Here is a 56,152-nt window from a genome sequence, read left to right on the forward strand (position 1 = left end):
ACTCTGAACGCCAATCAGCTGCCAGCCGTTATCGGTTTTTAACATCAGGGGCGATCCGCTATCACCCGGTAGCGTATCGCACTGATGCGACAGTACGCTGTTTTGCGCCCAGCCCGTCACCACGCAGTCCGTATGGGTGTACAGCGAATCGAGGTGATCAACAGGGTAGCCTGACTGCGTCACTTTTCGATCGGCGGCTTTCAGGGCGGCGGTGAGCGCGGCTTTATCGCCATCAAAGAGCGGCAGCGGGGTGATCCCGGACGGCGGATAACGTAAAACGATCAGCCCGAAATCCCAGGAGGCCGCCCCGGGCGGCACAATCCAGCCATCGCCATCCGGTTTCAGGCGTTTGCCAAGCGACGGATCCACCCGCCCCTCAATACCGTGAATTTCGTAGCGCCATATTCCTTTTTGCGACACAAAGCGCAGGGCGATCGCTTTATCCGGTTTGCCTTCAGGCGGCATTAACAGGCAATGACCCGCCGTCAGCGCAAGGCGTGGCGTAATGAGGGTCGCGGTACATAAATTGCCGCTGGCGGTTTCCAGTTGCCCGATGGCATCCCAGGGCGATTCGGTAGGATCGGTGACACGCGTACGATCGTCATGACCAAAAAACAGCGTCTTTACCTCTTTGGCGCTAATGGCGTCATCGTCGCCATCATCCGCATGTGAAAAGCCAGCAAAAAGGCTAAACGTTCCCAGTAACAACACAACAGATTTACGCATATCACACTCTGGTGGGGGTAATTATGATTATTAAAAGTGAACCCTATGAAAATACTATAGACGCGACGGCGAGAAAGTGGGAGTAAAATCAGCGTGCTACATTCAGGAAAGATAAAAGTGGCTGGCGATGAGCGCGCATAAAATTAGCAGGATAAGAATGAACTCAAACCGATAGCGCCGCAGCATACGCCCTCCGGATAAAAAAACGGCGCTGACCGCAAACCCGTTCAGCGCCGGTTTACCAACGTGCCCCGAAGGGCACGGTTAAGCTTGTACTCTTACGCTGCTGGCTGTGCAGCAGGTTTAGCCGCTTCGTGTTTTGCCGCTTTTTTGTGATGTTTTTTAGCCGCCTGGGCTTTCTGCTCTACCGCAGGTTTTGCCGCTTTTTTATGGTGCTTTTTCGCGGCTTGCGCTTTCTGTTCTGCCGCTGGTTTAGCCGCTTTGTGATGTTTTTTATGGTGAACCGTTTTGGCCGGAGCAGCGGTGGATGCCGCAGGCGCTGCGGTGGCGGTAGTTTCAGCCGCGAATGCAGCGGAAGACAGACCCATAGCAGCGGCAACAACCAGAGCTAATACTTTTTTCATTTTCATACCCTCGAATTTGGTTTCTCATTTAACCCCACTGCGGGGCCGTTGAAATAACTATATCCCTGTAAATTCGGGGTTTCCGTGAGTGATTGGTATCGGCGTGTAACCATATGTACAACGCCGGGGTGGGCCCCCCGGCGCGTTCGGTTACAGATAGCGGGACGTCAGGTGTTCGCGGAAGTAGCGGATATTCAGATCTTCACCTGTAGCCTGGGTGATGAGCTGCGACGTGTTGAAACGGCTGCCGTGCTGCCAGATATTCTGACGCAGCCAGTCAAACAGCGCCGAGAAATCGCCCCCGGCAATGGATGCCTGCAACCCGGGCAGCGCAGTTTTGGCGGCATGGAACAGCTGTGCCGCATACATTGCCCCCAGCGTGTAAGACGGGAAGTAGCCAAAACCGCCGTCGGTCCAGTGGATATCCTGCATACAGCCGTTGCGGTAGTTATCTTTGGTGGATAACCCAAGCCAGGCTTGCATTTTCTCATCCCATAACGCGGGAATATCATCGACTTCAATTTCGCCATTGATTAGCGCGCGCTCGATCTCATAGCGCAGCACCACATGCGCCGGATAGCTCACTTCATCCGCATCAACGCGGATGTAGCCCGGCTTCACGCGCTGGTTCCAGGCAATAAAATTCTCTTCGCTGAATGCCGCCTGGCTACCGAAACGGGCATGAACCGCCGGAAGCAGATGCTTCAGGAAAGCGTCGCTGCGGCCCAGCTGCATTTCAAAGAACAAGCTCTGGGATTCATGGATCGCCGTAGAGCGCGCCAGCGCAACGGGCTGGCCGGCCCACGCTCGCGGAAGGTTTTGCTCGTAGCGGGCATGTCCGGTTTCGTGGATCACGCCGAAAAGCGCGCTGAGCAGTTCATCTTCATCGTAACGCGTGGTGATACGCACATCTTCCGGCACGCCGCCGCAGAACGGGTGGGCGCTAACGTCCAGACGACCGCCGTTAAAATCGAAGCCAAGCATTTTCATCGCTTCCAGGCCCAGCTCGCGCTGCGTGGCGGTCGGGAAGGGACCCTGTGGCGGAACGAACGATCGTTGAGCCTGTTTTTCCACAACCTTTGCCAGCAGCTCCGGCAGCCAGGACTTCAGATCGCCGAACAGCACATCCAGGCGAGCGCTGGTCATGTCGGGTTCAAAGATATCCAGCAGCGCGTCGTAAGGCGTGCAGCCTTTAGCCTCAGCGCGCAGGCGGGCCTCTTCACGACTGAGTTTCACCACCTCTTTCAGGTTGGCTGAAAAGCCCTGCCAGTCGTTGGCCAGACGCTGAGTGCGCCACGCGTGTTCACACCTGCTGCCCGCCAGCGATTTGGCCTCCACCAGCGATTCCGGCAGTAAAGTGGCCTGCTGGTAGTGGCGTGTCATTTCACGCAGGTTGGCTTGCTCAACGTCATTCAGATCTTCGTCTGCCGCCGCCGCCAGCCATTCACCCACTTTTTTATCGGTCAGGATCTGATGTTGCAGGACGCTCATCTCCGCCAGCGCTTCACCGCGCGCGGCGCTGCCGCCTGGCGGCATCATGGTGAACATGTCCCAGCTGGCGATGGAGGAGAGGTGCGAGAAGCGGGAGAGGCGCTGGAAGGTGCGGGTGAGTTGTTGATAGTTATTGTTTTTCATGAAGTCCTCGTGTCTGAATCAGCCGATGACAAAAATTAGCATCGGCTCGATTTAAACACGAAGAGGGCTGAATGTTAATGCAGTCGTTTATGCAGGCTCGCGCCCACCAGCAGTGCCGCGCACAACATCAGCGCGATAAATCCGCCCACGCCGTTCCAGCCGTAGTTATGCCAGAACACCCCGCCGAGCGTACCGGCTATGCTGGAACCGAGATAGTAACTGAACAGATACAGTGACGAAGCCTGACCTTTGGCGCGGCGCGCGCGTGGGCCAATCCAGCTGCTGGCAACGGAATGCGCGGCAAAGAAGCCCGCAGAGAAGAGCAGCATTCCGGCAAAAATCAGCCACAGGGAAGAGAAAAGCGTCATCAGCAGTCCGAACAGCATCACGGCGGTGGAAACCAGCATCACCGGACCACGACCGAAGCGCGCGGTCATGGCGCCCGCTTTTGGCGAACTCCATGTCCCGGTGAGATATGCCACAGAGAGCAAACCCACCAATGCCTGGCTAAGATGCCACGGTGAAAGCATCAGACGATAGCCAATGTAGTTGAACAGCGTCACGAACGAGCCCATCAGCAGGAAACCGGTCAGGAACAAACGGGGCAGCCCTTGATCGCGCCAGTGCAGACGAAAGTTGATAAATAACGTTTTCGGACGCAGGGAGGTCGGGCGGAAATGGCGCGATTCCGGCAGGATTTTCCAGAACATCAGCGCCGAAGCGAGGGCGAAGCAGCCGATAACCGCCAGCGCAATGCGCCAGTTAAAGAAATCAGTAAATACACCGCTGAGCAGGCGTCCGCTCATCCCGCCGATAGAGTTCCCGCTAATGTACAGCCCCATGGAGAAGGCCACGAAGCTCGGGTGGATCTCCTCGCTGAGATAGGTCATCCCGACCGCCGCCACGCCGCTGAGGGATAACCCAATCAGCGCGCGCATGACCAGAATGCCGTGCCAGCTGGTCATCATGGTGGACAGCAAGGTACACACGGAGGCCAGCATTAACGCCGTTACCATGACCTGCTTACGTCCGATGGCATCCGAAAGTGGCCCGGTGAACAGCAGACCGATCGCCAGCATCCCGGTTGAAATGGAGAGCGAAATACTGCTGCTGGCTGGCGACACGCCAAATTCATGCGACAGGACCGGCAGGATCGGCTGAACGCAGTAGAGCAGGGCAAAAGTGGCGAGACCCGCTGAGAAGAGCGCCAGCGTGACGCGCATAAACTGGGGGGTACCACGTTTAATAAACTGAACCGGCTGCGGTGCTGCGGGTAAATCATCAATGTCGCTGGCCGGCGCGATATCAACGGTCGTTGTACGGCTCACACATAATCCTTGCTTAAACATCCCCGTGGTTTCTGGTGACGGGTATGACCACAAGATTAGGGTAGGAAAATGTAAATATTCTGTCTAATATATTAATAATCTCAAATGATACTTTAAAAATATGAATATCGAGCTGCGCCATCTGCGCTATTTTGTCGCCGTCGCCGAAGAGCTGCATTTTGGTCGTGCGGCGGCAAGGCTGAATATCTCTCAGCCACCGCTAAGCCAGCAGATCCAGATCCTGGAGCAGCAGGTCGGGGCGCGTCTGCTGGCGCGAACCAACCGCAGCGTGAGCCTGACGGCGGCGGGAAAACAGTTTCTCGCCGATAGCCGGCAGATCCTGAGTATGGTGGAGGACGCCGCCGCCAGAGCGGAACGGCTTTATCTTGGGGAGACGGGGGAGCTGCGCATCGGGTTTACCTCATCGGCCCCCTTTATCAGCGCTGTTTCACAAACGCTATCCTCGTTTCGCCGTAACTTTCCGGATGTGCATATTCAGACGCGCGAAATAAATACCCGGGAGCAGATATCGCCGCTTAACGAAGGATCGCTCGACCTGGGGCTGATGCGTAACACGCAGTTGCCTGATACCCTGGCGTGGCAGGTGATCCTCCGCGAACCGCTGATGGCGATGATCCCCCGGGATCATCCGCTCGCCGCGCAGCACAGCGTCTCGCTGGCTGAACTGGCGAAAGAGCCGTTTGTCTTTTTTGACCCACAGGTGGGTACCGGGTTGTATGACGATATTCTTGGTCTGATGCGGCGATATGGCCTTGTCCCGACTATCGCGCAGGAGGTGGGGGAAGCCATGACGATCATTGGTCTCGTTGCCGCAGGGCTTGGCGTGTCGATTCTCCCGGCCTCATTTAAACGGGTACAACTGGCGGAAATGCGCTGGGTGAAGATAGCCGAGCAGGATGCAGTATCAGAGATGTGGCTGGTGTGGTCTAAACATCATGAACAGAGCCATGCGGCACAGCGTTTCAAAGAACAATTAATTACCGCTTCTCGCGGGCATTATTTATAGGGAAAAGTGGGCGAAAATGTGCAGTAAATCACATGGCTAAGTAAAAATTTGACGTCAGCCATTGAAGTGCTTCACCATAGCCCTCAGTTTATTTCGAAGCTCGAAAATAAGGGAGTACGAGGTGGTTGCTGATAGTCAGCCAGGGCATATCGATCAGATCAAGCAGACCAACGCGGGTGCCGTTTATCGCCTGATTGATCAGCTTGGTCCGGTTTCGCGTATCGATCTTTCGCGCCTGGCACAACTGGCACCCGCCAGTATTACCAAGATTGTCCGCGAAATGCTGGAAGCCCATCTGGTTCAGGAGACAGAAATTCAGGAGCCGGGCAGCCGTGGCCGTCCGGCGGTAGGGCTGGTGGTGGAAACGGAAGCCTGGCACTACCTGTCGCTGCGGATTAGCCGCGGGGAAATCTTCCTCGCGCTGCGCGACCTCAGCAGCAAGCTGGTGGTGGAAGACCGGCTGGAACTCCCGCTTAATGCAGAGCAACCACTTCTCGATGCCATTCTGACCCACATCGACCAGTTCTTTATTCGTCACCAGCAGCGTCTTGAACGTTTAACGGCGATTGCGATCACCCTGCCGGGAATTATTGATACCGAAAATGGCATTGTGCACCGCATGCCGTTTTATGAAAACGTCAAAGAGATGCCGCTGGGCGACGTGCTGGAAAACCACACCGGTGTGCCGGTCTACATTCAGCATGATATCAGCGCCTGGACGATGGCGGAGGCATTGTTTGGTGCCTCCCGGGGCGCGCGCGACGTAATTCAGGTGGTGATTGATCATAACGTTGGCGCAGGTGTGATCACCGACGGGCGTCTGTTGCATGCTGGCAGCAGTAGCCTGGTGGAGATCGGCCATACGCAGGTCGATCCGTACGGAAAACGCTGCTACTGCGGTAACCATGGCTGTCTGGAGACGATTGCCAGCGTCGAAAGCGTGCTGGAGCTGGCGCAGGTGCGGCTCAGCCAGTCGATGAGCTCCACGCTGCACGGTCAACCCTTAAGCGTCGAGGCACTGTGCGCTGCGGCAAGGCAGGGCGATCTGCTGGCGAAGGACATTATTACCGGCGTGGGCAATAATGTCGGGCGCATTCTGGCCATTATGGTGAACCTGTTTAACCCGCAAAAAATACTGATCGGCTCCCCGCTCAGCCAGGCGGCGGATATCCTCTTTCCGGCGATTTCCGCCTGCATCAATCAGCAGGCGCTTCCCGCGTACAGTAAAAACATCGTGGTCGAAAGTACGCAATTTTCCAACCAGGGTACGATGGCCGGCGCCGCGCTGGTAAAAGATGCGATGTACAACGGCTCGTTACTGATTCGTTTGCTACAGGGCTAACTCTTTTCCAGAGATGTACGAAAAATTGCGCTATCTCAAGCCCGGTAGCGCACGCATCCCGTAGACTTTCCCCACTGAATTATTTACCTGGTTTATATTTTGAAGCATACCCAAGAGGTGGAATGAGTCATGCTTAAGCGTTTCTTTATTACTGGTACGGATACGTCTGTCGGGAAGACAGTCGTATCCCGCGCGTTACTTCAGGCCCTGGCGGCAAGCGGTAAACGCGTTGCAGGATACAAGCCGGTTGCAAAAGGCAGTAAAGAGACGCCAGAAGGGCTGCGCAATAAGGATGCCCTGGTTCTGCAAAGCGTCTCGTCTCTGGAACTGCCTTATGATGCCGTTAATCCTATCGCCTTAAGCGAAGAGGAAAGCAGCGTCGCTCACAGTGGGCTTATCAACTACAGCCTGCTTTCTGATGGCCTGGCAAATCTGAGTGAAAAGGTTGACCACGTTGTCGTTGAAGGGACCGGCGGCTGGCGCAGCCTGATGAACGATTTACGTCCCCTTTCCGAATGGGTGGTGCAGGAGCAGTTGCCGGTGATTATGGTCGTGGGCATTCAGGAAGGGTGCATCAACCATGCCTTGCTGACGGCGCAGGCTATCGCTAATGACGGCCTGCCGCTGATTGGTTGGGTGGCGAACCGTATTAACCCGGGCCTTGCGCACTACGCTGAAATCATCGATGTGCTGAGCAAAAAGCTGCCTGGCCCGCTGGTGGGCGAACTGCCTTATCTACCCCGCGCCGAGCAGCGCGAATTAGCGCACTACATCGATCTCTCGGCTTTCGGCGGTATGCTGGCCGTAGATCGAGTCGTGGCGTAGCGTTCTCGACAATACCGACGCCACAACACAGGCAACCAGCAAACCGGGAAGTAAAAAATACTGCCCGGTCATCTCACATACCATCAAGGCCGACATGATTGGCGCATGCGTTGTGGCGGCGAGCAGCGTCGCCATACCCGCCAGCCCGAGCAGGATCGCCGTCTCAGAGCCAGGAAACCACAGCGCAAAGATCTGCGCAAACAGCATTCCCGTTGCCATACCGACAAACAAGGTTGGCGTGAACACGCCTCCCGGCGCGCCGGACCCGCTGCTTGCCAGCACCGCCAGCAGTTTGCAAATAAAGACGCCAGCAATCACCGACAGCAGCGGCGGCGACTGCAAAAACGCCTGAACCACGCTATAGCCATTCCCCCATACCTTCGGCGTCAGCAGCGACAGCAGCCCTACGATCAGACCACCCAGCGCCAGCTGCCACGGCGGTGAAAGTTTGAGACGCAGAAACAGCCTGTGGCTGGCCGCCATCAGCCACATCAGCAGCGGGCCGCAAACGCCAGCCAGCAGACCCACGCCAACGATCAGGAAATAATCCACCGCCGTAAGCATCTCGCTGAGATGGACATCATATAGCGTATTCGCGCCGGGACTTAACAGGCGCGTGGTCAGCAGGGCCACTACAGCAGCAATCACCACTGGGCCGAGGGAGGCCAGCATCAGCGTGCCAAACAGGATCTCTGCGATAAACAGGCTGCCCGCCAGCGGCGCATGATAGGCGCTGGCCATCCCGGCGGCGGCACCGCAGGCGATCCACAGTTTCCATTCGGATTTCGGCGTACAACGTTGTGCAAAAAAGGAGGCGGCGAGGGCAGCAAGCAGGATCATGGCGCCTTCACGGCCGATGGCGCTGCCGCTGGCGACCACCAGCAACGACGCGAGGGATTTCACCAGGCTGGCGCCGTAATCAAACTGGCCGTCACCCGTCTCAAGCGCTTCCATATAATCGGTGGGGGCGTGGGGACGTTGTGCCGTCATGCGCTGCCATCCCCACAGTAGCATTCCCGCGGCCAGACCACCCAGCGCAGGCGTCAGCGCCCGCCGCCAGGGTGATAACGCGGCTGCGGCGTTCACCAGACTTCCGCTTTCGTTGCTGAGAAATAGCCACTCCAGCAGATACATGCTGTGGCGGAACACCGCAACGGCCAGCGCCGCCAGCACGCCGGTGACGGTAGCAATCAGGAGACGACGAAACATCGCGCGGATGTCGGGGTAAGCGTGAAGACGTTGCATGAAGTCGTGATTTAACGGGGACGATACAATATTGTGGCGGTAAATCGGGAGGTTAGCAAAAGGTATGCGTGCGGAAAAAGGCCGGGCAGTACCCGGCCTGAATGCTTAACTCTCGCTATGAATATTCAACGCCCGGCGCGTACGCCCTGAGCTCAAATACTCCGCAATATAATCCTGGGATATTTCGCCGTTATAGCGTCCGTCCTCGTCCACAATCGGCATCCAGCTGGTGTTGCTCTCATACAGGCGAGAAAGCACCACGCGCAGGTTATCCTCGGCCTTACCGGTCATGCGGAACGGATGCAGAATATCCCCGCAGCTGCCGCTGGCGTTACGCGCTTCGCGGCGCTTCACAAAGCCGAGCGGTTTGCCGTGCTCATCAACCACGGTAATGGCGCGAATATCGTTGTCATCCATGGTGGCGAAGGCCTCCGGCAGCGGCGTCGATTCGCGTACCGTAATGGTAGGCTGCTGGTCGGTGACGTCGCCCGCCGATACCAGCAGCAGGCGTTTCAACGTCCGGTCCTGACCAACAAACGAGCCAACAAACTCATTCGCGGGTTTCGCCAGCAGCTCGTCCGGGCTGGCGCACTGCACGATACGTCCCTGACGGAAGACGGCAATACGGTCGCCCAGCTTCAGCGCTTCGTCAATATCGTGGCTCACCAGCATCACGGTCTTTTTCAGCTTGCGCTGCATCTCCAGGAACTGGTTCTGGATCACCTCACGGTTAATCGGGTCGACCGCGCCGAACGGTTCATCCATCAGCAGGACCGGAGGATCCGCTGCCAGCGCGCGGATGACGCCGATACGCTGCTGCTGACCGCCGGACATTTCGCGCGGATAGCGGTGAAGGAATTTATGCGGATCCATTGCCACCATATCCATCAGCTCCTCGGCACGGGATTTACAGCGCGCTTTATCCCAGCCCAGCATGCGCGGCACGACGGTAATGTTCTCTTCGATGGTCATGTTGGGGAACAGGCCAATTTGCTGGATCACGTAGCCAATGTTGCGACGCAGGGTCACGGTGTCCATTCCGCTGGTGTCTTCGCCGTTAATCAGGATCGTCCCGCTGCTTGGCGTAATGAGACGGTTGATCATCTTCAGGGTAGTGGTTTTCCCGCAGCCGGACGGGCCGAGCAGCACGCACATTTCCCCTTCAGGCACGTTCAGGTTGACGTTGTCGACGGCCTTAAACGTCTGGCCGTGTTTCTGTGAAAATTGTTTGGTGAGGTTTTCCAGTTTTATCATTATCGAATCCCCTTCGGAGTCAGTACCACCTGCAAACGGTGCAGCAACCAGTCGAGCACAATCGCTAAAAGACAAATCATCAGCGCGCCCGCAATCAACATACGAATATCACTCCCGCCAATACCGTTAAGCAGCAGCAGGCCCAGCCCGCCCGCACCGATCACGGCGGCAATCGCCATGACGCCGATGTTCATCACCACGGCGGTGCGGATGCCGCCAAAAATCACCGGCAACGCCATCGGGATTTCCACCCAGCGCAGACGCTGCCAGAAGGTCATGCCGATGCCGCGTCCCGCTTCACGCAGGCCCGGCGGCAGGCTGTCGAGTGCCGTGTGGGTGTTACGCACAATCGGCAGCAGCGAATAGAGGAACACCGCCGTAATCGCGGGCAGGGCGCCAATGCCCTGACCGATCAGCGAAAAGAGCGGGATCATCAGGCCGAAAAGCGCAATTGACGGGATGGTGAGCACAATGGTGGCAATCCCCAGCACCGGCGTTGCCAGCCATTTATGGCGGACAATTAAAATGCCCAGCGGCACGCCAATAATAATCGCCAGGCCCACGGCGAGCGCCACCAGCCACAGGTGTTGCAGCGTCAGGGTTAAGAGATAGTCCCAGTTGTCGAGAATATAGTGAATCGTCTCCATAGCGCCTCCTACAGCAACTGTTTGCTACGCAGGAAATCACGGGCGACCTGCTGCGGTGACTGATGGTCGATATCCACCTTCTTATTCAGTTCGGTGATAACGTCGTTATTGAGCTGGGCTGAGAGGGTGTTCAGCGCCTCCTCAAGCCCCGGATTAGCCTCCAGCGTGTCTTTCCGAACAACTGGCGTCACGGCGTAACTCGGGAAGAAGCCTTTATCGTCTTCCAGCACTTTAAGATCGAAGCCCTTTACGCGCCCGTCGGTGGTGTAAATCAGCCCCGCATCGACAAACCCGTCGCGCACCGCGTTATAGACCAGGCCCGGATCCATCTGGCGGATCTGCGGGCGGTCCAGCTCCATGTTGTAGGCCGCCTGCAACGGTTTCATCCCGTCGCTGCGCCCGGCAAATTCCAGGTCAAGGCCCAGCAGCCAGTTGTTATCCGGATCGGTTTTACGGATCTGCTCAATCTTTGCCACCATCTCAGACATGGTATTGATATGTTCAGCCTCGGCGCGCTTGCGCTGCATGGCAAAGGCATAGGTATTGTTCATATCGGCAGGTTTAAGCCACACCAGACCGTGCTTCGCATCGAGGCGTTTCACCGTCTCGTACGATTCCTGCGGCGACATGCGTTTGTTGATGTGGTTGAAGATGATCAACGAGGTGCCGGTATACTCCCAGGTCATATCAATCTGCTTGTTGATCATCGCGTTACGGGAAATCACCGTTGCAATATTGGTCTGCGGCTGCACCTGAAACCCTTTCTTTTGCAGATACTGCACGGTCATGGCCGAGAGAATGTGCTGCTCGGTAAAGCTCTTGGTGGCCAGGATCAGCGGCGCGGCGAGCGCCTGGCTGGTGAAGAGCGCGGCGGCGCATAGCGCCGTCAGCCCGGAAAACAGTCTCATAGAAGCTCCTTGTTATAATTATCGCGCGAGATGCGGGCTCAGTAATCGGCCCAGTGCCGCCAGCAGCGTATCCAGAATCAGGGCGAACAGGGCGGTGGCCGCCGCGCCCAGGATCAGCGTCGGGAAATCATTCAGATAGATCCCCGGGAAAATCAGCTCGCCGTAGCTGCTGGCGCCAATCAGGAATGCCAGCGGTGCGGTACCGACGTTAATCGCAGTGGCAATGCGAATACCGGAAAGCATCACCGGCCACGCGTTTGGGATCTCAACCTGACGCAGGCGCTGCCATTTGGTCATGCCGATGCCGTTTGCCGCTTCCAGCAACGACGCGGGAACAGAGCACAGCCCGGCATAGGTGTTACGCACAATCGGCAGCAGAGAGGCCAGAAAGAGGGCGATAATGGCCGGTTTATCACCGATGCCAATCACCACCATCGCCAGTGCCAGAACGGCCAGCGGCGGCAGGGTGTTGCCCACGTTAAAGATTTGCATCACATATTCGGCGATACCACGTGCGGCCGGACGGCTCAGCAGAATACCGCTTGGAATGCCCACCAGCAGGGCAAAGAACATGGATGAAAAGACCAGAATCAGGTGCTGTTGCCCGAGATAAATCAGGTCAACCTGGCGCGCCTTAATCGTCTCCAGTCCAATTCCCCAAGTGAGGAGAGCGAGAACCACGATAATCGCGCCGACAAAAAGCAGCGAACGTTTAAGTAATGGGTGCATTGCGGTGTGTCTCCCTGTGCGCATGCGTTATAGCAACCACCGGTTGCCTGTTGTTATGCCATGTTTCGGCAGGGGTACTTCACCTATAGCAAGCGAAACGGAAGGGTTCCAGCGAAGGGGGTAAATCAGTAACCCTATGAAATTAGTGACAACCTGAGTGAAGCCTTATGGCATAAGGGCTGTCAGTGGGCAGGCAGAATAGTCTTAAAGAAGTACGCCTTACGTGACAACGTCACATAAAGCGTGCTGATTATACCTGTCGACTGAGCGCGGCGCGCACCTTGCGTACGCGCCACGAGATGCGGACGATAGAGAAGGCGGCGACGATTACCAGCAACAGGCCCAGCGCCAGCATCGCGTGGAATCCAAACTCTCTGAACAGGATCAGCCCCGCGATCCCGCCGCTGATAAAGGAGAAAAGGGTAGTTAAATGGGTTTTGAGCTGACTCTTTTGCGCGGCCGTATCTTTGGAGTAATCCCGGCGCAGCATGGCGACCATAACGGAGGCCAGCGAAATGCCCGCATCGGTCAGCGTGCCGGTGATGTGCGTGGATCTCACCCGACCGCCGGATAGTTGAGTGGAGGTGGAATTATGAATTCCCATCAACCCGCACAGGAAAATAATAATCTCCTGATTCGTGGCGAAGGAGTGAAAATACATTTCGTACAGGGATACCCCGGCCAGTAATAGCCCTTCAACAAACAGAACCTGGCTGAATACCAGCCTGACGTTATGGATAATCCCCCAGATAACAATAATCCGCGCAGCGATGGCACCTGATACAAACGAAAGAATAATGGCACCAAAGAAAAGAATATCGCTGAGATCGGTGGAGGAAACTTCGCTGGATAGCTGCGAGGTATTGCCCGTCATATGAGAGGGAAAAAAACCGAACGCGCCCAGCGCAATGGCATTCAGCAGTCCCGCGGAGGTCGCCAGCCAGAGGGCAAGACGACGATCCTCCTGATGCGTTCGTTCTTTCTTTAATTTAATCAGCAAAGAATACCTCCGGTTTGAGCTTTGCCTGAACGCTCAAGCTAACAAAGCGATGTCGCTGGCTGACCAGGATATTGCTTAATTATTATTTCAACGGGAGGTGAGCGAGGTTTTGTAATTAAATAAAACAACCCTGTTAATATAATGCCTTATTTCCGATGGCGCGACGTCGTAAAAGTCAGCACCCCTGCACTCAGGAGTAATATGCTGCTTAAAGCGAAGGTGCTCTGCCAGCCAAAGGTATCAAACACCACGCCACCCGCCGTTGAGCCAAGCGCAATAGAGAGTTGAATCACCGCGACCATTAGCCCGCCGCCAGCCTCGGCATCTTCCGGTAACGTACGGGCTATCCACGTCCACCAGCCCGTGGGGGCCGCAGTTGCCAGCATTCCCCAGAAACCTAACAGCAGGGCCACGATCCACAGGCTGTCCCCGGTGAGCATTAATACCCCTGCAATCAGCGCCATAAGCAGCGGTATGGCCATTAAGGTGAGGTAAAACGCGGCATTCAGGACCAGCGCGACGATCAGCGTGCCGATGAAACCTGCGATACCGATAGTGAGCAGGATCAGCGATAAGCCGGAAGGACTGACGTGGGTGACGGTTTCGAGGAAGGGGCGCACATAGGTAAATAACGCAAACTGTCCCATGAAGAACAGGCCGCACGCCATCAGACCCACCGAAACCGCAGGCTGGTGGAGCAGGCGAAATACGCTTTTACGTGGCGACGGCCGCTGGTTCCCGCCCATGTTGGGCAGGCTAAAATATTGCCAGATGAACGCCACAATCGCCACGGGAACCAGGCAAAGAAACGCGCCGCGCCAGCCAATGGTCGAGCCGAGATAACTGCCCAGCGGGGCGGCGACCACCGTCGCCAGCGCGTTGCCGCCGTTAAAAATCGCCAGCGCACGAGAGACCTGATGCTGAGGCACCAGCCGAATGGCGGTGGCAGCAGACATCGACCAGAAACCGCCGATGGCGATGCCGATCAGCGCCCGGCCTGCCATATACATCAAAGCGTTTGGGGCGAAGGCGATAATGATCCCTGACAGCGCCATCAGGACGGTCATGCCTGAAAGAAGATGTTTGCGATTCATATTCCCGGCAAGCCGGGAAAGAAAAAGGCTGGTCAGGACAGCCAGCGCACCAGAGAGGGCGATCCCCTGGCCAGCCGTCCCCTCTGTCACCCCTAAATCTCTGGCGAGGGGCGTGAGCAGACTGACGGGCATAAATTCCGAGGCAATGAGGACAAAAACGCACAGGGTCATGGCAAAAATACCGCCCCAGTGTGCACGCTCAGCATCACGGGATGAGGTTTGATTCAGTGTGGACATAGGTGTAATTCACGGCGAAGAGAAGATAAGCCCCCTGATTGCCGGGGGCTAAGAGAATTAATCCAGACTGGTTTTGAAAAACTGCCCGAACTGCGCGAACGGGATTTTCCCTGCGACGTTATCGTAGAGATCAACGTGATTCGCACCGGGAACAATCACCAGTTCCTTCTGTTTGCTGCCGACAGCTTTAAACGCATCTTCCGCAAAATAACGTGAGTGCGCGTTTTCACCGGTCACAATCAGCGTTGGGATGGTGATCTCCCCGGCATAGCTCAGCAGCGGCATATTCATAAAGGACAACGGCATGGTCGCGGTCCATGCGCCGGTGGAGTTTACGGAACGGGCATGGAAGCCGCGCGGCATACGGTAGTAATCATAGAACTCTTTCAGTACCGGATGCGGATCGGCGGGCAATGCTTCCGGCAGAATACGCCCGGCCGCCGTTACCTTACCGTTTTCATCGACATAAATATCGTGGCCGCCATGGGCGAAGGTGCCGCTTTCAGCATCTTTCCAGCGTTGCGCGTTCAGATACTGCAACACGGCCCGGCGATCGGCCGCTGAATAACGATCTTTCCCGTCGCCCACGCCGTGACCCATCGCGCGGCTCATATCGTACATTACGCTGGTGGCGACCGCCTTCACGCGGGTATCCATGGATGCCGCGTTCAGCGCCATACCACCCCAGCCGCAGATCCCGAGAATGCCGATACGGTTACGGTCGACTTCTTTCTGTAATCCGAGGAAATCCACTGCGGCGCTAAAGTCTTCGGTGTTGATGTCAGGGGAGGCAACGTTACGCGGCTGGCCGCCGCTTTCACCCGTGTAGGATGGGTCGAAGGCCAGGGTCACGAACCCCTGTTCAGCCAGAGTCTGGGCGTAAAGACCACTGGATTGTTCTTTTACCGCACCGAACGGTCCACTGACGGCAATCGCCGCCAGCTTCTGGTCGCCGCTGTTCCTGGGAATGTACAGATCGCCGACCAGGGTGATCCCGTATCGGTTCTCGAACGTCACCTTGCGGTGGTCGACTTTATTGCTCTCGGCGAAGGTCTTATCCCAGGTTGTCACCATCGAAACGGGGGCGGCAGGATTTCGTGTTTCTGCATAACTCATTGTTGTCACTCCACTTAATGATGCGCATAGCAGCAGCGCAACGGACAGTTTTTGGGTGAATGTTTGCATAAGAGGTACCGTGTGTTGTTGTAATGCGGTCATTATAGTTAGCAGAAATAGTGCTGATTAGAGGCCAAAGGCTGCTAGGATTAATATCATATTGTTATGAATTGATGAGGCATGATGGCGAAGCGGGAAAACTACAATGAGCTGTATCTGTTTATCCAGGTGGTGCGGGAGGGAAGCTTCACGGCAGCCGCGCAACGGCTCGGGCTGGCACAATCCGGGATCAGTCGATCGGTTCGCGAGCTGGAAGAGCGGCTGGGCGTTCGGCTTCTGGTGCGTACAACGCGCAAACTGTCGCTGACCCACGCCGGGGAGCAACTTTACCAGACCGCTGGTTCAGCCTTTGATGCGCTCGATACCGGGCTGACCAGACTGGCGCATTACCGCCAGACGCCATCCGGCACGGTGCGTATTAATGCCAGCCAGCACGCCATCGAAAAATGCCTGCTGCCAAAGCTCGCTATCTTCAAACAGCGTTACCCGGATATCCGTCTGGAATTGATGAATGAGAGCCGGTTCGTGGATATCATTGCCGAGCGATTCGACGCGGGCGTCCGGCTTGGGCCGGAGGTGGGACAAGGAATGATTGCCGTGCGCATCACGCCCGATATGGAGATGGCTGTGGTTGCCGCTCCGGCGCATTTTCGGCGCTATGGTTTCCCGCAGACGCCCGCCGATCTGGATGCTCATCCCTGCATTGCCTACCAGTTTGCCGACGGTAACCACTATCAATGGGAGCTTGTTCAGGACGGGAAGCATGTTACTCACCGCCCGGAGGGGCAATGGGCCTTTTCCGACAGCTACATGGAGGCCGAAGCGGCCCGGCTGGGACTCGGGCTGGCCTATGTCCCGGTTGAGCTGGTGGCTGACGATCTGGAGCGTGGCACGCTTATACGCGTCTTACAGCGCTACAGCCTGCGGATGGACGGACTGTACCTCTATTATCCACACCGCAACGTATCCCCGGCGCTGAGAGCGGTGATTGATACGCTGAAAATTTAGGGTGCCTCTTCGCTACGGTCTATACAGCCCCTACGTTTGTGATACGCTACTATTTTATATAGCGCAGCTCAACTAAGGCTCTGAAATGACAAAAATAATGCCAGAATATACGTTAGTTGACTTATCACGTTGGGCAAGAAAGGAACACTTTGAAGTATTTCAGGGCTTTGCTCAATCTACATTTAACCAAACGGTTCAGCTGGACATTACCGTGCTGCTAAAGCATATCAAAGAGGTTGGCTGGAAATTTTATCCTGCGATTATTTCCCTTATTTCTGACGTCGTAAACCGGCATCCGGAATTCCGTATGGCCATGAAGGATGATGAGCTTGTAATATGGAATGAGGTTCATCCAAGCTATACCCTTTTCCATAAAGAAACGGAGACATTTTCATCGTTATGGAGTCATTACGATGGAAATATTCACCATTTTCAGCGCGTTTATGCAGAAGATGTTGCCCGCTATGGCAATATCCTTGCTTACTGGCCTAAAGAAGAGTCCCGGGAGAATATATTCTTCATATCGGATATTCCGTGGGTCAGCTTTAGCAGTTTCAACGTCAACGTCGCTAACATGCGGAATTTTTTTGCGCCCATGTTCACGTTTGGAAAATACTATAACCAGGATGGAAAGGTCTTGTTGCCTTTCGCCGTTCAGGTCCATCATTCTGTCTGTGACGGTTTCCATGTGGCCAGGCTGATCAACGAGTTACAAGAGTTGTGTGATAATTTACCGCACCATTCAGAGGCGCTCAACGTGTGATTCACGTGTTTTTAACATACGCCTGACGAGGGGAAATAATGGAACCGAATTTTACGCCAGAACAGATTGAAATGATTAACCGCATTGTTTTCGAGCAGATCGAGATCATGCATGAGAAAGTAGCTGAAATAATCGCAGATACAGAGACGGTGGCGCATCAGCGCCTGAAGGATAACGGGATCACTACGACAGATTTCTATCCTGCAAATAAAAACTTCCTGATGATGACCCTTGTACAGGATCTGATAGATAAAGTGCACGGGGGCGATAAGGACCTGGCCAAAACAATGATAACCATGGAAGCAAAAAGGCTGAATATCAGCGTAAACGTTGAGGCGGACAAATCAAGATAACAGGACGTATTTTCAGGGTTACGGTTGATGAATATAAGGTTCAGCCGACCTTAATAAAGCCGCGAGCCGTTTCCGGCCCGCGGCGGCAGAACAGGTGATGAGACGTTCTGACGATCAGGCGGCTTTGACGGCCCGGATTTTTTTGCTGCTGTCCGCATCTGATGCTGTTTTATCCGTTTCAGCATTGAGCTCGGGAAGCTTGCTGGTACGCAGGATATGCTGCACGGACTCTTTCTGCTCGGCGAGATAAAGACCAAGGTTCTCCGCCTGCGTTTCATCCATCTGCATTCCGCTTTGCAACAGCCAGTCGGTAAACGCTTCTGCCATATCGAGCAGCTTGTCGTGAGCGTCAGCCTCTTTCTTACTGGCAAATGTCATTTTTTCTTCACCTTTTCTTACGACAACAAATTTTGTTTCAACAGCCATTGTGCACCCCCCGTATACTGTAATTATATACAGTATAGCAGTTGTGACGTTGTGTTGCAGCAAAAATGTGCGAGCCTGGCCTGCACAACGGGTGGACAAGCCAGGTGCTGTTATCGGTACAGCGTTTTTTCGGCAATCGGGATCAGCAAAGTGGACTGCCATTCCGCCAGCGTCAGCTGGGCAAGTTTACCCAGCGCGGTGTAGAACGGATGGGCCGCGTTTTCAACGAATACGCTAAGGAAACGCGTGCTCCATGGCAGCAGATGCCAGGCAAGAAGCTGGTCGCGTTCTGTTTCGCGACCGTTCTCGGCAAGCCATGCCGCCAGCATCAGCAACGTTCCGAAATGATCTTCGGGCTCATTCTGCTGCATCTCAAAGGCGATATGGTTTTCACGCATCCACTGACGCAACGCGAGGGTCGAATCGCCAAACAGCACGGACTCGCGATCAAGCCAGACCGAGCCCCACGGGGGGGCGGGCAGGGCATACGGGCCAATAAACAGACGCTGCCAGGCGTCTTTCAACGCTTCATCCGATGGGGTCTTAAACATACTGGCGACAGGCAGCAGATTTTCCTCCGCCAGCGGCCAGTCCTGAACCCAGTCACCTGCGGTCAGGGCACTCACCAGCGGCGCGGTCTGCTCGCTGTCTGGAGCGAAATAAAACAGCGCGCCCAGTACCCGGGCGCTGAACGCGAACGATTCGCGGTGTGAGACGTCATTCATTACAACTTTCCTTACTTGCGCGCGGGTAGCCCCGCGCACCTGTGTTAACCTGCAATTGCTAACCCTGCGGTCATATGCAGACCATAAAATAGCCCACGACCAATCAGTTCACCCAGCGCCACCAGCACGACACCTGCAACCAGGCCGAGCGTTTTTGGCTCCTGACGACGAATCAGCGGGCAGATCCAGCAGCCTAAACCCGCTGCCAGCAACGCGATGCGCCATACCTGAAGCGAACCATAATCCGGAAGCAGGGCGTTAGCCTGCTGGATGGAACTCTGTATCGTCCCCAGCGTATTGCTTTGCAACACGACGACCGCCACGCAGACGATAAGTGCCAGTGCGCTGACTGACGCGGCAAGAGTACTTTTGAATGTCACGTTTGCAACGCGCAGCAGCAGCGCGGCCAGCAGAGGACCAGCCAGAACCATCGTCAGGAAGAAGCTCAGCGTGGTGTAACCCGTATACCAGGTCGGGACAGTCTCAATCTGATAGACCCGGGTCATCGCCCAGACAAAAACGATGCCCAGGATCTGGCTGACAACCAGCCAGATTTTGCCCAAAGCTGGGGGCATTTTACCGATAACCGACACCAGCCACCAGAAACCGCCCACGGCAAAGAAGATCGAACCCGCCGCGATCTCATTACTCAGCGCTGACGCGCCCACGCGGTTAAGCGAGTTGAAGGCACGCAGCGGGGAGCCAAGATGCAGTACCGAGGCCATAAACCCAATACCCATTACCAGCCAGAGAAAAAACAGGCTGCGCACGATGCGCATTCTGGCCTTGTCATCATTTTCCTTAAGCCAGACGAAGCCCATCACGATTAACGCGCCGGCCACGCACTGCCCGAAAACGGTGAAGATCACCAGCGGCCATTCATGCCATCCACTTCCCATCTCACACCTCCTTCGGGTTTGCCAGGTAGCCGGTGGTGTCACCCGTCGGACGGCTGTTGGCGTTAGGTTTAATCACAATACTCGGCTTCGTGAAGTGCGCAGACGGCAGCGGCGCGACGGCAGCAAGCTGACCGTGTTTTTTGCGCAGCTCTTCAATCGGGCCAAAGTCCAGCGCGCGCAGCGGGCAGGATTCGACGCAGATGGGCTTTTTGCCGTCCGCCACGCGGCTGTGGCAGCCGTCGCACTTGGTCATGTGGCCTTTGGCGGCATTGTACTGCGGCGCGCCGTACGGGCAGGCCATGTGGCAGTAGCGACAGCCGATGCAGACATCCTCGTCCACCACCACAAAACCGTCGTCGCGCTTGTGCATTGCCCCGCTCGGGCAGACCTTGGTGCAGGCCGGATCTTCGCAGTGGTTGCAGGCAATCGACAGGTAATAGGCGAAGACATTCTGATGCCAGACGCCGTTGTCCTCCTGCCAGTCGCCGCCCGCATATTCATAAATACGCCGGAAGCTGACGTCCGGGGTCAGGTCTTTGTAATCCTTGCAGGCCAGCTCGCAGGTTTTACACCCGGTGCAGCGGCTGGAATCAATAAAAAATCCATACTGGGTAGTCATCGGTTAATCCTTATGCCTTCTCGATCTGCACCAGGTTCGTGTGCTGCGGGTTGCCCTTCGCCAGCGGTGACGGGCGGTGCGTGGTCAGGGTATTGATGCAGGAGCCGTGATCGACACGATCGCCATTCATGTTGGCGTCATGCCAGGCGCCCTGGCCCATCGCGCTTACGCCGGGCATGATGCGCGGGGTGACTTTCGCGGCAATACGCACTTCGCCGCGGTCGTTGAAGACGCGCACCATATCCCCGTTTTTGATTCCACGTTGCTCCGCATCCACAGGGTTAAGCCACACCTCCTGGCGACAGGCGGCCTGGAGCACATCCACGTTGCCGTAGCTGGAGTGGGTACGGGCTTTAAAGTGGAAACCGAACAGTTGCAGCGGGAACTTGCTGCGCTCGGGCGCGTCCCAGCCTTCAAAGGTTGAGGTATAGACCGGCAGCGGGGTGATGGTCTCGTCTTTTTGCAGTTCCCAGGTTGCCGCAATATCCGCCAGCTTGCTGGAGTAGATCTCGATTTTGCCCGACGGGGTTTTCAGCGGATTGGCATCCGGATCGTCACGGAATTTTTTATAGGCCACGAAATGTCCGTTAGGATCTTTGCGCTTATAAATACCCATTTTTTTCAGCGCGTCGTAGGACGGCAGCAGCGGATCTTTGGCGACCATTTTGGCGTACAGGTAGCGCAGCCACTGCTCCTGCGTACGGCCTTCAGTGAATTTCTGATGGATATCCGGTCCGAGGCGTTTCGCCACTTCACTCATGATCCAGTAGATGGGCTTGCGCTCGAACTTCGGGGCGGTAACCGGCTGGAGAAAAATCAGGTATCCCATGTTGCCGGCGTAATCGTTGGGGATGATATCTTCCTGCTCGACGGTCATCAGGTCCGGCAGAACAATATCGGCATACTTCGCGGACGAGGTCATAAAGTTGTCGATGACGACGATCGTTTCGCACTTGCTCTCATCCTGCAAAATGTCGTGAGTTTTGTTGATATCGGAGTGCTGGTTGATGATGGTATTACCCGCGTAGTTCCAGATGAACTTGATCGGCACATCGAGCTTATCTTTGCCGCGTACGCCGTCGCGCAGGGCGGTCATCTCCGGTCCACGGGCAATGGCATCCGTCCAGCTGAAGCAGGAGATTTGCGTTTTCACCGGATTTTCCGGCAGCGGCATGCGTTCGATGGTGATGGTGTAGGTCGATTCGCGCGCGCCGCTGTTGCCGCCGTTAATGCCGACGTTGCCGGTCAGGATCGGCAGCATGGCGATGGCGCGGGACGTTTGCTCCCCGTTAGCCTGACGCTGTGGGCCCCAGCCCTGGCAAATGTAGGCCGGTTTCGCCGAACCGATTTCACGGGCCAGCTTAATGATGCGATCGGCAGGGATGCCCGTTATGCGAGACGCCCACTCAGGGGTTTTCGCGGTTTTGTCATCACCCTGGCCGAGAATATAGGCTTTGTAATGACCATTAGCCGGTGCGCCTTCCGGCAGGGTTTTTTCGTCATAACCCACGCAGTATTTATCGAGGAAAGGTTGATCGACCAGATTTTCATTAATCAGCACCCACGCAATACCTGCCACCAGCGCGGCATCGGTGCCCGGACGAATCGGGACCCACTCGTCTTCACGCCCTGCGGCAGTGTCGGTATAACGCGGAACGATAACGATCATCCGCGCGTTTGACCGTTCGCGCGCCTGCTCAAGGTAGTAAGTGATCCCGCCGCCGCTCATGCGCGTTTCCGCCGGATTATTGCCGAACATCACGACCAGTTTGGTGTTTTCGATATCCGATGTGCTGTTGCCGTCGTTGCTGCCGTAGGTGTAGGGCATTGCGCAGGCGATCTGCGCGGTGCTGTAGGTGCCGTAGTGGCTGAGGAAGCCGCCGTAGCAGTTCATCAGGCGCGCGACCAGCGAGGCATAAGGGGAGGAGCGGGTGATGTTGCCGCCTACAATTCCGGAGGAGTAGTTAATGTAGACCGCTTCGTTGCCGTATTTTTCGACCACGCTTTTCAGGCTCGCGGCGATGGTGTCCAGCGCTTCTTCCCAGGTGATACGCTCAAACTTGCCTTCTCCGCGTTTGCCCACGCGTTTCATCGGATAGTTCAGACGGTCTGGGTGATTAATGCGACGGCGAATTGAACGGCCTCGCAGGCAGGCGCGAACCTGATGGTTGCCGTAAATATCCTCGCCGGTATTATCCGTTTCAACCCAGTAGACTTCGTCATCGCGAACGTGCAGACGCAGCGCGCAGCGGCTACCGCAGTTTACCGAGCAGGCGCCCCAGACGACTTTATCTTCTGCGGGCTGAATAGCGGACTGCACAGCGGCGGCGGCGCTTTTCAGACCAAAAGGTAATGCGATCCCACCGGCGGCAAGCGCCAGGGATCCTATGGCAGTAGATTTAACCAGAGTTCGACGGCTTAAACCGCCGTGATGTTCAACTTCGGACATAACTCACCCCATCATTGTTAATAATTATTTTCACCCGTGACTACAACCGGGCTAATGATGGGGGGAGTGTTACTTATTTAGAGGTATTAAATATTAATCCTCGTCAAATCAGGGGAATTGAGTGGGAAAATCATTGCGGCTCAGCGGGCGCATTCTCTTGCGTACCTGCGCCGCTCACCGGGTAGTTGCCGCTACTGGTGCGGGTGTACAAAATTTTGAAAGTATCGTTGGCACAATGCCCAACGACCTGCGCATCCGGCTGATCGGCCTGATCGTTCGGGACGATGTTCAGGGTAAAGCCAGACTCCGGTACGCCGTTGTTGATAATCTTCTGCTGAATGTCGCTTTTCACGCGCTCGCAGGAGTCCGGGGCCGCAAGAAGAGCGGGTGAAGCACTCATTAACAGCAGGGCGGTAATCCAGGGTAACCGTTTCATCTGTAGCTCCTTTTCACTGTGTGGACTGTAAGCATAGCAGGGTTAGGGTAAGCTTTTGTTTTTGGACCTGTCTTTCTGAATTGTCCTGGAGCCCTGCCTGCGTCATAAAATAAATTGCGAGTAATGGTGCTGATTGTCTACCAGATAAGAAGGCAGGGTGCGTTTTGATACCTCTTGCCTGACCAGTTTTCGGTCTCGTCCCCAGATATCTTCGGCGTTGGTAATAACCTTCATAATATGTTCCGGGTTATTAAATTCCGGCAGATCGTATTCGGTATGAGAAATGGTAGACATTTTTTCGGAAATTCTTTCTGGAGTCATTACCCATGAGAAATGCCAGCCGCCATCTTTCACAATTTTATTATTGATTTTTAGCCAGTTCCATTTAAACCATGACCAGTTTTTATCTTTGCGCGCACGCTTCCAGTTTCTGAAAGATTCAGGCTCACCGTGGAAGAAATGCTTAAGGTTGTAATAGGACGTCGCGCGGGGCAAGGTACATTTTCTCGGCGTACCATCCGTGTTGTGAACCTGGAGATTAAACTGATAGTTGAACACGTTTTGATGAATAGTCGTGCAGAGCGCGCGCGGATTAATGGCCCTGACCGTGTCGGGAGAGAAGATTTCGTCAACGTCTGACACCAGAATCAGATCGTCGTCTGCCGCGTCTTTTAACCCGTTCATAATGGAGTTGCGAAGCGCTGCTTCATTTGCCCAGGCATCAACCTGGTTATTATCCGCACGGTTTAAAATAGGCTGCGCGTCAAAAGGCACGTAAATGATTTTGTCTTTGAATTTGGCAAACTTTGTAATATCGAAATGCAATTCTCTCGGTATGCCCGTAAAAGAGTGTGTTGCTTCTACAATGACAAAACGGTCAACGACATCAGCGAGAGTATGTAATCTGATGTCGAGCAACATATCTTCGTCATAGTATAAAAAACAGTCGTAAATCATGATGTTAACCCGAAAATTTAAGAATCTAATTTTATAATAGTGTGGAATCTTCCGCGCCCAAAGTAGCCACTTTGGCAGGTCTCGTCAATGCAAACGACGGATTTATACAGCGCAAAGAGTCAAATGAAGTGCTGTTATGTAAGTTGCTGTATTTGCTAATATGATTGTATCTCTCTTTGAACGGTAAATGATGTGAATAAATACGCAGCGATAACGCTACTGGCAACGGTACTGGTGGGATGCGACAACAACACCGCGCCGCTGTCATTTACGCCGGAGATGGCGAGTTTTTCGAACGAGTTTGACTTTGATCCTCTACGCGGGCCGGTGAAGGATTTTACCCAGACGCTGTTCAACGATAAGGGTGAAGTCTCTAAACGTGTGACCGGCACGATGTCAACGGAAGGGTGTTTCGATACGCTTGAACTGCACGATCTCGACGCTAATACGGGCGTTGCGCTGGTGCTGGATGCTAACTACTACGTCGATGCGGAAACCCAGCAGCAGAAGGTAAAGTTGCAGGGAAAATGTCAGCTGGCGGAACTGCCGTCTGCCGGCCTGACGTGGGACACCGACGATAACGGGTTTGTGGTTGCCGCGCACAGCAAAGAGATGGAAGTGAAGTACCAGTATGACGCCGACGGCTACCCGCTGGGTAAAACTACGGTTTCCGGCGACAAGCGTTTATCGGTCAAGTCGGTGCCGTCGAAAGATCTGCGCAAGCGCATGGATTATACGGCGGTAAGCCTGTTGAACGATAAACCGATGGGCAATGTAAAGCAGAGCTGTGATTACGATCGCCATAATAACCCGGTGAGCTGTGAGCTGGTGATCACCGATGACAGCGTCAAACCTGCCGTTGAGCACAAGTACACCATCAAAAACAGCATTGAATATTATTGAGAATAAAACCGCGCAGGTTACTGCGCGGTGGGTTTAAGCAGGCTGGCGGAGGAGGACTTATGCCCGGCCAGATGCTGATGCTGGAAAATGCACATGCGGATGGTGTTACGGTATTCGCCGTTAATAAAGAACTCATGGATCAGTTCACCTTCCACCATAAAGCCCAGCTTACGGTAGATATGAATCGCTTTTTCGTTCTCTTTGTCGACGATAAGGTAAAGCTTGTAGAGATTCAGGACGTTAAACCCGTAATCCATCGCCAGCTTTGCCGCCCGCGACGCAAGACCTTTCCCCTGGTGCTCCGGTGAAATAATGATCTGAAATTCCGCCCGACGGTGAACGTGGTTGATCTCAACCAGTTCAACCAGCCCGGCTTTCTCACCTTCGCACTCCACCACAAACCGGCGTTCACTCTGATCGTGGATATGCTTGTCGTAGAGATCGGACAGCTCGACAAACGCCTCATAAGGCTCTTCAAACCAGTAGCGCATCACGCTGGCATTGTTGTCGAGCTGGTGAACAAAGCGTAAATCTTCGCGCTCCAGCGGACGGAGCTTAACGTCACACGGCGTCGACATTACGGTGCTACCGTGCGGCCAGTGCGACGATCCAGACAGCGCAGGGTGTTAGGCTCCCAATAGGCGTTGACGTTGGCACTTTGCTGGCATTTGTCGCGGGCATCAAACGCGACGTCTTCTTTATCCCACTCTTTTTCCACACGCTTATTCACTTTCTGACGCAGGCTGCGGGTGTCATTCCATTGTTCTTTGTCCATGGCGGCGTTCTGACGGCTTTGCGCGCTGTCACCAGACTCAATGATGAGTTTGCTGGTTTCGGCTGATGCCGTTGCGGCGAAGGCGAACGATGACAGCGCCAGTACGGCTGTCAGACAAAGGCGTTTGCTTAATGTAGTCATAGCGTTTCCTTTAAACGGGTGCAGACAATCGGATTACCCCGTTGGATTCTACACCAATCCGAAAGGGTGTCATACCCGCGCGGCAGGTATGGGAACGATGTGAACATTATCGCGTATGATGTCTAAATCAATCCTCACGAAACGAGAAAAATGTTCAAAACGACGCTGCTTTTTTTCGCGACCGCGCTGTGCGAAATCATCGGATGCTTTTTGCCGTGGCTCTGGCTAAAGCGGGGCGCTTCCGCGCTGCTGCTGATCCCGGCGGGTGTGTCCCTGGCCCTTTTTGTCTGGCTGCTCACCCTGCATCCGGCCGCCAGCGGGAGGGTATATGCGGCCTACGGCGGAGTGTACGTCTGTACCGCGCTGCTGTGGCTGCGCGTTGTCGATGGCGTCAGGCTAAGCCTGTATGACTGGGCAGGCGCGCTGATTGCCCTGTGCGGCATGTTGATCATCGTGGCCGGTTGGGGACGCGCATAAGCGTCCTTATAGTGTGATCGCCCGCTGATTTTACGATCATTATACTTGTATGGTAGTAGTGTAGTTGCGTAAATTTCCTGCATCACAACGAGCGATGTAAGGAAATGGATTATGAAGATTGTCGGGGCTGAAGTATTTGTCACCTGCCCGGGGCGTAACTTTGTCACCCTTAAAATCACCACCGATGAGGGCATTGTCGGCCTGGGTGATGCCACGCTGAACGGACGTGAACTTTCCGTTGCCTCCTACCTGAAAGATCACCTGTGCCCTCAGTTGATTGGCCGCGATGCGCACCGCATCGAAGATATCTGGCAGTTCTTCTATAAAGGCGCTTACTGGCGTCGTGGTCCGGTCACCATGTCAGCGATTTCTGCCGTGGATATGGCGCTGTGGGACATTAAGGCGAAAGCCGCGAACATGCCGCTCTATCAGCTTCTGGGTGGAGCCTCCCGGGAAGGGGTGATGGTTTATTGTCACACCACCGGGCACACCATTGACGACGTGCTGGAAGATTATGCCCGTCATAAAGAGATGGGCTTCAAGGCAATTCGCGTGCAGTGCGGCGTGCCGGGAATGAAAACCACCTACGGCATGGCAAAAGGAAAAGGGCTGGCGTATGAGCCAGCGACCAAGGGCGCCTGGCCGGAAGAGCAGCTGTGGTCCACTGAAAAATACCTCGACTTCACGCCGAAACTGTTCGACGCAGTGCGCAGTCAGTTCGGCTTCAATGAACATCTCCTTCACGACATGCACCACCGTCTGACGCCCATCGAAGCGGCGCGATTCGGCAAGAGCATTGAAGAGTACCGTCTGTTCTGGATGGAAGATCCGACTCCCGCTGAAAACCAGGAGTGTTTCCGCCTGATCCGCCAGCACACCGTCACGCCCATTGCGGTGGGGGAAGTGTTCAACAGCATCTGGGACTGCAAGCAGCTGATTGAAGAGCAGCTCATTGACTATATCCGCGCCACCATAACCCATGCGGGCGGCATCACCGGGATGCGTCGCATTGCGGACTTTGCCTCACTTTATCAGGTGCGTACCGGCTCACACGGCCCGTCGGATCTGTCGCCGATTTGCCACGCCGCGGCGCTGCATTTTGACCTGTGGGTACCGAACTTTGGCGTGCAAGAGTATATGGGGTATTCGGAGCAGATGCTGGAAGTGTTCCCGCACAGCTGGCGCTTCGATAACGGCTATATGCACCCGGGCGACAAGCCAGGGCTGGGCGTTGAGTTTGATGAGAAGCTGGCGGCGAAATACCCGTACGATCCGGCTTATCTGCCGGTGGCTCGTCTGGAAGACGGCACCCTCTGGAACTGGTAAACGAGGAGCGAATGATGAAAAGCGTAGTGATCCAACAGCCGGATGTGCTGGTGATTGAAGAGCGTCCTCTCCCGTTGCCGGGCGCAGGCGACGTCCGCGTCAAAATTAAGCTCGCCGGTATTTGCGGTTCAGACAGCCATATCTATCGCGGGCATAACCCGTTTGCGAAATACCCGCGGGTAATCGGTCACGAGTTCTTTGGCGAAATAGACGCGGTTGGCGAAGGCGTGGAGGGCACCCGACTGGGCCAGCGCGTTTCGGTTGATCCGGTGATCAGCTGCGGGCACTGCTACCCGTGTTCCGTTGGAAAACCGAACGTTTGTACTTCGCTGGTGGTGCTGGGCGTCCACCGTGACGGCGGCTTCAGCGAATACGCCGTGGTGCCGGCGAAAAATGCCTGGCGCATTCCGGATGCGATCCCTGACCACCACGCGGTGATGGTTGAGCCATTCACCATTGCCGCCAACGTGACGGGGCAGGCGAAACCCACCGAACAGGATGTGGCGCTGATTTACGGCGCAGGCCCGATGGGGCTGGTCACCGTGCAGGCGCTGAAGGGCGTTTACAAGGTGAAGCAGGTCATCGTGGTGGATCGCATTGATGAGCGGCTGGAGATGGCGCAACGCAGCGGCGCAGACTGGGTCTTCAACAACGGCGAGCATTCTTTACAGGCCGCGCTGGATGAAAAAGGCATCAAGCCGACGTTAATCATCGATGCTGCCTGTCATCCGTCCATTTTACAGGAAGCGATTACGCTGGCGTCTCCGGCGGCGCGCATCGTGCTGATGGGCTTCTCCAGCGACCCGAGCCAGATTGTGCAGCAGGGGATCACCGGCAAAGAGCTGTCGATCTTCTCTTCGCGCCTGAATGCCAACAAATTCCCGGTGGTCATTGACTGGCTGGAAAAAGGGCTGATCGACCCTGAAAAACTGGTCACCCATACATTTGACTATCACCACGTTACAGACGCCATCGAACTGTTTGAAAAAGACCAGCGGCAGTGCTGCAAAGTCTTGCTCACGTTCGACCAATAATAATTCACGCGGTTAAGAGCCTGCGAAGACAGGCTCTCAGTGGTACGCATCTTACCTTGCAGAGATAGCCATTATGACTCAAGCACAACCTCAAAGAAGTACGTCAGATCTGGTGAAAGCCGCCGTATCTGGCTGGCTGGGCACCGCCCTGGAGTTTATGGATTTCCAGCTCTACTCCCTTGGCGCCGCGCTGGTGTTTCATGAAATTTTCTTCCCTGAGCAGTCCGCGGCCATGGCGCTGATCCTGGCGATGGGCACTTACGGCGCAGGCTACATCGCGCGTATTGTCGGGGCATTTATCTTCGGCAGAATGGGCGACAGAATTGGCCGTAAAAAAGTGCTGTTTATCACCATCACCATGATGGGGATCTGCACCACCTTAATCGGCGTGTTGCCGACCTATGCGCAGATCGGGATTTTCGCACCGGTGCTGCTGGTGACGCTGCGTATTATTCAGGGGCTGGGCGCGGGGGCTGAAATCTCCGGCGCAGGCACCATGCTGGCCGAATACGCCCCGAAGGGTAAACGCGGCATCATCTCCTCGCTGGTGGCCATGGGCACCAACTGCGGGACGCTGAGTGCCACGGCGATCTGGGCCGTGATGTTCTTTGCCCTCGATCGTGAAGAACTTATTGCCTGGGGCTGGCGCGTGCCGTTCCTCGCCAGCGTGGTGGTGATGATCTTCGCCATCTGGCTGCGTATGAACCTTAAAGAGAGCCCGGTGTTTGAGAAGGTAAACGATGCCGAAGCCGTTGCGCCGGTTGCTGTGCAGGATACCTCGGTCGGCGCGATATTTAAGAGCAAATCGTTCTGGCTGGCGACGGGGCTGCGCTTTGGTCAGGCCGGTAACTCTGGGCTTATCCAGACCTTCCTTGCCGGGTACTTGGTCCAGACGCTGTTATTTGATAAGGCGATCCCAACCGATGCGCTGATGATCAGCTCGATTCTTGGCTTCGTCTCCATCCCGCTGCTGGGCTGGCTGTCCGATAAAGTGGGGCGCCGTCTGCCATATATCATCCTTAACATTTCAGCCATTATTCTGGCTTACCCGATGCTGTCGATTATCGTCGATAAGAGTTACGCGCCGGGCGTGATTATGCTCTCTATCATCGTTATTCATAACTTTGCGGTGCTCGGGCTGTTTGCGCTGGAAAACATCACCATGGCGGAGATGTTTGGTTCGCGAAACCGCTTTACCCGCATGGCGATCTCCAAAGAGGCGGGCGGTCTCGTGGCGGTAGGCTTTGGTCCGGTGCTGGCGGGGATCTTCTGCAATATGACCGGGTCCTGGTGGCCGATTGTGGCGATGCTGGTGGCGTACTCGCTGATTGGGCTGGTCTCCGCTTTGCTGATGCCAGAAGTGCGTGACCGCGATTTGAGCCTGGTGGAAGATGCAGCTGAACCCCTGCGCCAGAGCGATACCGCAGCGAAGCAGCGGAAATATGGAGCCCTGTCATGAGTTTTATTAACGATAACTTTATGATTGGCAATGCGAGAGGTGTTGAACTTTATCGTAACGTCGCGAAAGCGCTGCCAATTATTGATTATCACTGTCACCTGGACGCGAAAGATATCTTCGAGAATAAAAATCTCGATAATATTACCGAACTCTGGCTGGCTGGCGATCATTATAAATGGCGCGCCATGCGCGCCAACGGTATTGACGAAAAATACATTACGGGCGATGCCCCGGCGGAGGATAAATTTGCGGCATGGGCTGAAACGGTCGAAGCGAGCTATGGAAATCCGCTCTATCACTGGACTCATTTAGAACTTCACCACTATTTTAACTGTGACGAACCGCTGGGCAGGCATAACTGGCGTGAAATAATGGAGCGCTGTAATCTGCTATTGCAGCAGCCTGATTTTACGCCGAGGGAACTCATTAAACGCTCCAGGGTAGAAGTTATTTGCACGACAGATGCTCCGCTTGATGATTTACGCTACCATCAATTATTGCGTGATGACGCGACGTTCAACGTTAAGGTATTACCGACCTTCCGTCCGGACGATGTTTTTGCGCAAAACGCGGAACAGTTTACCGACTTTATCGATCGATTAGGTGAGACGACAGGATCTAAAATCCAGACATTCAGCGATTTTGTTAAGGGAATGAGGCAGCGTATTGCCTGGTTCCACAAAATGGGGTGCCGAATTTCCGATCACGGACCCGTGGAGATCCATTTTCAGTCAGCAGATGAAAGTCAGGTTGAATCCGTGTTTGCCCGAAAGCGCCGGGGTGAAAATCTGGACGCCCGTAATAATGCGATTCTTGACAGTGCCATTTTTATTATGCTGGCGCATAATTACAGGCAGCATAACTGGGCAATGCAGATACACTTCGGTGCGATTCGCAATAATAATTCCCGCATGTACCGTTCTTGGGGTAGTAATACTGGTTTTGACTCGCTGACCGATCAGTCGAATCTTGCGGCCAATCTCAACCAACTCCTGGATGCAATGGCGCAGGCTGAAGCTTTGCCCAAAACCATTCTATATAACCTCAACGCCAGCTATAACGATATTGTCGCGACGACTATCGCTAATTTTCAGACTGCGGAATTGGGCGTTAAATCGCCGATACAGTTTGGCTCCGGGTGGTGGTTTAACGACACTCAACGTGGAATGGAAAACCAGCTACATAGCCTTGCGGATCAGGGGCTGTTAATGAATTTTGTCGGTATGTTAACCGATTCCCGTAGTCTGGTTTCGTATACTCGCCACGATTATTTCCGTCGTATTTTGTGCAATATCATTGGTGGCTGGGTGGAGCGTGGTGAAGTTCCGGATAATAACGCCATCCTAACGAAGATGGTTAAAAATATTTGCCATGATAATGCTGAAAACTATTTCAGATTCTAAATTCTACTCACTGAGTGGGGATGGAACATGTCTCGTACTGCAAAAAAAATTACTATTCCGGTTAGTATCGGCTACGGACTAACGGATATTATGGGCGGCGGTGCCTTTACCGTTATCGGCGCCTGGTTATTATTCTTCTATACGACATTTGTTGGGTTGTCACCGGTTGAAGCGGCGTCTATTGTTGCTATAGCGCGCATTGTCGATGCTATCGTTAGTTTGTTTATGGGAAGTTTCACTGACCATTTTTACAAAAACTATTTTGGTAAAAAATTTGGTCGCCGACGTTTCTTTTTGCTGATCGGTGCACCGTTGATGCTGGTCTATGCATTGCTGTGGCTTGATGGCATGACATACGGTTTTTATCTCGCCGTCTATCTAGCATTTGAAATTATTGCTGCAATGGTACTGATCCCGTGGGAAACGTTACCGTCAGAAATGACAAAAGACTTTAACCAGCGGACCAAACTCTCTACCTGTCGCATGTTTCTTTCAGCGTCCGGGACGTTTCTGGCGACATTTATTCCCGGATTACTGATCGGCTATTTCGGGGAAAACAGCGCCCATGCCTACCTCATAAACGGCGTTATTTTTGCTGTACTGTTTATGGTATGTGTATTCATCTCGTGGAAAGTGACCTGGGAACGCGAGTTGACGCCGGAAATGCTCTCCGGGCTGGAAAAAAACACACGCCCACAAACAGCAGGGGAGAAGCTGGCTGCCTTTGGACGACTTTTTAAGGAGTATGGTTCCACCCTGAAAATCCGGGCCTTCAGGAAACATCTCGCCATCTATCTGCTGTCGTTTACCGGCAAAGATGTCTACAACACGGTATTTGTATTTTTCTGCGTCTACTGTCTGAATGTCTCTTCCTCACTGGCAGGCACGCTGCTGTCGATGAGTATTGTGGGGCTGCCCGTCACGTTAATTGCGGGTATAGGGATCATCAGATATGGGCCATCAAAGCTATATGTATTTGCCTATTCACTGATGTTGCTCTGTTTGGGGGGCTTCTTTGCCGTGTACCAGATCCCTGCGTTGAATACCGTCGCGACGCTGGTCATTCTGGCCGGGGTGTATCAGGTGGGGCGCTGCGTCCTTGAGTTTACACCGTGGAACGTGTTCCCGTTCATTCCAGATATCGATGAAATGGTCAGCCGTCAGCGTCGTGAGGGACTGTTTGCCGCGGTAATGACATTCTCCCGAAAAACCACGGTCGCTATTGCCACCTTTATTGTGGGTCTCCTGTTACAAAGCGGCGGATTTGTAAAAGGGAGCCAGACGCAGCCAACCGAAGCCATCCACACCATCGCAATGCTGATGTTCATCGGCACTGCTGCCTTGCTTATCCTGGCCCTGTGGCAGGCTCTGACATTTAACCTGAACAAGCGTACGCACAAAATCTTTGTGGATGAGCTGGATCGCCTGAAAGCCAACGGCTCTCCCCAACGCGTATCCGCCGAAGCTCGCCGGGTCGTGGAAGATTTAACAGGCTATTCCTACGACAGGTTGTGGCGTGAGCCGACGGTCCGGTCCGGCGAGCAGACGGTGCGCACCCCTGTATGAGCTGGTTTATATCTTTTGCCAGATGTCACACAACTTGATTTTTATATCACACCACTTGGCCGAAAGTTAATGTAAATCAATGTTCATGGCAGCATAACCAGTATTGTGATCGGCAGGATAAAGTAATGACACTGCCATTCTAGTTGGTTTAGTCAACCGGCGCAGCCGCACTGTCACCAGAGCGGCTGCGGATCTCAGCGTTCATAATTAACGAGTCTCAATCATGGAAAACCGTTTATTACAGGCGAAGGCAACGCGTCCTCAGTACGATCGCGACAGCCTCAAGGCACGCATTGTTCATTTAGGGTTTGGCGCGTTTCACCGTGCGCACCAGGCGGTGTACACCGATATACTCGCCGCAGAACAGGGCAGCGACTGGGGTTACTGCGAAGTTAACCTGATTGGCGGCGAACAGCAGATCGCCGATCTGAAGGCACAGAATAATCTTTATACCGTAGCAGAGATGTCTGCCGATGCGTGGACGGCGCGCGTGGTCGGCGTCGTCAAAAATGCGCTGCATGCGCAGGTCGACGGCCTTGAAACCGTGCTGGCGGCGCTGTGCGATCCGCAGGTCGCCATTGTTTCCCTGACCATCACCGAGAAAGGGTATTGCCACTCCCCGGCAACCGGACAACTGATGTTCGATCATCCGTTAATCGTTGCCGACCTGCAAAACCCCCATCAGCCGAAATCTGCGCCAGGCGTAGTGGTTGAAGCGCTGGCGCGGCGTAAGGCGGCGGGGCTGCCAGCATTCAGCGTGATGTCATGCGATAACATGCCGGAAAACGGCCACGTGATGCGCAATGTCACCTGCGCCTACGCGCGCGCTGTTGACGGCGAACTGGCCGACTGGATTGAAGCGAACGTCACCTTCCCGTCAACCATGGTGGACCGTATTGTGCCCGCCGTCACGGCTGAAACGCTGGATAAAATTGAACAGCTAACCGGCGTACGCGATCCGGCAGGTGTCGCCTGCGAGCCGTTCCGCCAGTGGGTGGTAGAAGATAATTTCGTCGCCGGACGTCCACAGTGGGAAAAGGCAGGTGCGGAACTGGTTTCTGATGTCATTCCGTTTGAAGAGATGAAGCTGCGTATGCTTAACGGCAGCCACTCGTTCCTGGCCTATCTCGGCTACCTGGCCGGTTATCAGCACATTAACGACTGCATGGAAGATGAACATTATCGCGCAGCCGCGCATGCGCTGATGCTGAAAGAGCAGGCGCCGACGCTGAAAGTGAAGGGGGTGGATTTAGCTCACTATGCCGACCAGCTGATCGCACGTTACAGCAATCCGGCCCTGCGTCACCGCACCTGGCAAATCGCCATGGACGGTAGCCAGAAATTGCCGCAGCGGATGCTCGATTCCGTTCGCTGGCACCTTGTCCACCAGAAACCCTTCCCGCTGCTGGCCCTCGGTGTTGCGGGCTGGATGCGTTATGTCGGCGGTGTGGATGAGCAGGGTAACGCGATTGAGGTGAGCGATCCGCAGCTGGCGGTGATTCAGGCGGCGGTAAACGGTAGCGCTGAAGGCAAAAGCCGCGTTAGCGCGCTGTTGGGCATTGAGGCTATTTTCGGTAACGAGCTGCCGAAGGACGCGGTGTTTGTGGCTGCGGTCATGCAGGCCTATCAAACGTTGCTGCAAAAAGGCGCGAAGGCCACGGTTGCTGAGTACGCCTCCCGGCTTTAACGCGATGACATGCCGCCGTCCGCGGCGGCATGTCGGGGCGCAGCTTAGTGCATCCCCAGGCGAATCAGCTCAATCGGTTCGAACTTACCTTCGCATCCTTCGACTTCAACCGTTTTACCACGGCGCACCTGCTCGGCATTAAGGCCGTCGCTGTGGATCGCTTTAATCACGCCGAACTGGCCTGTGCCGCTAATCATGACGCGGCTACCAGTGGTGATTGCATTTCGGTTACGGTCGTATGTCATCATGGTATTTTCTCCTCTCGTACTTATCCGTTACGGCGCTAATTCAACGGCTGCCGTTCACGGGGCACTATTAATACGCCTCTCTTTAACGAAATTATTTGCTTTTGATCAAGCTCACACTTTTTTCTTATTTCATGCAGGCGTTGACGGTTCAGGACACCACTTTACAAAGCGGACAGTTATTTTCCTTAATTGATAGTTTCCGGGTGCAAGTGTTTAGGCTTTGTTTATATCCACAATGTCATTCTGGAGGCAGAAAATAACCCTTCATCGGAAAAGGAGTCAGGCTTATGTATAAGAAAATTTTGATGCCTGTTGATGTGTTTGAAATGGATTTGAGTGATAAAGCGGTACGCCACGCGGTCAACCTCGCGAAGGCGGAAGGCGCGACGATCACCCTGGTCAACATTCTCCCTAACAGCAGCCGTTCGTTACTGCGGGGGTTCAATGCCGATATTAAGAAGTTCGAAGAGTATATGACCGCCGAGTCTGATAAGAAGATGAAGGCGCTGAAACGGCTCTTTGATATGTCCCCGGACAATATTGACTGTGAAGTTCGCTTCGGCAACGTACGCGATGAAATCATCAAGCTCAGCAAAGAGGGGAAATATGATGTCATTGTTATCGGATCAAAAAATCCGAGCATTACAACCCATCTGCTGGGTTCGAATGCTGAAACTATCCTGCGCTACGCCACTATTCCGGTATTAGTGGTCCGCTAATTACTTCGCCGCAACCGAAAGGGGGCGGCGAGGTTTTATTCTTCGCTGAACCACTCGCGGTTTTCCTGACGAATTAACTGAACTGACTCACTAATTTCCTGAAGGTGAAGCGTCATCGCTTTATCTACGGCTTCCACGTCGCGTTTTTTCAGCGCGCTGAAAATATCATGATGCTGGCGCAGCAACATCTCTGGCGGAGAAACATGGTCGAGGCTCATGTAGCGCACGCGGTCGATGGTAGCTTTGATGTTTTCGACGGTATCCCACGCGAGCTGGCACTCGGCGATCTGCGCCAGTTTCTGGTGGAACTCGTCGTCCAGCTGGAAAAAGTCGTTTAACTGTTTGCGGTCGATGGCGATTCGTTGCTGATGCAGGTTTTGCTCCAGCAGGTAGCACTGGTTATCGTTGATGAGCGACGCGGCGCGACGCACCACGGCGCACTCGATGGCCTGGCGAACAAAACAGCCATTCCGTACCTGCGAAAGCGAAATTTTATTTACATAGCTGCCGCGCTGAGGGCGGATCTGAATAAGGCCGTTTTCTGCAAGCTTAATAAACGCCTCACGTACGGGCTGACGGGAAACGTCAAAACGTACCGAAACCTCTTTTTCTGAGAGTGGCGTTCCCGGTGGGATCAGGCAGCGAACAATATCACGGCGTAAGATGCGATATATTTGCTGATTAACGGGCTGGGTAGGATTAAGTTGCGATTCAGCGGCCATGGGTTGTGATTTCTCAGAGAGTTAACCTGAACATACTACCATTCTTTTCCCTGCCATCACATACCCGGCCCGCAGGCCGGGCAGGGTAAATTAACCGCGATGCACGCTGAGTCCGGCATAGGTCTGGCTGACGGGCATCATCTCAACCGTATTGATGTTGACATGCTTCGGCAGGGTCGCGACCCACCAGACGGTTTCGGTGATATCTTCCGGCGTCAGCGCATTCGCGTTTTCATAGGTATTATCCGCTTTCGCGTCGTCGCCTTTGAAACGCACGTTGGAGAATTCAGTTCCGCCTACCAGACCCGGTTCAACATCGGTCACGCGGATCGCGGTTCCGTGCAGGTCGGTGCGCAGGTTCAGGCTGAACTGGCGGACAAAGGCTTTGGTCGCGCCATAGACGTTGCCGCCCGCGTAAGGCCAGCTTCCGGCGGTGGAACCGATGTTAATGATATGGCCACGGTTACGTTCAACCATGCCCGGCAGCACGGCGCGGGTCATGTACACCAGCCCTTTGTTGTTGGTGTCGATCATGTTTTCCCAGTCTTCCACGCTGGCTTTGTGGGCAGGCTCCATGCCCAGCGCCAGGCCGGCGTTATTGACCAGCACGTCAATTTCACGCCATTCGGCAGGCAGGTTGGCAATCATCTCTTCAATGGCGGCGCGGTTGCGCACGTCCAGCTGTGCGGTCAGAATGCTGTCACCCAGCTCGTCTTTTAGCTCCTGCAAACGCTCCTGACGGCGCCCTGTTGCAATCACTTTGTGTCCGTTGGCGACGAAGCGACGCGTGATGCTTTCACCAAAACCCGCTGTCGCCCCGGTAACTAAAATAATCATCTCACTGTTCCTCAACGCTTTTTGTGTTGTACTAACATAGCACGCTCTCCGGCACGTCGTTAAGGCAACATTTGTATGACGCCATTGCAGGCCGGCGCAGGCTGGCCTACTCTGGGGAGAAATACCGTGCTCAGGAGTAAACGATGTCGGTCAACAATCCTTTTTTTGAAATTAGCCTGTTGCCTTATCAGGCGCCTCGTTTTGATGCGATTAACGACAGCCATTATCGTCCGGCATTTGATGAAGCAATGCGCCTGAAGCGTGCAGACATTGACGCGATTATCGCGCAGCGCGCCGCGCCGGACTTCGACAATACCGTGCTGGCGCTGGAAAAGAGCGGGGCCATGCTGTCGCGCGTGAGCAGCGTGTTCTTTGCCATGACGTCCGCACACACCAACGATGATCTTCAGGGGCTGGACGAGCAGTTCTCCACCGAACTGGCCGGGCTGGCGAACGATATCTGGCTAAACGATACGCTTTTCGCCCGCGTGGAAGCCGTCTGGCAGGATCGCGAGGCGCTGGATGCCGAATCCCGACGACTGACGGAGGAGATGTATCAGCACTTTGTTCTTGCGGGCGCGCGTCTGAACGCCGATGAAAAAGCCGAGCTGAAAGCCCTGAATACCGAAGCCGCCACCCTGACCAGCCAGTTCAACCAGCGCCTGCTGGCGGCGAACAAGGCGGGAGGGCTGGTGGTGGACAATGTTCACCAGCTTGACGGGCTCAGTGCGGAGGAGGTGGCTGCCGCGGCTCACGCTGCCGCAGAAAAAGGGCTGACGGATCGCTGGCTGATCCCGCTTTTGAATACCACGCAACAGCCCGCGCTGGCGGCGCTGTCGTTGCGCGAGACCCGTAAAAAGTTGTTCAGCGCGGGCTGGGAACGCACTCAGAAAGGCGACGAAAACGATACGCGCGAGCTGATCCGTCGGCTTACCGCGTTGCGGGCAAGACAGGCGCAGCTGCTCGGCTTTGACAACTATGCGAGCTGGAGCATTGCCGATCAGATGGCGAAAACGCCGGAAGCCGCGCTCGAATTCATGCGCGGGATAGTTCCTGCGGCACGCGGCAGGGCCGCGCTGGAGCAGGCGGATATTCAGAAGGTCATCGACGACGAGCAGGGTGGTTTTACGGTACAGGCCTGGGACTGGGCGTTTTATGCCGAACGCGTGCGCTCAGCGAAATACGCGCTGGATGAGTCGCAGATCAAACCCTATTTCGCACTCAATACCGTGCTGGAAGATGGCGTATTCTGGACCGCCACGCAGCTGTTCGGTATCCGCTTTGTCGAGCGTTTTGATATTCCGGTTTACCACCCGGATGTTCGCGTGTGGGAGATTTTCGACCACACGGGTGAAGGCATGGCGCTGTTCTACGGCGACTTTTTCGCGCGTGATTCCAAAGCGGGCGGCGCGTGGATGGGGAATTTTGTTGAGCAGTCTTATGAGTTTGCCGCGCGTCCGGTGATTTATAACGTCTGCAACTATCAAAAACCGGCGAACGGGCAGACCGCGCTGATCTCCTGGGATGATGTGATTACCCTGTTCCACGAGTTTGGCCATACCCTGCATGGCCTGTTTGCCAGCCAGCGCTATGCCACGCTTTCAGGCACCAACACGCCACGTGATTTCGTTGAATTTCCTTCGCAAATCAATGAACACTGGGCCAGCCATCCGCAGGTGTTTGCGCACTTTGCTCGTCACTATCAAACCGGCGAACCGATGCCGGATGCGCTGCGGGAAAAAATGCTCAATGCGACCCAGTTTAATAAGGGTTATGACATGACGGAGCTATTGAGCGCCGCGCTGCTGGATATGAACTGGCACGGCATTCAGGAGCCCGTTGAAGACGTGGAAGCCTTTGAAGCCGCCGCGTTGAAAAAAGAGGGGTTGGATCTTCCAGCCGTACCGCCGCGCTATCGCAGCAGCTATTTCGCCCATATCTTCGGCGGCGGCTACGCGGCAGGGTATTACGCCTATCTCTGGACGCAGATGCTGGCGGACGATGGATATCAGTGGTTTGTCGAGCAGGGCGATTTGACGCGCGAAAACGGACAGAAATTCCGCGAGGCGATTTTGTCCCGCGGCAACAGCACTGATTTAGCTGAACTTTACCGGAACTGGCGCGGGCACGATCCGAAGATTGAACCGATGCTGGAGAATCGCGGATTGAGTGCGTAAGGCTTTTTTAGTGTGGGAACAGAACCGGGCGCGAGGCCCGGTTTTTTCTTTCCCAAAATGAATCCTTAATTCTGCGAAATTTGCAGGAGGATAGGGGCCAGCTTCACGTAGCTACACCTTTACTTTTACCCAGTAAGGATCCCCGCGACTTTAGAACATCTGGCGCTTTAACCCGGCTTTATCCGTTGGCCGGACTAAATATACTGCTTCAGCGTCCACGTTTATAAGTCAGCCATCCCTCACAGGATGGCTGTATATTGTTTAATTTAATGAAATACGAACCACACTATCCGGGCCTTTCGTCGTGTTGTCGTCATTGAAGTCCTGCTTCACGGTTACGTATAACGTTTTACCGTCCGGTGTTACCAGAAGACTGTTGGGATGGCTGGTGAACGTCCAGCTGTTTTTCACAGCATAGCTCCCGGCGTCAAGCTGCAACACCTTCCTGGATTCGCGCTGAGTGATGAAAATTTCGTTGCGCTCAGCGTTAAACTTTATTCCCAGCGCATCGCCTTTAAGACGCTTGATAACTTTCCCGCTGCGCTCATCAAATACCAGTGTGGTTTTGGCTTTTGAATCATCAGTCACGAACAGGCGCCCGGTGGCCGGATCTTCTGCCATATTCAGGAACAAATACGCTTTTTTATCTCCCGGCGTCCAGCGCTGTTCGATTTTATACGTCTCCGGGTTAATCACCAGAATTTCACCGCCGCCATTGGCGGCATAAAGGCGGTCTGTCAGAGGCGAATAAATAATCCCCGTCACCCATTTCCCGGCATTTTCGATTCGGGCTTTTAGCGTCATAGTGTTGGCATCAACCACGGAGATAAACCCAGGGTCGGCAACGCCGCCGATAAACAGTTGTCCCTTGTGGAAAAGGATTTCACGCGCACCAACCGGGTCGCCATCCTTGTCTTTGCCTTCAAACATCAGGCGCTGTAGCACCTTGCCGCTTTGCACGTCCACTTTCGATACCCCGCCATCAAGGGTGTTGGTGGTGTAGTAGACCTTGCCATTATCGTCCGCTGCCATGCCGAAGTTTTTCAGGTCGGTGTGGGTTTCACCTTGCGTGGCAAGCGTTGTGGGATCCAGTTTATAGAGCACCCCGCCGTTGACGTTTTTGAAACTCTGCGCGCTCGCAACGTACAACGCGTTTGCCGTTGGGGAGTAAACCATCTCATACAGACCGTCCGCGAGTTCGCGCTGCTTGAGTTCAGCCGAATCCGGGAGGGCTGCTGACGCCGTTGCGCTCAGGGTTAACGCCGCGGTAAGAATGCTTAAGCCCCATGTCTTTCCTTTTAGCCAATGGAATGTGTTCATTTTTTGTTCCTGTCATGCGCGTGCCGCGCTGATTTTGATAAATATACATTTATTTACATTTAACTTACAAAATTACCTGTGCATAATAAAGCAAATAATTATCATTTCCATTCTTATTTGTATGAATGATTTGCACATAACGACAACAACAGACAGGTAACATGATGATTTTTAAAGGCAGGGCTAATCGCGCGAAAGCGCCCGCAGGATTAATTCCTGCTTCCTTCTCACTTTCACTGCTTGCGCTGGCAATGTCCGCCGTCATGCACCCGGCACAGGCGGATGAAAATACGCAAGAACAAGAGATGGTTGTCTACGGTGACGGGAACGGGAGCGCCGACTCGCAGCAGGATTATGCGGTAAAAACCACGCGTTCAGGCACCAAAATGCTGCTGACCCCGCGCGATATCCCCAGTCAGTCAGCGTCGTCACGCGCCAGCGTATGCAGGATCAAGACCTGCAAACCATTGACCAGGTACTTACCAATGCCACCGGCGTTTCGTCGCAGCAGGTTGATAGCGAGCGTTCCAGCTACTTTTCCCGCGGCTTTGAAATCACCAATTTTGCCTACGATGAGATCCCCACATCAATGGGCGACGCGTGGAACTTTGGCGATGCGCAGGAAGATACTGCCATTTATGATCGTATAGAGATTGTGCGTGGCGCAAACGGCCTGATGACCGGCGCTGGCGATCCGGGAGCAACGGTGAACATGGTGCGTAAACGTGCCGACAGTAAAACCTTCAGGGGCAACGTCAGCGCAAGTTACGGAAGCTGGAACAAACAGCGTTATGTGGGCGACATCTCCGCGCCCCTCAATTCCGACGGCAGCCTGCGTGGGCGCGTCGTGGCAGGTTATCAGGATCAGGACAGCTGGCTTGACAGATATGGCAAGCGCAAGAAATTTCTCTATGGCGTCATTGAAGGCGATGTAACGGAACACACGACGGCCTCGCTGGGCTGGGACTATCAGCAAACAAACACAGCCAACCCGACCTGGGGCGGATTACCCAGCCTGTACAGTAACGGCAGCCGTACCCATTACGATCGCAACGTCAATACCTCGGCAGACTGGACGGGATACTCCGTTGAGTCGCGTAAAGTTTTTGCTAACCTCACCCACAACTGGGATAACGGCTGGTCGGTGCGTTTCAATGGAACCCACGGCGAGCAAACGTTCAATGATACCCTGCTTTATGTGATGGGCAATCCGGACGCCACCACCGGAGAAGGCGCATCAGGCTGGGGTAGTAAGGATCGCGGCAAGCGCACTCTGGACGCCTTTGATGCCTACGCCAGCGGGCCTTTTGAACTTCTCGGGCGTCAACATCAGCTGATGGCCGGAGCCAACTATAGCCGACAGCACAATGCTACCTTCAGCAAAGACGGGCCAATGGACAGTGCTCAGATTGGCATCTTCAACAACAGCTGGGACGGCAGCGTGGCCGAGCCGGAGTGGGGCGACTGGTATCAAAATGCGGATGATATCGTGCGGCAAAAATCGGCGTATACGGCGGCACGCCTGTCGCTGGCGGATCCGTTGTCGCTAATCGTTGGCGCACGTTATACCCAGTACAGCTCAGATGGCAGCAGCGGCGATATGCGTAAATACAACACCACCCCTTACGGCGGGCTGGTGTATGACATCAACGACAGCCTTTCCGCTTACGCCAGCTATACCTCAATTTTTGCCCCGCAAACCAAACGCACGAAAGAGGGGGCATGGCTCTCTCCCGTCACCGGTAAAAATTATGAAACCGGCCTGAAGGCAGACTGGATGGACGGTCGACTGACCACCAACGTTGCCGTATTCCGCATAGAACAGGAGAACGCGGGGGAGGAAATCAGCGGGGTATTCGTTAATGGATCCAGCGAACAAGCTTATCGGGCAACCAAAGGCGCAGTGAGCAAAGGGGCGGAATTTGAGGTGAACGGTGCCGTTACCGACAATCTACAGCTTACCTTCAGCGCGACCCGCTATGTTGCCCGTGATTCAGATGGCCGCTTCAACAGCTTTGCGCCGCAGACGCAGCTTAAGCTGTTCAGCCGTTACCGCGTCCCGACGCTTCCGGATCTGACCGTAGGCGGCGGCGTGAACTGGCAGAATCAGGTGTACAAAGATGTCACCGGTCCGGACGGCGAGACGCAGCGCCTCTATCAGGGCAGCTATCCGCTCGTCGACTTGTTCGCGCAGTATCAGCTGACGAAACAGCTGGCGGTGCAGGCAAACGTTCGTAACCTGTTCGACCGCGAATACTACTCCTACCTCGATGACTCTGCCGTCTATGGCGAACCGCGTAGCGTCTCGGTAAGCATGAGTTACACATTCTGATCTAATCAGCTTATCGCTATCCTGGCCATCACCTGTTCCGAAATGCGCTTCGGCCCCACCAGCGGCAACGACACGGCGATGGCCGCCATGCCATTGCCATCCTGGTAACGAATAATGTGCCGGTTTGAACGGGTGACGAGCCTGGTGCCGGAAACATTGGGCCAGTTAAAGAAGACGTATGTTGGATATACAATAAAACAGCCAGACGCAAAAGCGTAAATATTCAATGAACAGGACGCCCTCAGACTCGAGGGGCATCCTGAGCAATACTAAAAGGGGACCTGTTTCATCCTGAAGCAATGCGTCTCTTTTTGCAGTTTCATGCGCCTATCGGTAAATATCCCTGCCACTCTGGAAGATCGCGATGCCCTGTATCGCAGGGTGTCAGATGAATAAACAACCCTCCAACCTTTTCAAGCAACAGGCAATCATCAACCTCTTTTAAATTATCCTTATGTTGTTGATCGACACCGCAAAGTAGCGTTAGTAATGCTTTCTCCTTAGCCTGCCGGGCATTTTCGGCGACGAACAGATCATATTCGTGCAGTTCTGCAAGCGTATCCGGCCTGTAACCACCCGCATTGACGAAAAATAATCTCTTCGTAGACTGGGGCGGCTCCGGGGAAAGCGTGACAGAGTATCCGTCGGCCCACGTGATACGGCTATAGCCGTCTATATGAATTTTATCACTATCACCAAACCATGCTTCACGCAGTGCAGGCCAGGCATCATTGGGCTTACGTGCCGCCACAAACTGGATGTCGTGGACTTCAATATTGGATTTACCGGCATTTCCGCCGACATAAAACATATACAAATTCATACAACCCTCAGAAGTTATTTAATCGCTATATATTTAACTATATAGCGAGTTGGGCTACAACTGTGCAAAAGACATTGATGACAATGAGTTCAAGATTCTTCTACGCAAAGCCACGAGGAGTTTACGCAGCATGTTTCATGAACAATTGCCCACATTTGGATGACAACATCTGACTAAGTCGACCATGCACCACCCAGACCGATTTCCTTTTATTCAACCTTGCATCAACGGCGCGCTTGAGGAGGTTGTCATTGCGGTGATTTTTCTGGAAAATTCGATATATAAAAAAATATATAACGAGAGGGTGTTTATGGCCAGGAAACGAATGCAGGTTGCGCTGGTGGCGGTTGCGCTGCTGCAAATGCCATCCATGGCGCTGGCAAAGGATATCAGGGTGACTTATGCCGGTTCCATGGGCAAAGTAATGGACCAGGGGTTAGGTCCGGCTTTTTCCAGAGCAAATAACGACGGCTATCAGGGGCAGGGCCAGGGTGCATACGGGATGGCACGCCTGCTTGCAAGCCACAAAATTGAGGCCGATGTGTTTGTCTCCATCACCCCGGGGCCGATGCAAATTCTCAAAGACGCCGGGCTGATAGATGAGGCGGTCCCTGTCGCCAGTACCAGCATGGTGGTCGCTTACAGTCCTGAGGGTAAACATGCAGCGCAGTTTGAACAGGCCAACAGAAAGAAAGACGGCTCGTGGCTGACTCTGCTGACGCAGAAAGATGTCTCATTTGGCCGCACCGATCCTTATGTCGACCCAAAAGGCCAGAATATTGTGTTTAGCCTGATGCTGGCGGAAAAGTATTACAACATGCCGGGCATCACAGATAAAATTTTAGGCTCGCTGCAAAACCCACAGCAGACTCATCAGGAAGGAGGGCTGCTGGCGCGTCTGGAAAGCGGTCAGGTGGATGCAGCAGCGGGATACGAGAGTGAAGTTCGCTCAGCGCATTTGCCGTATGTCGCGCTGCCGGATGAAATAAACCTCAGCAACCCGGCGATGACGAAACAGTGGTATGACACCGTCAGTTTTACCATTAAAGACAGTAAAGGCCAGGATCAAATTCTGCACACTCAACCAATGGTGTTCTATGCGGCGGTGCTGAAAAACGCGCCGAATGGTGTAGAACAGGGACAAAAGTTCGTATCGTTCATGCAAAGCGCCGAGGGGCAGAAATTGTTCAAAGCGTTTGGCTACGCCGAACCTAAAGGAGACAGCTTATACGCCCGCTAAGAAAACCGGGCTGGGTGGCGGGGTGGTTATCTCTGCCCGCTATCCTGCTGTTAAGTATCCCCTTTATCACGCTGATTAGCGTCACGCCCTGGCATCATCTGAAGCTGGCCTGGCGAGACGACAGCGCCATTGCCGTCTCTATGGGACTGGGTGTGCTGGCACTCGGAATTATCATTCTTATCGGCATGCCGGTGGCATGGTGGCTGTCACAAGCCACGGGTCGAAAACGATTGATCGGTGAACTGCTGGTGATGATCCCTCTGCTGACGCCACCGCTGGCAATGGGGATTTTGCTGGTTTCGGCTTTCGGGCCTTATGGCGTGTTTGGCCGCTGGCTTTCACTGTTGGGAGCTACGCTGGTAAATAATCCGGCGGCGTTTGTGCTGGCTCAGGTTTACGGCGCTTTGCCTTATTTTATCGTGGTGTCGCGTTCGGCGTTTGCCACTGTTCCCCAAAATATTCTTGAAGCGGGACAAACGTTGGGAGCTTCTCCCTGGAACCGCTTTCGTTTTCTTACATTACCCCTGGCATTGCCTGGGCTGGCTTCTGCCGTAACACTCGCCTGGGTTCGCGCGGTAGGCGAGTTCGGGATCGTGATGATCTTTGCTTATTTCCCGCAGGGTATACCGGTAAAGCTGTATACCAATCTGCAAAATGACGGGGTGGACACAGTATATACTTTGCTATGGATGCTGCTGGTAGTGACGCTTCCCCTGCCAATGGTCTGCTTTGCTCTTGGCAAACGAATGGCCAGGAAATGAACACCCCTTAGATCGTCCGTTCCTCGTTCATAGCGGATGAGCTTGCTCACGTTTCCATTTCAGCGGGCTACCTCGAATAACCCCAAACCGGATTCTTCATAAAAGGCCACACACAGAAACCTCCAGTCAGTCAGACTGAAAGTACAAGGCAGGAAGAAAATGTGGCGCGCGCTGGATATGTCTTACAATTGGATCGGTGGGATTATGCTGGGGGAACCATGGAGGCGTAAATCGGTACGTCGCGATAGCGGAAGAAATTACGCAAAGTTAACGTTGTATGCTCTTTGTCTCCCGAAGCCAGAACCGGGCTTTGCGCCCGGTTACTCTTGTATTAACCACATGTCCGACTCTTCGAACATCTCCTCAAGCATGCGGTTGAGCTTTTCACGGTCGCTTTTGCTGGCGTCGCTGTTCAGGCCGTTCGCTTGCATTGGCTTAACCGTCACGCTGGCATCAGGAAAAATCCGGTGCACGCGTTTTGTCAGTTCGGCCAGAATGATTTCCCTGGCTCCCTCCAGCCCGTGTACGTTTCGCTTGTCATAAACCAGTTCCACAAACATGATTGTTTACCTTATGGATATTACGCATGTGATTCAGCCTGAACGTAAAATACTACTGTATATGGGTACAGTCAAACGGCGTTCAGACTAAAGCATTGTCCAGAGCAATGCAGACAGCGTTGCCAGCCCGCCCAGAACAACCAAAAACACCGTCACGCCGCGAAGCTCTGCCAGCGAGGGGCGGGTGTATATGAGGTACGCCGGGATAAGGAACAGAATCACCGCGATCAGTGGTCCGCAGAACATTTCAATCAGGCTGAGCACATCCGGATTGGCATAAACAATGCCATAGGTCAGCAGGAACAGCGCCAGAGAGGCCAGCCGCTTGCTGGCGTTGGCCTTTTTGCCGGATACGCTGGCAGCCAGCTGACCAAACGTTTGTGCGACCGACAGACCTACGCCGAGGAAGGATTTCGTCATACCGATGATAGCGATGAGCGGGGCAATGTGGTAAATCAGGCTGAAATCACCGTTTCCCTTCATCACCGACAGCACATTCAGGTTTTCCGCCTTCGCTCGCACAAAGTTGTCATGGGGGATCCCCAGCACGCAGCTCAGCACGAAAAAGAGGATACTGGCGAAGATAGCTAAGTAGGCGATACGGATCACGAACAGTGCCTTTTTCTCACCCTCCGCTTTCCTCTCCCGGTAGTAAGAGCTCAGCGGGGAGACCATAGGCGCACAGCAAAACGAGAAGGTAATAAGCGGCAGCGTCAGCCAGATATTTTTCAGCGTTACCGGCAGCGGCGTGGCGTTCATTTCAGCGGCCGTATCGGTCAGGTTAGACAGATGCCATCCCGGGATAAGTGATACGGCGATCAGCAGTACAGATGCCGCGAACGGCAGCGCCAGTGCGCTCATAATGGCCACGACTCTGTCCCGGCCCTTGCTAAGCACCACATACAGCGCAGCAACCACGATAAACGACAATGGCCCACGGCTGATGGCGGTAATATGCAGATGCTCCACCAGTAAATTACTCAGCGCATTAATCAGCGCCACCCCGTAAACCAGGGTTACCGGGAAGAAGGTCACACAATAGAACAGGGTGATCAGCTTTTCACCCCTTCCGCTGAAGAAGGAGCCGAAGATCGGCAACGTGCCGTTTTCAGTCTTCTCTTCACGCATATATACACGACAAAGGAGTAAATGGGGGATCAGGGATAACGGCAGCCCCAGCAGGAGCATAACCAGAAAAATAACCGGACCACGGGTGCCGATTTCCACGGGAAGGAACAGTGTTCCCGCTCCGACGGCTGTACCATAAAGGCCCAGCGTCCAGATATTATCCTGCCAGTGCCAGTTAGAGCGTGTTGTAATATTAGCTGAGAGAGTTGTGGCTTTATTCATCATATTTTACCGCGTTGTTAGAGGGGCGACGACTTATTTAGTTTTTATCTGTCTGTAGTCGTCGCTGCGCCATTACGTCACGGGTGGGAGGGGGTTGATGTTGCATACCGAAAACCTTATGTGTATGCCTGCAATAACTATCGTTATTCTTTGACGATGCTTTAACAGGCGGTTAATTAAGAAAGGGATTTGTTAAATTAACGGACAAATAACGACTGACTTTCCCTGCCTGCACGTCTGTTAATTAAAGAATAAACACCCTGTTTTATTAAGTACCATAAGGCGCCATCATATTGAAGGGGGGCTTATTTAATTATTTTATTGGGCGTGAAATTATCCCGTTATGCCTGAAATTAAAAAACAGAATGTAGACAATCGCGTAACCCGCTCGTAGCTTTCGAACCGTCTTGTAACATAACGCTCTCTTTATGGTGGCGAAGGGGTTCAGGACGTCGTATGCCTGCTATTAAACGCCCCATAAGAAAATCCTCTTCTATACTCAGTTACGTTTAGTGAAATATGCCGCCGCTCCACACGTCGCGTTCCCTTAATAGCGGCGGGCAGCAGGGGTATATATTCACGAAAACGCCTTAATAATGGTCAATTTTGCATTTTAGAGGGGGTTTCCTGGTATGTTGCATTCTCAATCCTCGCGGGTCGGTAGCATTTTGCTGCTGCTGACCGCGATAATAGCCTTCGCGGTGGCGCTATACGCCTGGTGGACGCCGCTTACCGGCGTCACTGGCACCATTGGCGCACTGGGCGTGGTCATTGCCAGCGTAGTGCTGGCGATCCTGACCTTTATGTTACGTGCGGCATCGCGTCGCGGGGCGCGCGTTTTTCTGATTATTGTCACCCTGGTGGTGTTGGCGGGTATTGCTTTCGCCGCCGCGCTGCTGCACCAGTTCATCATAACGGCAGCCATGGTGGTCGGCCTGATTGGTCTGATTATGCTGAGCAGCCATTCCGCTCGTTACAACCATCCCGTCAGAAGCTGAGGAGCCGCCCGTGCACAACGATAAGCATTATCCCTTCATAAAAGTCAGCATGACGGCGCTGGCGCTGCTGGTCGCTCCGCTCGCGCTACAGGCGCAGGATAAGGCCGCTGAAGCCTCGCAGGGGACACAGGAATCACTGAACATTGATGCGGCCGATCAGCAGGCGCCCGGAACCACAAAAACCACCGACGATGCCTCAACCGGCAGCGGTGATGGAAAGAGAGTCGCCTCGGCCAGCCAGCCAGCGACGCCGCTGGTGCCCGGCACCGCCACCTGGGACAGCTTCCACGGCCAGCTTAACGCGCAGAAATACAGTCCCCTGACCCAAATTACGGCGGATAACGTCGGGAAATTAACGAAAGTCTGGGAGTTCCATACCGGCGACGTCTCGGATGGTAAAGGCGATACGCCAGCTACCGTCTGGTCCGCAACGCCCATTTTCGCCAACGATACGCTCTATATCGGCACGCCATTCGATCGCCTGATTGCGCTGGATCCGGGGACGGGTAAAGAGAAGTGGCACTATGACACCAAATCGTCGCGCAAGGCGCTGACCCAGCCGGTGCTGAAAAACCGCGGCGTTTCCTACTGGCAGGCCAAAAATCCGGTGACGGGTGAGGCATGCCAGAAGATGGTCTATATGGGCACCGTTGACGGCAAGCTTTTTGCGCTGGACGCTGATTCAGGCAAACCGTGCAGCGGCTTTGCGGACAACGGCGTGCTGGATCTGAACCAGTGGAACACCGTTAACGCGAAGTATCCGCTCTCTGTCCTGCAACCGCCAACCGTTGTCGGCAACCATCTGCTGGTGGGCTGGGCCGGGAAAGACTGGGCCTATGCCGAAGCCCCTCCGGGCACCGTCTTTTCAGTCAACGCCCAGACCGGTAAGCTTGAGTGGACCTTTGAGGCGATCCCGGCAGAGATCCGCAAGCGTACCGGTACCGCCAACGTCTGGACGCACATGTCCGCCGATGAGGCCAACGGGCTGGTCTATCTCCCGGTCTCATCGCCGTCTCCCAACTATTGGGGCGGCAACCGCGTAGACGCTATTCCGCTTGGCACCTCGACCACCGCCCTGGACATCAACACCGGTAAAGTGGTCTGGTCCCGTCAGTGGGTACACCACGATGTCTGGGATTACGATATCAACTCCGCCCCGACGCTGATGGACATCACCGTAGACGGCAAGCAGATCCCGGCGCTGGTGCAGGCCACCAAGCAGGGTTTCCTGTTTGTGGTTAACCGCCTGACGGGGGAGGACGTATGGCCAATCGAAGAACGTCCGGTTCCGCAGGGTGATGGATCGGTCCAGGGCGAAGTTCTCTCGCCCACGCAGCCATTCCCGACCAAACCCGCGCCGCTGCTCGACCAGTCGAAAAAACCGGAAATCTGGAAGCTGGCGGATATCGTCGGTGGCGGCCAGTGCTCCCGCCTGTGGGATAACCTGACCTATGAAGGAATGTATACCCCGCCGACCACCAAAGGCGAAGGCACGCTCACCTATCCCGATAGCGCCGGCGGCGTCCAGTGGGGCGGGGTGGCGTTCGATCCGCAAAAACAGATCGCCATCGTCAACACCTCGCATATCGTCCAGTACGTGAAGCTGTACAGCCGTGAGGATTACGATAACGCAGACAAAGACTCCGGCAACGAAAGCGGCTTTGCCCCACAGGAAGGCGCCCCGTACGGTATGCGTCTGCTGGTGGCGAGCAACTGGCTGGGCATGCCGTGCTGGCAACCGCCGTTTGGTGAAATCGTGGCGCTGGACATGCACACGGGCGATGTGAAATGGCGTCGTCCGGTTGGCGCCTCCCAGCAGTATGGCTTCTTCATGCCGGAAAGCTGGGGTTCGCCTACCATTGGTGCTCCGGCAGTGACGGCGGGCGGCGTGATCTTCATCGGTGCTTCAATGGATGCCAAAGTGCGTGCCTACTCGGTAGAGAGCGGTGAAGAGCTGTGGTCCGATCAGGCCGAAGCTCCGGCGGTAGCGAACCCGTCCGTCTATGAATATAAAGGTCGCCAGTATGTGGCCTTCGTGGCTGGCGGGAATACGATCCTGAAGGATCAGGTGGGCGATCAGGTGGTGGTCTACGCCTTGCCGGAATAATTCAGCAGGAAGGGGAAATAAGCGTGGGGCCTGCGGGCCCCACTTTATTTTGCAGTAGTTGTTTTACCGACGCGTTATTTATCGGCTGATGCGCCAGCACGCGCTGACATCTGCTCGGCGGACTTCAGATGCTGCTCAACGACCGGAGTGTGCTCGTTGGCCAGAGCCTTCACATCTGGATCGTCGATTTTACTGGCGTCGCTTTTAAGCTTCGACAGCACCTTCTCGTGGTCCTTCACGCCAGCATATTCCATATACATTTTATCAAAAGCGTCACCGCGCTGGTTTTCCAGCCTTGAGTTCAGGGCTTTATGCGCGGCGTCTGGTTCGGTCGGCAGCTCCACGCCCTTTTTCTGGGCAACGGTCTTGACTTTGGTCAGCGCGGCGCCGTGATCGTCGACCATTTTCTGGGCGAATGTTTTCACTTCACTGGTTTGGGCCTTGTCGAGGGCGAGCCTGGCGGCGGCAACTTCGTTGATATTGGCCTGCGCCATGTCCTTCAATGCTTTCTCGTCGCCGGAGCTGAGTCTGGCGTCCGGTTGAGCCTGGCCCGCAGTTTGAGTTTGCGCGGCGCTGGTTGTCTGGGCTTGTACGCCAACGGTGCTGAACATTGCTGCAACTGCTGATACGGCTAGCAGCCTTTTCAGGGTTTTACTCGTGTGCATATTGTTCTCCTGATGGTCATGGTACAGGTAAGTTTCAATTGCTTCAGGCGCAACCGGCAGATAAATGGCGACTGCACAGGTCAGTATAGTAGATGAACCTGCTGTACCCGCTGTTCAGGTCAGTGATGGCTGGTCGTGATGCTCAATCCTTCTACAATATTGATACGGATCATTTACATATTTGCTGCTAATGTTAAATATATAGATTCATCAACAGGAGGAATGATATGAAAAAAGCACTATTAGGGAGTGTATTGGCTTTAACAGTAGCAAGCTTCGGCGCATCTGCGGCAGATATGATTTCCAAGGATGAAGCGCACCACTTCAAGCTTGAATACCTTGGTAATGTATCTGTAGGGGCTTCAGGTGGACAAATTTCTTCACCTTCAGATCTTCATCAAAAACTCTCAAAACTGGCAGACGAGAAGGGCGGGAAATACTACGTCATCATCGCTGCCCGCGAGCATGGCCCTAACTTCCAGGCCGTCGCAGAAGTCTTTAAATAATTTTCTCAAATAACACAAAAACCCGCTTCTGGCGGGTTTTTTGCTTACAGACAGCCAAAAAAATGCCCCTGATGCGGGGCGAGTGTGAGTCAAAGCTTTTCTTATATTTATCTATTTTGTGCTCTAAGGCTTTGGGACAATAACACCTTGTTTAAATAATGCAATCTAAATGCATATTTAAATGCGACGGCAGCATACGTTACACAGATAGTCTACTCTTTACATACAGTTATGGTGAAAGGCAGTTAATCGTTAGCTGTCGCCTGCTGGAGAATGGAAACAGTAAACGGTTGCAAGAGGTAAACATGAACGTTGACGCACTGACGCAAAAGGCAGAAGAAGAAATTTCAGCGCTTATAACCAAAAAAATTTCAGAGTTACGTAAAAAAACAGGGCAGGAAGTGTCTGAAATTGAGTTTATCGCTCGTGAAGCCATGACAGGCCTCGAGGGGTATGAGGTAAAAATCAAACTTATTTAAGCGAAATTATTACCTGTTTCGGGACACTGGATAAATCAGAACGGCAAACGTCAGCTAAGACTATCCTGCGCGTGGCAGGATTGAAGCCAAAAAGCCCGGTGACGCTGCGCTTACCGGGCCTACAATTAACGCAATCCACAGGCCGGGCAGGGCGTAGCCGCCACCCGGGTTACCAGGCTTACACTATCGCGTTCGGGCACGCTTCTCCCTTTTCGAGTTGACGCAAATTCCCCAGCGTGGTTTCCGAAATGCTGATCAGCGCTTCGGCGGTCAGGAACGCCTGGTGTCCGGTGAACAACACGTTGTGACAGGCAGACAGGCGACGGAACACGTCGTCCTGGATCACGTCATTAGATTTATCCTCAAAGAACAGATCGCGTTCGTTCTCATACACATCCATACCCAACGCGCCGATTTTTTGCGTTTTCAACGCTTCGATAGCCGCCTGAGAGTCGATCAGCCCGCCGCGGCTGGTATTGATGATCATCACGCCGTCTTTCATCTGGTCGAACGCCGACTGGTTAAGCAGATGATAGTTCTCCGGGGTCAGCGGACAGTGCAGGGAGATAACGTCAGACTGCGAGAAGAGCGTTTTCAAATCGACATACTCCACGCCCAGCTCCAGCGCAGCGGCGCTTGGGTACGGATCAAACGCCAGCAGGCGCATGCCAAATCCTTTCAGGATGCGAAGGGCGGCCACGCCAATTTTGCCGGTACCGATGACGCCTGCGGTTTTACCGTACATGGTAAAGCCGGTCAGCCCTTCCAGAGAGAAGTTAGCATCACGGGTTCGCTGATAGGCACGGTGAATACGACGGTTGAGCGACATCATCATCCCGACCGCATGTTCTGCCACGGCTTCCGGAGAATAGGCCGGGACGCGAACGACCTTCAGACCCAGCTCTTTGGCGGCATCGAGATCGACATTGTTAAAGCCCGCGCAGCGCAGGGCAATGTATTTCACGCCCTGTTTTTTCAACTCTTCCAGCACCGGTCGGCTACCGTCGTCGTTAACGAAGATACACACGCCTTCGCAGCCGTGGGCGGTTTTAGCCGTCTTTTCAGTTAGCAGAAAGTCGAAAAATTCAAGATCGAAACCGTACGTCTCGTTAACATGTTGCAGATACTTTTTGTCGTACTGCTTTGTGCTATATACCGCGAGTTTCATAAGACTTTCTCCAGTGATTTTGGAACCACGTTAGCATGTTTAAAATTATCTTACAATTTTTCAAAATTCATTGAAATCAATAAGTTCTATGAATTATTGTAGAGCATCTACTCTTAAAAATGGCATTACCTTCAACTGACTGGCTAAACATGCGACAATGAGCGGCAAGAACGGCTTATTTTTTTCGCAAAATCAGGATATTAACTGCCCATGAAGGGTAAATACAAAGCCGCAATCGCGCTATTACTGCTGCTATTTCTTGTGCCGCTGACGCTGCTGATGACGCTCGCCCAGTGGGTACCCACGCTCGCCGGGATCTGGCTCCCCGTTGGAACGCGCATCGCGTTTGAAAAAAGCCCACGGCTCACGCGCCACGCCCTGATCATCCCCGATCTCCGCTATCTGGTAGAAGAGTGTGAAATTGCCCGCGTGGAAAACGTGACTCTGTCACACCCCAGCCGCTGGGATCTGGATATTGGCGCACTTGAACTTAACTCTGTCTGCCTGAGCAAATTACCGCAATCGGCGCCATCTACGGTGGCGCCGAAAACGCTGGCGCAGTGGCAGGCCATCCTGCCCAACACCTGGCTGACCATCCATCGCTTTACCCTTTCTCCCTGGCAGCAGTGGGAGGGTGAGCTGCATGCCTCACTGACGCCAGCCCGCCAGGACATCATCTATAACGGCAAGCAGGTGAGCATTAAGGGGCAGTTGCGCGGCCAGACCCTCTCCATCAGCCAGTTCGATGTGCAACTGCCGGATCAGCCGCAGCCCGTGAAGCTGGTCGGTGAATTTACCCTGCCGCTGGTGCCGGACGGCGTGCCGGTGAAAGGGCATACGGTCGCGACCTTTAACGTGCCACAGTTATCCTCGCTGGTCGATGCCGATCTGGACTGGGAGGACAATCAGGGCCAGCTGGTGGTCATGGCGCGGGACAACCCCGATCCGCTGCTCGATTTACCGTGGCAGATCACCGCTCAGCAGTTGACCATCAGCGACGGACGCTGGAACTGGTTAGCCTCCGGCGTGCCAATGAGCGGACGCGTCGGGCTGAAAGTGGATAACTGGCAGCGGGGGCTGGAGAAAGCCACCTTCACGGGGCGGCTCAACGTGCTGACCCAGGGGGATGCGGGTAAGGGCAACGCGGTGCTGAATATCGGTCCCGGCTCGCTCAGTATGGATAACAGCGCTATGCCGCTGCACCTGAGCGGGGAAGCCAAGCAAAACGATCTGATCCTGTATGCCAGGCTCCCGGCGATGCTGACCGGCAGCCTTTACGATCCGCAGCTTACGTTTGAACCCGGCGCTTTATTGCGCTCGCGCGGGCGCATCATCGACTCGCTGGATATCGATGAGATCCGCTGGCCGCTGGCGGGCGTGAAGCTCACGCAGAAGGGCGTGGACGGCCGCCTGCAAGCCATTCTGCGGGCGCATGAAAACGAAATGGGCGATTTTGAGCTGCATCTGGACGGCCAGGCTAACGACTTTTTACCGGACAACGGTTTGTGGCAGTGGCGCTACTGGGGTAAAGGGAACTTCACGCCGATGAACGCGCGCTGGGATGTCCGGGGAACCGGGGAGTGGCGCGACAACGTTATCGAACTGACCGATCTTTCCACGGGGTTCGACAAATTGCAGTACGGTACGATGCTGGTCAGCAAGCCGCGCCTGGTGCTGGATCACCCGGTGCGCTGGTCGCGGGACCCGGATAACCCCACCTTTAGCGGCGCGCTCGCGCTTAACGCCGGGCAAACAAGCTTTTCAGGCGGAAGCGTGCTGCCGCCGTCCGTTTTGACCTTCAGCGTTGACGGGACAGACCCGACGGTGTTCCAGTTTAAAGGGAACCTGCACGCGGACGACATCGGCCCGGTCCAGGTGAATGGACGCTGGGACGGCGAACGCCTTCGCGGTCAGGCCTGGTGGCCAAAACAGTCTCTTACGGTGTTTCAGCCGCTGATCCCGCCAGACTGGAAAATG

Annotated in this window: 56 protein-coding genes and 1 pseudogene (1 of these 57 cut by a window edge); 24 read left to right on the forward strand and 33 right to left on the reverse strand. The window is 54.4% G+C overall.

Annotated features, from left to right (window positions below):
* The 5 genes from ACWKXX_RS19550 to ACWKXX_RS19570 form a co-directional block, all read right to left on the reverse strand.
* A partial coding sequence (locus tag ACWKXX_RS19550; RefSeq protein ID WP_454540842.1) for a trypsin-like serine peptidase occupies positions 1-726 on the reverse strand: 726 nt, incomplete at its 3' end.
* A gap of 102 nt (positions 727-828) precedes the next feature.
* Positions 829-912 carry a small membrane protein YdgU gene (locus tag ACWKXX_RS19555; RefSeq protein WP_057979992.1) on the reverse strand — a complete coding sequence of 28 codons (84 nt, stop codon included), beginning with the start codon at positions 910-912 and terminating at the stop codon, positions 829-831.
* A 92-nt stretch (positions 913-1,004) separates the two neighbouring features.
* On the reverse strand, positions 1,005-1,310 hold the full coding sequence (gene asr / locus ACWKXX_RS19560; RefSeq protein ID WP_003857459.1) for an acid resistance repetitive basic protein Asr: 306 nt from the start codon (positions 1,308-1,310) through the stop codon (positions 1,005-1,007).
* A 150-nt stretch (positions 1,311-1,460) separates the two neighbouring features.
* Positions 1,461-2,945: a carboxypeptidase M32 gene (locus ACWKXX_RS19565; RefSeq protein WP_261666270.1), complete on the reverse strand. Its 1,485-nt coding sequence runs from the start codon at positions 2,943-2,945 to the stop codon at positions 1,461-1,463.
* Positions 2,946-3,019: 74 nt separating this feature from the next.
* Positions 3,020-4,273, reverse strand: a complete 1,254-nt coding sequence (locus tag ACWKXX_RS19570) for an MFS transporter (RefSeq protein ID WP_017384556.1) — start codon at positions 4,271-4,273, stop codon at positions 3,020-3,022.
* Positions 4,274-4,394: 121 nt separating this feature from the next.
* Between ACWKXX_RS19570 and ACWKXX_RS19575 the strand changes: the two genes are divergently transcribed.
* From ACWKXX_RS19575 to bioD, 3 genes are all read left to right on the forward strand, one after another.
* On the forward strand, positions 4,395-5,300 hold the full coding sequence (locus ACWKXX_RS19575; protein WP_015570629.1) for a LysR family transcriptional regulator: 906 nt from the start codon (positions 4,395-4,397) through the stop codon (positions 5,298-5,300).
* Positions 5,301-5,421: 121 nt separating this feature from the next.
* Positions 5,422-6,642 carry a sugar metabolism global transcriptional regulator Mlc gene (gene mlc, locus ACWKXX_RS19580; protein WP_003857451.1) on the forward strand — a complete coding sequence of 407 codons (1,221 nt, stop codon included), beginning with the start codon at positions 5,422-5,424 and terminating at the stop codon, positions 6,640-6,642.
* A 129-nt stretch (positions 6,643-6,771) separates the two neighbouring features.
* Entirely contained in the window at positions 6,772-7,467 is a 696-nt protein-coding gene (bioD, locus tag ACWKXX_RS19585) for a dethiobiotin synthase (RefSeq protein ID WP_015570628.1), read from the forward strand.
* On the opposite strand, the gene clcB is transcribed toward bioD, so the two are convergent.
* The 8 genes from clcB to ACWKXX_RS19625 form a co-directional block, all read right to left on the reverse strand.
* On the reverse strand, positions 7,402-8,712 hold the full coding sequence (gene clcB / locus ACWKXX_RS19590; RefSeq protein ID WP_023296525.1) for a voltage-gated ClC-type chloride channel ClcB: 1,311 nt from the start codon (positions 8,710-8,712) through the stop codon (positions 7,402-7,404). The two genes, bioD and clcB, sit on opposite strands and share 66 nt — an antisense overlap.
* 105 nt (positions 8,713-8,817) lie before the next feature.
* The gene (osmV, locus tag ACWKXX_RS19595) at positions 8,818-9,966 is read right to left on the reverse strand and encodes an osmoprotectant ABC transporter ATP-binding protein OsmV (protein ID WP_003857446.1); all 1,149 of its coding nucleotides are present in this window, start codon (positions 9,964-9,966) and stop codon (positions 8,818-8,820) included.
* Positions 9,966-10,613, reverse strand: a complete 648-nt coding sequence (gene osmW, locus ACWKXX_RS19600) for an osmoprotectant ABC transporter permease OsmW (RefSeq protein ID WP_006808875.1) — start codon at positions 10,611-10,613, stop codon at positions 9,966-9,968. Before osmW ends, osmV begins: the two co-directional genes overlap by 1 nt.
* An 8-nt stretch (positions 10,614-10,621) precedes the next feature.
* Positions 10,622-11,521, reverse strand: coding sequence for an osmoprotectant ABC transporter substrate-binding protein OsmX (osmX, locus tag ACWKXX_RS19605; protein WP_017694085.1), 900 nt, complete (start codon positions 11,519-11,521; stop codon positions 10,622-10,624).
* Positions 11,522-11,539: 18 nt separating this feature from the next.
* The gene (gene osmY, locus ACWKXX_RS19610) at positions 11,540-12,250 is read right to left on the reverse strand and encodes an osmoprotectant ABC transporter permease OsmY (RefSeq protein ID WP_003857442.1); all 711 of its coding nucleotides are present in this window, start codon (positions 12,248-12,250) and stop codon (positions 11,540-11,542) included.
* A 250-nt stretch (positions 12,251-12,500) separates the two neighbouring features.
* Positions 12,501-13,250, reverse strand: a complete 750-nt coding sequence (locus tag ACWKXX_RS19615) for a YoaK family protein (RefSeq protein WP_017384553.1) — start codon at positions 13,248-13,250, stop codon at positions 12,501-12,503.
* 146 nt (positions 13,251-13,396) lie between these two features.
* Positions 13,397-14,581 carry an MFS transporter gene (locus ACWKXX_RS19620; RefSeq protein ID WP_017384552.1) on the reverse strand — a complete coding sequence of 395 codons (1,185 nt, stop codon included), beginning with the start codon at positions 14,579-14,581 and terminating at the stop codon, positions 13,397-13,399.
* A 57-nt stretch (positions 14,582-14,638) separates the two neighbouring features.
* Positions 14,639-15,766 (reverse strand): alpha/beta hydrolase, encoded by a 1,128-nt coding sequence (locus tag ACWKXX_RS19625; RefSeq protein WP_032648188.1) that lies wholly within the window; start codon positions 15,764-15,766, stop codon positions 14,639-14,641.
* A gap of 114 nt (positions 15,767-15,880) precedes the next feature.
* On the opposite strand from ACWKXX_RS19625, the gene ACWKXX_RS19630 reads away from it, so the two are divergent.
* From ACWKXX_RS19630 to ACWKXX_RS19640, 3 genes are all read left to right on the forward strand, one after another.
* A complete protein-coding gene (locus ACWKXX_RS19630) occupies positions 15,881-16,765 on the forward strand; it encodes a LysR family transcriptional regulator (protein WP_017384550.1) in 885 nt (294 codons plus the stop codon).
* 85 nt (positions 16,766-16,850) lie between these two features.
* Complete coding sequence (catA, locus tag ACWKXX_RS19635) at positions 16,851-17,528, forward strand: type A chloramphenicol O-acetyltransferase (RefSeq protein WP_261666268.1); 678 nt, start codon at positions 16,851-16,853, stop codon at positions 17,526-17,528.
* A 38-nt stretch (positions 17,529-17,566) separates the two neighbouring features.
* Positions 17,567-17,881 carry a hypothetical protein gene (locus tag ACWKXX_RS19640; RefSeq protein WP_017694081.1) on the forward strand — a complete coding sequence of 105 codons (315 nt, stop codon included), beginning with the start codon at positions 17,567-17,569 and terminating at the stop codon, positions 17,879-17,881.
* Between the two features lie 114 nt (positions 17,882-17,995).
* Here the strand turns inward: ACWKXX_RS19640 and ACWKXX_RS19645 are convergent, their stop codons facing one another.
* From ACWKXX_RS19645 to ACWKXX_RS19675, 7 genes are all read right to left on the reverse strand, one after another.
* A complete protein-coding gene (locus ACWKXX_RS19645; RefSeq protein ID WP_017384548.1) occupies positions 17,996-18,307 on the reverse strand; it encodes a YebG family protein in 312 nt (103 codons plus the stop codon).
* 110 nt (positions 18,308-18,417) lie between these two features.
* Entirely contained in the window at positions 18,418-19,032 is a 615-nt protein-coding gene (gene dmsD / locus ACWKXX_RS19650; RefSeq protein WP_015570619.1) for a Tat proofreading chaperone DmsD, read from the reverse strand.
* A 44-nt stretch (positions 19,033-19,076) separates the two neighbouring features.
* On the reverse strand, positions 19,077-19,931 hold the full coding sequence (locus ACWKXX_RS19655) for a dimethyl sulfoxide reductase anchor subunit family protein (RefSeq protein WP_261666267.1): 855 nt from the start codon (positions 19,929-19,931) through the stop codon (positions 19,077-19,079).
* Position 19,932: 1 nt separating this feature from the next.
* Positions 19,933-20,550, reverse strand: coding sequence for a DMSO/selenate family reductase complex B subunit (locus ACWKXX_RS19660; protein ID WP_017384545.1), 618 nt, complete (start codon positions 20,548-20,550; stop codon positions 19,933-19,935).
* 10 nt (positions 20,551-20,560) lie between these two features.
* Positions 20,561-22,999, reverse strand: a complete 2,439-nt coding sequence (ynfE, locus tag ACWKXX_RS19665; RefSeq protein ID WP_454540843.1) for a selenate/tellurate reductase subunit YnfE — start codon at positions 22,997-22,999, stop codon at positions 20,561-20,563.
* A 130-nt stretch (positions 23,000-23,129) separates the two neighbouring features.
* Positions 23,130-23,435, reverse strand: coding sequence for a DUF1161 domain-containing protein (locus ACWKXX_RS19670; protein ID WP_003857424.1), 306 nt, complete (start codon positions 23,433-23,435; stop codon positions 23,130-23,132).
* A gap of 102 nt (positions 23,436-23,537) precedes the next feature.
* Positions 23,538-24,392 (reverse strand): glycosyltransferase family 17 protein, encoded by an 855-nt coding sequence (locus ACWKXX_RS19675; RefSeq protein WP_003857421.1) that lies wholly within the window; start codon positions 24,390-24,392, stop codon positions 23,538-23,540.
* Between the two features lie 192 nt (positions 24,393-24,584).
* Here ACWKXX_RS19675 and ACWKXX_RS19680 point away from each other — a divergent pair, with 192 nt between their 5' ends.
* Complete coding sequence (locus ACWKXX_RS19680) at positions 24,585-25,295, forward strand: YnfC family lipoprotein (protein ID WP_017384542.1); 711 nt, start codon at positions 24,585-24,587, stop codon at positions 25,293-25,295.
* Between the two features lie 17 nt (positions 25,296-25,312).
* On the opposite strand, the gene speG is transcribed toward ACWKXX_RS19680, so the two are convergent.
* Entirely contained in the window at positions 25,313-25,873 is a 561-nt protein-coding gene (speG, locus tag ACWKXX_RS19685) for a spermidine N1-acetyltransferase (protein ID WP_003857416.1), read from the reverse strand.
* Positions 25,873-26,211 carry a DUF1283 family protein gene (locus ACWKXX_RS19690; protein WP_006808856.1) on the reverse strand — a complete coding sequence of 113 codons (339 nt, stop codon included), beginning with the start codon at positions 26,209-26,211 and terminating at the stop codon, positions 25,873-25,875. The genes speG and ACWKXX_RS19690 overlap by 1 nt, the downstream gene beginning before the upstream one ends.
* A 150-nt stretch (positions 26,212-26,361) precedes the next feature.
* Between ACWKXX_RS19690 and ACWKXX_RS19695 the strand changes: the two genes are divergently transcribed.
* From ACWKXX_RS19695 to ACWKXX_RS19725, 7 genes are all read left to right on the forward strand, one after another.
* Complete coding sequence (locus ACWKXX_RS19695) at positions 26,362-26,688, forward strand: YnfA family protein (RefSeq protein ID WP_003857412.1); 327 nt, start codon at positions 26,362-26,364, stop codon at positions 26,686-26,688.
* Positions 26,689-26,799: 111 nt separating this feature from the next.
* Positions 26,800-28,014 carry a D-mannonate dehydratase ManD gene (gene manD / locus ACWKXX_RS19700; protein ID WP_047746528.1) on the forward strand — a complete coding sequence of 405 codons (1,215 nt, stop codon included), beginning with the start codon at positions 26,800-26,802 and terminating at the stop codon, positions 28,012-28,014.
* 14 nt (positions 28,015-28,028) lie between these two features.
* On the forward strand, positions 28,029-29,048 hold the full coding sequence (locus tag ACWKXX_RS19705) for a Zn-dependent oxidoreductase (RefSeq protein WP_023296536.1): 1,020 nt from the start codon (positions 28,029-28,031) through the stop codon (positions 29,046-29,048).
* Between the two features lie 73 nt (positions 29,049-29,121).
* Positions 29,122-30,507 carry an MFS transporter gene (locus ACWKXX_RS19710; RefSeq protein WP_284329787.1) on the forward strand — a complete coding sequence of 462 codons (1,386 nt, stop codon included), beginning with the start codon at positions 29,122-29,124 and terminating at the stop codon, positions 30,505-30,507.
* Positions 30,504-31,910 (forward strand): glucuronate isomerase, encoded by a 1,407-nt coding sequence (gene uxaC / locus ACWKXX_RS19715; RefSeq protein WP_261666265.1) that lies wholly within the window; start codon positions 30,504-30,506, stop codon positions 31,908-31,910. Before ACWKXX_RS19710 ends, uxaC begins: the two co-directional genes overlap by 4 nt.
* A gap of 27 nt (positions 31,911-31,937) precedes the next feature.
* Positions 31,938-33,476: an MFS transporter gene (locus ACWKXX_RS19720; RefSeq protein ID WP_015570613.1), complete on the forward strand. Its 1,539-nt coding sequence runs from the start codon at positions 31,938-31,940 to the stop codon at positions 33,474-33,476.
* A gap of 223 nt (positions 33,477-33,699) precedes the next feature.
* The gene (locus ACWKXX_RS19725) at positions 33,700-35,163 is read left to right on the forward strand and encodes a mannitol dehydrogenase family protein (protein ID WP_261666264.1); all 1,464 of its coding nucleotides are present in this window, start codon (positions 33,700-33,702) and stop codon (positions 35,161-35,163) included.
* A 44-nt stretch (positions 35,164-35,207) separates the two neighbouring features.
* On the opposite strand, the gene ydfZ is transcribed toward ACWKXX_RS19725, so the two are convergent.
* A complete protein-coding gene (gene ydfZ / locus ACWKXX_RS19730) occupies positions 35,208-35,411 on the reverse strand; it encodes a putative selenium delivery protein YdfZ (RefSeq protein WP_003857405.1) in 204 nt (67 codons plus the stop codon).
* A gap of 287 nt (positions 35,412-35,698) precedes the next feature.
* Here ydfZ and ACWKXX_RS19735 point away from each other — a divergent pair, with 287 nt between their 5' ends.
* Positions 35,699-36,130, forward strand: coding sequence for a universal stress protein (locus ACWKXX_RS19735; RefSeq protein ID WP_015570611.1), 432 nt, complete (start codon positions 35,699-35,701; stop codon positions 36,128-36,130).
* A 35-nt stretch (positions 36,131-36,165) separates the two neighbouring features.
* On the opposite strand, the gene ACWKXX_RS19740 is transcribed toward ACWKXX_RS19735, so the two are convergent.
* Together ACWKXX_RS19740 and ydfG are read right to left on the reverse strand one after the other, a co-directional pair.
* The gene (locus ACWKXX_RS19740; protein ID WP_017694074.1) at positions 36,166-36,852 is read right to left on the reverse strand and encodes a GntR family transcriptional regulator; all 687 of its coding nucleotides are present in this window, start codon (positions 36,850-36,852) and stop codon (positions 36,166-36,168) included.
* Between the two features lie 90 nt (positions 36,853-36,942).
* The gene (gene ydfG / locus ACWKXX_RS19745) at positions 36,943-37,689 is read right to left on the reverse strand and encodes a bifunctional NADP-dependent 3-hydroxy acid dehydrogenase/3-hydroxypropionate dehydrogenase YdfG (protein WP_261666263.1); all 747 of its coding nucleotides are present in this window, start codon (positions 37,687-37,689) and stop codon (positions 36,943-36,945) included.
* 143 nt (positions 37,690-37,832) lie between these two features.
* Here ydfG and dcp point away from each other — a divergent pair, with 143 nt between their 5' ends.
* Complete coding sequence (dcp, locus tag ACWKXX_RS19750) at positions 37,833-39,866, forward strand: peptidyl-dipeptidase Dcp (protein ID WP_454540844.1); 2,034 nt, start codon at positions 37,833-37,835, stop codon at positions 39,864-39,866.
* A gap of 261 nt (positions 39,867-40,127) precedes the next feature.
* Here the strand turns inward: dcp and ACWKXX_RS19755 are convergent, their stop codons facing one another.
* On the reverse strand, positions 40,128-41,186 hold the full coding sequence (locus ACWKXX_RS19755) for a YncE family protein (protein WP_017384534.1): 1,059 nt from the start codon (positions 41,184-41,186) through the stop codon (positions 40,128-40,130).
* Positions 41,187-41,250: 64 nt separating this feature from the next.
* Positions 41,251-41,451, reverse strand: a complete 201-nt coding sequence (locus tag ACWKXX_RS19760; protein ID WP_261666508.1) for a hypothetical protein — start codon at positions 41,449-41,451, stop codon at positions 41,251-41,253.
* A gap of 40 nt (positions 41,452-41,491) precedes the next feature.
* On the opposite strand from ACWKXX_RS19760, the pseudogene fhuE reads away from it, so the two are divergent.
* A pseudogene (fhuE, locus tag ACWKXX_RS19765) lies at positions 41,492-43,518 on the forward strand (ferric-rhodotorulic acid/ferric-coprogen receptor FhuE).
* 5 nt (positions 43,519-43,523) lie between these two features.
* On the opposite strand, the gene ACWKXX_RS19770 reads toward fhuE, so the two are convergent.
* Both ACWKXX_RS19770 and ACWKXX_RS19775 read right to left on the reverse strand, forming a co-directional pair.
* On the reverse strand, positions 43,524-43,745 hold the full coding sequence (locus ACWKXX_RS19770; RefSeq protein ID WP_261666261.1) for a hypothetical protein: 222 nt from the start codon (positions 43,743-43,745) through the stop codon (positions 43,524-43,526).
* A gap of 92 nt (positions 43,746-43,837) precedes the next feature.
* Positions 43,838-44,341 (reverse strand): DUF1543 domain-containing protein, encoded by a 504-nt coding sequence (locus tag ACWKXX_RS19775; protein WP_023296544.1) that lies wholly within the window; start codon positions 44,339-44,341, stop codon positions 43,838-43,840.
* 325 nt (positions 44,342-44,666) lie between these two features.
* Between ACWKXX_RS19775 and ACWKXX_RS19780 the strand changes: the two genes are divergently transcribed.
* Together ACWKXX_RS19780 and ACWKXX_RS19785 are read left to right on the forward strand one after the other, a co-directional pair.
* Positions 44,667-45,581 carry an extracellular solute-binding protein gene (locus ACWKXX_RS19780; RefSeq protein WP_032648199.1) on the forward strand — a complete coding sequence of 305 codons (915 nt, stop codon included), beginning with the start codon at positions 44,667-44,669 and terminating at the stop codon, positions 45,579-45,581.
* A 14-nt stretch (positions 45,582-45,595) separates the two neighbouring features.
* Positions 45,596-46,342 carry a molybdate ABC transporter permease subunit gene (locus ACWKXX_RS19785; RefSeq protein ID WP_047735338.1) on the forward strand — a complete coding sequence of 249 codons (747 nt, stop codon included), beginning with the start codon at positions 45,596-45,598 and terminating at the stop codon, positions 46,340-46,342.
* A gap of 320 nt (positions 46,343-46,662) precedes the next feature.
* On the opposite strand, the gene ACWKXX_RS19790 is transcribed toward ACWKXX_RS19785, so the two are convergent.
* Complete coding sequence (locus ACWKXX_RS19790) at positions 46,663-46,902, reverse strand: DinI family protein (protein ID WP_261666260.1); 240 nt, start codon at positions 46,900-46,902, stop codon at positions 46,663-46,665.
* A gap of 87 nt (positions 46,903-46,989) precedes the next feature.
* Entirely contained in the window at positions 46,990-48,252 is a 1,263-nt protein-coding gene (locus ACWKXX_RS19795) for an amino acid permease (RefSeq protein ID WP_020480531.1), read from the reverse strand.
* A 632-nt stretch (positions 48,253-48,884) separates the two neighbouring features.
* Between ACWKXX_RS19795 and ACWKXX_RS19800 the strand changes: the two genes are divergently transcribed.
* On the forward strand, positions 48,885-49,250 hold the full coding sequence (locus ACWKXX_RS19800; protein ID WP_047062776.1) for a hypothetical protein: 366 nt from the start codon (positions 48,885-48,887) through the stop codon (positions 49,248-49,250).
* Positions 49,251-49,260: 10 nt separating this feature from the next.
* Positions 49,261-51,357, forward strand: a complete 2,097-nt coding sequence (locus ACWKXX_RS19805) for a pyrroloquinoline quinone-dependent dehydrogenase (protein WP_454540845.1) — start codon at positions 49,261-49,263, stop codon at positions 51,355-51,357.
* A gap of 74 nt (positions 51,358-51,431) precedes the next feature.
* Here the strand turns inward: ACWKXX_RS19805 and ACWKXX_RS19810 are convergent, their stop codons facing one another.
* Entirely contained in the window at positions 51,432-52,022 is a 591-nt protein-coding gene (locus tag ACWKXX_RS19810; RefSeq protein WP_017384526.1) for a DUF4142 domain-containing protein, read from the reverse strand.
* Positions 52,023-52,249: 227 nt separating this feature from the next.
* Between ACWKXX_RS19810 and ACWKXX_RS19815 the strand changes: the two genes are divergently transcribed.
* Both ACWKXX_RS19815 and ACWKXX_RS19820 read left to right on the forward strand, forming a co-directional pair.
* Positions 52,250-52,528: a YdgH/BhsA/McbA family protein gene (locus ACWKXX_RS19815; protein ID WP_003857380.1), complete on the forward strand. Its 279-nt coding sequence runs from the start codon at positions 52,250-52,252 to the stop codon at positions 52,526-52,528.
* 305 nt (positions 52,529-52,833) lie between these two features.
* The gene (locus ACWKXX_RS19820; protein ID WP_006808842.1) at positions 52,834-53,007 is read left to right on the forward strand and encodes a GnsA/GnsB family addiction module toxin; all 174 of its coding nucleotides are present in this window, start codon (positions 52,834-52,836) and stop codon (positions 53,005-53,007) included.
* Between the two features lie 178 nt (positions 53,008-53,185).
* Here ACWKXX_RS19820 and ACWKXX_RS19825 read toward each other — a convergent pair whose 3' ends face one another.
* Positions 53,186-54,175, reverse strand: coding sequence for a 2-hydroxyacid dehydrogenase (locus ACWKXX_RS19825; RefSeq protein ID WP_017384525.1), 990 nt, complete (start codon positions 54,173-54,175; stop codon positions 53,186-53,188).
* 210 nt (positions 54,176-54,385) lie between these two features.
* Here ACWKXX_RS19825 and ACWKXX_RS19830 point away from each other — a divergent pair, with 210 nt between their 5' ends.
* Positions 54,386-56,152, forward strand: the 5' portion of a protein-coding gene (locus tag ACWKXX_RS19830) for a YdbH family protein (RefSeq protein ID WP_045348168.1). 873 nt of this gene lie beyond the right edge of the window; the window shows 1,767 of its 2,640 coding nt (coding positions 1-1,767); it begins with the start codon at positions 54,386-54,388; its stop codon lies off the right edge, out of view.

This window comes from Enterobacter sp. UPMP2061 (assembly GCF_053709615.1).

What these genes read in the sequence shown, in the direction of transcription:
- ACWKXX_RS19790 (WP_261666260.1), bottom strand. Translation starts at nt 46,902, where the DNA reads ATGTTTGTGGAACTGGTTTATGACAAGCGAAACGTACACGGGCTGGAG.
- ACWKXX_RS19630 (WP_017384550.1), top strand. Translation starts at nt 15,881, where the DNA reads ATGGCGAAGCGGGAAAACTACAATGAGCTGTATCTGTTTATCCAGGTG.
- ACWKXX_RS19640 (WP_017694081.1), top strand. Translation starts at nt 17,567, where the DNA reads ATGGAACCGAATTTTACGCCAGAACAGATTGAAATGATTAACCGCATT.
- speG (WP_003857416.1), bottom strand. Translation starts at nt 25,873, where the DNA reads ATGTCGACGCCGTGTGACGTTAAGCTCCGTCCGCTGGAGCGCGAAGAT.
- ACWKXX_RS19575 (WP_015570629.1), top strand. Translation starts at nt 4,395, where the DNA reads ATGAATATCGAGCTGCGCCATCTGCGCTATTTTGTCGCCGTCGCCGAA.
- bioD (WP_015570628.1), top strand. Translation starts at nt 6,772, where the DNA reads ATGCTTAAGCGTTTCTTTATTACTGGTACGGATACGTCTGTCGGGAAG.
- catA (WP_261666268.1), top strand. Translation starts at nt 16,851, where the DNA reads ATGACAAAAATAATGCCAGAATATACGTTAGTTGACTTATCACGTTGG.
- asr (WP_003857459.1), bottom strand. Translation starts at nt 1,310, where the DNA reads ATGAAAAAAGTATTAGCTCTGGTTGTTGCCGCTGCTATGGGTCTGTCT.
- ACWKXX_RS19720 (WP_015570613.1), top strand. Translation starts at nt 31,938, where the DNA reads ATGTCTCGTACTGCAAAAAAAATTACTATTCCGGTTAGTATCGGCTAC.
- ACWKXX_RS19645 (WP_017384548.1), bottom strand. Translation starts at nt 18,307, where the DNA reads ATGGCTGTTGAAACAAAATTTGTTGTCGTAAGAAAAGGTGAAGAAAAA.
- ACWKXX_RS19690 (WP_006808856.1), bottom strand. Translation starts at nt 26,211, where the DNA reads ATGACTACATTAAGCAAACGCCTTTGTCTGACAGCCGTACTGGCGCTG.
- ACWKXX_RS19810 (WP_017384526.1), bottom strand. Translation starts at nt 52,022, where the DNA reads ATGCACACGAGTAAAACCCTGAAAAGGCTGCTAGCCGTATCAGCAGTT.
- ACWKXX_RS19625 (WP_032648188.1), bottom strand. Translation starts at nt 15,766, where the DNA reads ATGCAAACATTCACCCAAAAACTGTCCGTTGCGCTGCTGCTATGCGCA.
- ynfE (WP_454540843.1), bottom strand. Translation starts at nt 22,999, where the DNA reads ATGTCCGAAGTTGAACATCACGGCGGTTTAAGCCGTCGAACTCTGGTT.
- uxaC (WP_261666265.1), top strand. Translation starts at nt 30,504, where the DNA reads ATGAGTTTTATTAACGATAACTTTATGATTGGCAATGCGAGAGGTGTT.
- ACWKXX_RS19760 (WP_261666508.1), bottom strand. Translation starts at nt 41,451, where the DNA reads ATGACGGCGGACATTGCCAGCGCAAGCAGTGAAAGTGAGAAGGAAGCA.
- ACWKXX_RS19695 (WP_003857412.1), top strand. Translation starts at nt 26,362, where the DNA reads ATGTTCAAAACGACGCTGCTTTTTTTCGCGACCGCGCTGTGCGAAATC.
- ACWKXX_RS19655 (WP_261666267.1), bottom strand. Translation starts at nt 19,931, where the DNA reads ATGGGAAGTGGATGGCATGAATGGCCGCTGGTGATCTTCACCGTTTTC.
- ACWKXX_RS19775 (WP_023296544.1), bottom strand. Translation starts at nt 44,341, where the DNA reads ATGAATTTGTATATGTTTTATGTCGGCGGAAATGCCGGTAAATCCAAT.
- ACWKXX_RS19780 (WP_032648199.1), top strand. Translation starts at nt 44,667, where the DNA reads ATGCAGGTTGCGCTGGTGGCGGTTGCGCTGCTGCAAATGCCATCCATG.
- ACWKXX_RS19820 (WP_006808842.1), top strand. Translation starts at nt 52,834, where the DNA reads ATGAACGTTGACGCACTGACGCAAAAGGCAGAAGAAGAAATTTCAGCG.
- ACWKXX_RS19675 (WP_003857421.1), bottom strand. Translation starts at nt 24,392, where the DNA reads ATGATTTACGACTGTTTTTTATACTATGACGAAGATATGTTGCTCGAC.
- osmV (WP_003857446.1), bottom strand. Translation starts at nt 9,966, where the DNA reads ATGATAAAACTGGAAAACCTCACCAAACAATTTTCACAGAAACACGGC.
- ACWKXX_RS19725 (WP_261666264.1), top strand. Translation starts at nt 33,700, where the DNA reads ATGGAAAACCGTTTATTACAGGCGAAGGCAACGCGTCCTCAGTACGAT.
- ACWKXX_RS19755 (WP_017384534.1), bottom strand. Translation starts at nt 41,186, where the DNA reads ATGAACACATTCCATTGGCTAAAAGGAAAGACATGGGGCTTAAGCATT.
- ACWKXX_RS19795 (WP_020480531.1), bottom strand. Translation starts at nt 48,252, where the DNA reads ATGAATAAAGCCACAACTCTCTCAGCTAATATTACAACACGCTCTAAC.
- osmX (WP_017694085.1), bottom strand. Translation starts at nt 11,521, where the DNA reads ATGAGACTGTTTTCCGGGCTGACGGCGCTATGCGCCGCCGCGCTCTTC.
- ydfZ (WP_003857405.1), bottom strand. Translation starts at nt 35,411, where the DNA reads ATGATGACATACGACCGTAACCGAAATGCAATCACCACTGGTAGCCGC.
- osmY (WP_003857442.1), bottom strand. Translation starts at nt 12,250, where the DNA reads ATGCACCCATTACTTAAACGTTCGCTGCTTTTTGTCGGCGCGATTATC.
- ACWKXX_RS19710 (WP_284329787.1), top strand. Translation starts at nt 29,122, where the DNA reads ATGACTCAAGCACAACCTCAAAGAAGTACGTCAGATCTGGTGAAAGCC.
- ACWKXX_RS19815 (WP_003857380.1), top strand. Translation starts at nt 52,250, where the DNA reads ATGAAAAAAGCACTATTAGGGAGTGTATTGGCTTTAACAGTAGCAAGC.
- ACWKXX_RS19565 (WP_261666270.1), bottom strand. Translation starts at nt 2,945, where the DNA reads ATGAAAAACAATAACTATCAACAACTCACCCGCACCTTCCAGCGCCTC.
- manD (WP_047746528.1), top strand. Translation starts at nt 26,800, where the DNA reads ATGAAGATTGTCGGGGCTGAAGTATTTGTCACCTGCCCGGGGCGTAAC.
- ACWKXX_RS19735 (WP_015570611.1), top strand. Translation starts at nt 35,699, where the DNA reads ATGTATAAGAAAATTTTGATGCCTGTTGATGTGTTTGAAATGGATTTG.
- clcB (WP_023296525.1), bottom strand. Translation starts at nt 8,712, where the DNA reads ATGCAACGTCTTCACGCTTACCCCGACATCCGCGCGATGTTTCGTCGT.
- dcp (WP_454540844.1), top strand. Translation starts at nt 37,833, where the DNA reads ATGTCGGTCAACAATCCTTTTTTTGAAATTAGCCTGTTGCCTTATCAG.
- dmsD (WP_015570619.1), bottom strand. Translation starts at nt 19,032, where the DNA reads ATGAATGACGTCTCACACCGCGAATCGTTCGCGTTCAGCGCCCGGGTA.
- ydfG (WP_261666263.1), bottom strand. Translation starts at nt 37,689, where the DNA reads ATGATTATTTTAGTTACCGGGGCGACAGCGGGTTTTGGTGAAAGCATC.
- osmW (WP_006808875.1), bottom strand. Translation starts at nt 10,613, where the DNA reads ATGGAGACGATTCACTATATTCTCGACAACTGGGACTATCTCTTAACC.
- ACWKXX_RS19705 (WP_023296536.1), top strand. Translation starts at nt 28,029, where the DNA reads ATGAAAAGCGTAGTGATCCAACAGCCGGATGTGCTGGTGATTGAAGAG.
- ACWKXX_RS19670 (WP_003857424.1), bottom strand. Translation starts at nt 23,435, where the DNA reads ATGAAACGGTTACCCTGGATTACCGCCCTGCTGTTAATGAGTGCTTCA.
- ACWKXX_RS19555 (WP_057979992.1), bottom strand. Translation starts at nt 912, where the DNA reads ATGCTGCGGCGCTATCGGTTTGAGTTCATTCTTATCCTGCTAATTTTA.
- ACWKXX_RS19800 (WP_047062776.1), top strand. Translation starts at nt 48,885, where the DNA reads ATGTTGCATTCTCAATCCTCGCGGGTCGGTAGCATTTTGCTGCTGCTG.
- ACWKXX_RS19740 (WP_017694074.1), bottom strand. Translation starts at nt 36,852, where the DNA reads ATGGCCGCTGAATCGCAACTTAATCCTACCCAGCCCGTTAATCAGCAA.
- ACWKXX_RS19620 (WP_017384552.1), bottom strand. Translation starts at nt 14,581, where the DNA reads ATGTCCACACTGAATCAAACCTCATCCCGTGATGCTGAGCGTGCACAC.
- ACWKXX_RS19825 (WP_017384525.1), bottom strand. Translation starts at nt 54,175, where the DNA reads ATGAAACTCGCGGTATATAGCACAAAGCAGTACGACAAAAAGTATCTG.
- ACWKXX_RS19660 (WP_017384545.1), bottom strand. Translation starts at nt 20,550, where the DNA reads ATGACTACCCAGTATGGATTTTTTATTGATTCCAGCCGCTGCACCGGG.